We start from the raw sequence: 57,671 nt of genomic DNA, 5'->3' as shown, positions 1-57,671 counted from the left end.
ATATTCTTATATTTGACGAAGATAAATCTAACTTACTATAATACATATGAAATTATTAGAAGGTAAAAATGCTATCGTAACCGGCGGAAGCCGTGGTATTGGTAGAGGTATAGCAAAAGTGTTTGCAGCCCATGGTGCAAATGTGGCATTTACGTATAACTCCTCTGAAGAAGCTGCCAAAGAGCTAGAAAACGAGCTTTCTGAAAGCGGAATCAAGGCGAAAGGCTATAAATCTAATGCAGCCGATTTTGAACAGGCGCAGGAATTAATTAAACATGTAGCTGAAGATTTTGGAGCTATCGATATTCTGGTAAACAATGCCGGGATCACAAAAGATAACCTGCTAATGCGTATGAGTGAGGAAGATTTTGATCGCGTGATCGAAGTTAACCTTAAATCGATCTTTAATATGACCAAAGCAGTACAACGTACCATGCTTAAACAACGTAAAGGAAGCATCATTAATATGAGTTCTGTTGTTGGGGTAAAAGGAAATGCCGGTCAGGCAAACTACGCGGCTTCTAAAGCCGGAATTATTGGTTTTAGTAAATCTATGGCGCTAGAACTTGGTTCTCGTAATATTCGTACGAATGTGATCGCTCCTGGTTTTATTGAAACTGAAATGACCGAGAAGTTAGACGAAAAAGTAGTACAGGGATGGAGAGATAATATTCCTTTAAAACGTGGCGGAACTCCTGAAGACATTGCTAATGCCTGTGTGTTTTTAGGTAGCGATCTAAGTGCTTATGTTACCGGGCAGGTGCTTAACGTAGATGGCGGAATGCTAACTTAAGCTATAAAAATAAAGAAGCTCTAGGCAATCCCACAAGCTAAGAAGAGGAAATCCTTTTTTTAACTTTCATGGAAGCCTTGGGAAATCAAACCCTTAATGAGGGATTAAATAATTCAGGTCGTTTTTCAGGTTTTGGTTGGTAAAGCCTTAATATTCTCTTAAATTACAACCCAAAACCGATTAATGACCATACTCAACATAATATATCTAACCCTGGCTGCATGCGTTGCGCTGGGGTTTTCTTATTTTCAATATTATGTGAAATCTAAGCGCAGTGGCAGGCAGCGAACAATCCTTTTTATTTTACGTGCTTTAAGCGTTTTTACGCTACTTTTTTTATTAATTAACCCAAAGATTGAATCGGTTGTGATTAAAAGGGAAAAGCCAGATTTAGTCCTTGCTTTAGATAATTCTGCATCGATTGCCCATCTTCATCAGGAAAATAAATTAGTAGGAATAGCTGAATTTTTCAATAATGATGAAGAAATTAATGAACGTTTTAATGTTCAGAATATACATTTTGGTAGTGAAATTTCTACGATAGATTCGGCTGATTTTAGCGCAAAACAAACCGATATTTTTAGGGTTTTGGATGATATAAAATCAGGCTTTAAAAACAAGCAAAATGCCACGATTTTGGTTAGTGATGGCAACCAGACTTTGGGTAGGGATTTTCAATATTTTAATGCTTCTAAGAATCAGAAAATCTTTCCAATTGTCATTGGCGATACCACAAAATTCCCAGATCTCAGTATCTCAAAACTAAATGTAAATCGATATGCTTTTCTGGAAAATAAATTTCCGGTAGAGATTTTTGTAAATTATTCAGCTTCAAAAAATATCGCTTCAAGGTTTCAGATTTCAACAAATGGAAAAACTGTTTTTTCTGAAAATTTGAATTTTTCTGCAGCAAACAGATCCATTAGGGTAGAAGCAAATCTACCCGCTTCGCAGTTGGGTACGCAAACCTATTCCGCAGAAATTCTTCCGCTAGAAAATGAAAAGAACACCATCAATAATAAAAATAATTTTGCGGTTGAGGTGATCGATGAACGCACTTCGGTTTTAATTTTAAGCAGTATTGCACATCCAGATTTGGGAGTGCTTAAAAAAGCTATAGAAACAAATAAGCAGCGAAAAGTAAGTATAAAATATACTAGCGAAAATAATATAAAATTAAATGAATATCAGTTGGTTATATTTTATCAGCCAAATAATAACTTTAATACTTGGTTTAAGGCTGTAAATGATGCCAATTTGAATTATTTTATTATTACCGGAACCAAGACCAATTGGAACGCTATTCAGAAATCGATCCCCTATTTATCAAAAAACATCAGTAATGAGGAGCAGGATTTTTATGCGGTAATGAATCCTAATTTTAACCAATTTCAGTTTGAAGATATTGGATTTTTAGAGCTGCCCCCGCTTCAGGATAAGTTCGGAGATTTAAAAATCAACACCAATTTTGATGCGTTGCTTTATCAAAAAATCGAAGGTGTAAGTACCAGTGAGCCTTTATTGATGATGGTAAAAAATAACGATAGAGGTTCAGCGTATTTGTTCGGAGAAAACATCTGGCGGTGGCGAACTAAAGTTTTTATAGACCATCAAAGTTTTGAAAAGTTTGATAATTTTATTGGTGGCCTTATACAAAACTTATCTTCTAAAAAGAAAAAGGAACGCTTAACTATCGATTATCAATCGTTCTATTATTCTAACGAAATTGTAAAATTTGACGCTCAGTTTTTTGATGAAAATTACCAGTTTGATCCTAATGCAAATCTTCAGATTCAACTAGAAAATGATCGTTTAAATTTAGCATTAGATTCCAGGTTTTTGTTACGGAATAATTTTTATGAAGTTCGTTTTAATAATCTTCAACCGGGGGAGTATAATTTCAGCGTCACCGAGGAAAATTCAGGAATAAAAAAGTCAGGTAAATTTTCCGTAATTTCGTTCGATGTAGAAGAACAGTTTTCTTCAGCAAATTTTTCAAAATTAAATAGTCTGGCGCTTAAAAATGATAGCCAGGCTTATTTCCCCAATCAGCTTCAGGAGTTAAAAAAACAACTTTTAGATGATAGTCGTTTTTCTATTATACGAAAAGAAAGCACTAAATCTCGCCCCATAATCGATTGGTACATTTTATTGTTTGTATTGATTGGGCTGTTGGCGGGAGAGTGGTTTTACAGAAAATATAAAGGTTTAATTTAATAAATTATTTATGGATAGATTACCTAAGATTGCAATACCAATTTTTATAGGATTGGTTGTTTTAATCATTTTTATTTCTAAATCTACAATTACGATTGGTTCCGGTGAAGCGGGAGTGTTGTATAAAACTTTTGGAAATGGAGTGGTGACCGATGAACCGCCGTTAAACGAAGGGTTTCATTTAGTGGCCCCATGGAACAGGGTTTTTGTATACGAAGTACGGCAACAATCTTTAGACGAAAAGATGACGGTGTTATCTTCAAATGGATTAGAGATAAAACTAGATGCTTCCGTTTGGTTTCAGCCCTCTTATGAAGATTTGGGAAAATTACACAAAGAGAAAAGTGAAGCGTATATCGAACGTTTACTAAAACCCGCTTTACGTTCAGCCACACGTGCGGTAGTAGGTAGATATAATCCAGAGCAATTATATTCCAGCAAGCGTGAAGCCATTCAGGAAGAGATTTTAGAAGAAACACAGATTCTTTTAAAAGAACAATACGTGCAGGTAAACGAAGTTTTAGTACGTGATGTTTCATTGCCATCAACCATTAAAGACGCTATAGAGCGTAAGTTAAGGCAGGAGCAGGAATCTTTAGAATACGAATACAGATTAACCAAAGCCGAGCAGGAAGCTGAGCGCCAGCGAATCGATGCAGAAGGTAAAGCGCGGGCAAACCGAATTTTAAGTGAGTCTTTAACCGATAAAGTATTACAGGAAAAAGGAATCCAGGCCACTTTAGAACTTGCAAAATCGGGCAATGCAAAAACCGTAATCATTGGCTCGGGTGAAAATGGATTGCCACTAATTTTAGGAGATAACTAAAATTTATCGTAGAAATTTTAAATTCTGATTTTGAATTTTAAAATTAATACTTAGATTTGCTGTCATAATGAGAACGATACAATTACATCACCACCATCATATTTACTGCTGCGCTCAGGCGAGGTAAATTTGATATGTGGTCATGTTAAGCATATTTAGAAACCCGTTTGAGCTAATCAAACGGGTTTTTTATTTGTTCAAATTTTAAAACTTAAATAACTAAGCACTAAAAATAAAATGCTTTTGTGATGAAAAAAGAAAAACTAAGAATCGCAATTCAAAAATCTGGCCGCCTAAATGAAGATTCGCTACAGATCTTAAAAGACGCCGGGATTTCAATAGATAACGGGAAAGAGCAGTTAAAAGCTTCAGCCCGCAATTTCCCAGTAGATGTATTATATCTACGAAACGGGGATATTCCGCAGTATTTAAGAGATGGCGTGGTAGATGTTGCTATTCTTGGTGAGAACGTACTGGTAGAAAAAGGGAAAGATATTATTCGTGGTGAGAAACTGGGATTCTCGAAATGTCGGGTTTCCCTTGCGGTTCCAAAATCGGTAAGATATAACGGAATTCAGGATCTGGAAGGAAAGAAAATCGCCACCAGTTACCCAAATACGGTGAAAGAATATTTAGCTGAAAAGGGGATCACGGCAGAGTTGCACATTATTAATGGATCTGTTGAAATTGCTCCTAATATCGGTTTGGCCGATGCGATTTGTGATATCGTTTCCAGCGGAAGTACCTTATTTAAAAACAATCTAAAAGAAGCTGAAGTCATGTTGAAGAGTGAGGCGATTTTAGCCATTTCACCAAAGATTTCTGAAGAGCGCCAACAGATTTTAGATCAGTTGCAATTCAGGATTAAATCGGTTTTAAACGCGCGCACCTCAAAATACATTTTGTTAAACGCTCCAAACGATAAGTTAGATGATATCATCAGGCTATTACCGGGAATGCGTTCTCCTACCGTTTTACCGTTAGCGGAAAAAGGATGGAGCTCTATTCACACCGTGATCAACGAAGAGCGTTTTTGGGAAGTGATCGACGAATTAAAACAACACGGCGCAGAAGGATTACTGGTAGTGCCGATCGAGAAAATGGTGTTGTAATTAATTTGATGATGTGTTAATGTGGTAATTTGAAAATTAATTTTCCATTACTGATTCTGAATTTTAAATGAAAGCTTAGATGTTCCGGCGGCTGAGTGATTGCGAAGAAGGAGTAACCGTATCGAAGCCAGAGGAAGTTAGAAGTAAGAAGAGAGAAAATAGAAAAGAGATATGGAGAATTATTTATGATGAGATTTCTCGACTCTGTTTCACTATGCCTGCCTGCCGGCGAGGCAGGCTCGAAATGACACTGGAGAAATGAAATCATAAATTAAAAGCTGACAGCTGAAGGCTGAAAGCCAGAGGCTAACAACCAACAAAAACTGTAAACTTAAAGAAATGAACAAAATATATAATCCTTCAAAATCAGACTGGCAAGCTGTTTTAAAACGGCCAACAAAAACCGTAGATGATATTGAAGACACGGTAAACCAAATTTTTGCTGAAGTAAAAGCTAAAGGAGATGTAGCGGTAGCAAAATATACCGATATGTTCGATGGGATTAAACTTGAAAATACGCTGGCAACTTCAGAAGAAATTGCAGCCGCAGAAACTGAAATTTCAGAAGAATTAAAATCGGCCATTCTTTTAGCGAAAAAGAATATTGAAAAATTCCATGCCGCTCAAAAAACCGAGAAAGTAGAAGTAGAGACCACCAGTGGCGTAAAATGCTGGCAGGAAAAAAGACCGATTCAAAAGATTGGATTATATATTCCTGGAGGAAGCGCACCTTTATTTTCAACAATATTGATGTTGGCAGTGCCGGCGGCGATTGCAGGTTGTAAAGAAATCGTGCTTTGCACACCACCAAATAAAGAAGGAAAAGTTCATCCAGCGATTTTATATACGGCAAATTTATGCGGAGTAACAAAGATCAATAAGATAGGCGGCATCCAGGCGATTGCGGCATTGACTTTCGGAACGGAAACGGTACCCAAAGTGTATAAAATTTTTGGGCCGGGGAATCAATTTGTAACGGTAGCCAAGCAGTTAGCCACTCGCCACAATGTATCGATCGATATGCCAGCAGGACCATCAGAATTGTTAGTAGTTGCAGACGATTCGGCCAAACCATCTTATGTAGCTTCAGATTTACTGAGTCAGGCAGAGCATGGTGTCGATAGTCAGGTCATTTTAGTTTCGACTTCAAAAACATTCTTGGACGAAGTAGAAGTAGCGGTGGAAGATCAGTTGTCAGCATTGCCAAGAAAAGCTATTGCAGAAAAAGCTATCGAGAATTCAAAATTGATCTATGTGGAGAATGATGAAATCGCGATAGACTTAATCAATGAGTACGGCCCGGAACATTTTATCATTTCTACAGAGAAGAACAAATTTTATACTGATGGAATTATAAATGCAGGTTCTGTATTTATAGGAAATTATACTCCAGAAAGTGCAGGAGATTATGCTTCTGGAACCAATCATACTTTGCCGACCAACGGTTACGCAAAGCAATATAGCGGCGTAAATCTGGATAGTTTTATGAAGAGTATGACGTTTCAGCAAATTTCAGAAGAAGGAATAAAAAGCATTGGCCCGGCGATCGAGTTAATGGCTGAAGCCGAAGGTTTACAAGCCCATAAAAATGCAGTTTCGTTGCGATTGAAAGATCTTGGTTAATGTGCTAATGTGTTGATTTGCCAATTTGATAATTAGATTTGAGATCGCTGCGCTGTTAGAAGGTAGAAGATAGACTAAAGAAACAAGAGACGAGAATCAGGATTTATTTTGAATGCTAAATGTTGAATTTTGAATGATTTTAAAATTAAAGTCATGCTGAACTTGTTTCAGCATCTCATCCAGTTTGTAAAGGATATTGATAAGATCTCGAATTAGTGCGGATTAGTAATTAGCTAAGTAAAATGAAGATATCGTTTGTATACATTATGACAAATAAATACCGGACGGTTTTTTACACAGGTGTCACAAATGATTTAAGGAAAAGAATAGCGGATCATCAGAGTGGAAGGGGAAGTAATTTTACTAAGAAATATAAGATAAAAGATCTAATTTATTTTGAAGAGTTTAGTGATATTAATCAAGCAATAGTAAGAGAAAAGCAAATAAAAAATTGGAAAAAACAATGGAAGTTGAATCTAATAAGATCTCTTAATCCAAAATTTGAAACATTAGAATATTAATTTTGAAAACGAGTCGTCATGCTGAACTTGTTTCAGCATCTCATCCAGTTGAGTCCAAGGATGATGAGATCCCGGAACAGGTCCGGGATGACGGAAAGATGTTATGCTGAACCTTACCATTCGGCAGGCAGGTTTGATTCAGCATCTCCTTTGAGTGAGAAAAAAAAGATGAAGTTCAAGGATCAAGTCCGCGGAAAGGCGTCATGCTGAACTTGTTTCAGCATCTCATCCAGTTGAGTCCAAGGATGATGAGATCCCGGAACAGGTCCGGGATGACGGAAAGATGTTATGCTGAACCTTACCATTCGGCAGGCAGGTTTGATTCAGCATCTCCTTTGAGTGAGAAAAAACGATGGGGTTCAAGGATCAAGTCCGCAGAAAGTCGTCATGCTGAACTTGTTTTAGCATCTCATCCAGTTGAGTCCAAGGATGATGAGATCCCGGATCAAGTCAGGGATGACGGAAAGATGTTATGCTGAACCTTACCATTCGGCAGGCAGGTTTGATTCAGCATCTCCTTTGAGTGAGAAAAAACGATGGGGTTCAAGGATCAAGTCCGCGGAAAGGCGTCATGCTGAACTTGTTTCAGCATCTCATCCAGTGGATTCTAAATATGTTAAGATCACGGATCAATTCCGAAATAACGAATAAAAAAATAAACTGAAAGCCATAAAACAAAAATGCCCACCAATAGAAACATACAAAACCTTGTTCGTGAGAACGTGAAGAATTTAAAACCATATTCTTCCGCTCGCGATGAATATAAATCGACCGGAACCGAGATGGTTTTTCTCGATGCCAATGAAAATCCCTATCAAACCGATGTAAACCGCTATCCAGATCCGCATCAACGAAACGTAAAGGACGAGCTGGCAAAAATCAAAGGGATAAAGCCAGAGCAGATTCTATTAGGAAATGGTAGCGACGAGGTATTAGACTTGTTATTCAGGGCGTTTTGTGAGCCGGGAAAAGACAATGTGATCACGCTTCCGCCAACGTATGGGATGTATAAAGTGCTTTCAGAAATTAACAATATCGAAAATAGGGAAGTGTTACTTTCAAAGGATTTTGAGCCACAGGTTTCAGCGATATTAGATAAAACAGACGAGAATTCTAAACTGTTATTTCTTTGTTCGCCAAACAATCCTACTGGGAATACTTTTTCAGAAGAAAAAGTAGAAAAACTGCTTCAAAATTTTAACGGATTGGTAATAATTGACGAGGCTTATATTGATTTTTCAGGAAAAGAAAGCTGGTTAAACAGACTTCAGGAATATCCAAATTTGGTCATTACACAAACACTTTCTAAAGCTTATGGTATGGCAGGAATCCGTTTGGGAATCTGTTGCGCTTCCGAAGAAATTATCGAGATTTTAAAGAAAATCAAACCTCCTTATAATGTAAACCAATTAACACAGCAACGTGCCTTAAATCGTATTGTAGATGTGGATAATGTAAAGAGCGAAATTGCTGATATTCTAAAAGGTAGAGAAGAGTTATTTAAAGTGTTGCTGGAAGTTCCTTATGTCGAAAAAATCTATCCATCAGACGCTAATTTTATATTGGTAAAAGTCGATAATGCTACGGACAGGTACAATCAATTGATCGAAAAAGGAATCGTAATAAGAAACAGAACCACACAACCGCTTTGCGAAAATACCCTACGATTAACCGTAGGAACCACTCAAGAAAATCAAAAATTAATTGCCGCTTTAAAAAGCCTAATCTAATTAAAATGCAAAAAGTTTTATTTATAGATCGTGACGGAACGATTATCCTGGAGCCAGAAGATTATCAGGTAGACAAATTAGAAAAACTGGAGTTTTACCCGGAAGCTTTGTTTTATTTATCGAAAATCGCCAAAGAGTTGGATTACGAATTGGTGATGGTGACCAATCAGGATGGTTTGGGAACCGAGGTTTATCCTGAAGATCAATTTTGGCCGATTCAGAATTTTGTGGTGAAAACTTTCGAAAACGAGGGCGTGAAATTCAGTGATATCCTAATCGATCGAACTTTTGCAAAAGACAATCAGCCTACCCGAAAGCCAAATACAGGACTACTGGAAAGAAAATATCTGAATTCTGAAGCCTACGATATGACAAATTCGATCATGATCGGTGATCGTATGACCGATATTGAATTTGCTTATAATTTCGGCGGAAAAGGGATTTTTATCGATACCCATGAAGATTTAGCGACCGATGAATTGAAAAATGATGTTTCGAAGTTGAAAGAAACGATTGTACTGAAAACTTCCAGCTGGAAAGCTATTTATGAGTTTTTAAAACTGAAAGATCGTACCGCTGAAATTGCCAGAAAAACCAACGAAACTGATATTAAGATCAAGCTTAATCTTGACGGAACCGGAAAAGCTGACATTGCTACCGGGATCGCATTTTTCGATCACATGTTAGATCAGATCGCTCGTCATGGCCAGATGGATCTGGAGGTAAAAGTAGATGGTGATCTAGAAGTTGATGAGCACCACACCATAGAAGATACGGCCATTGCTTTAGGAGAAGTGTATGCAAAAGCTTTGGGTAATAAGTTGGGAATAGAGCGATACGGATTTTGCCTGCCAATGGACGATTGCCTGGCGCAGGTAGCGATTGATTTTGGCGGCCGAAATTGGTTAGTTTGGGAAGCCGATTTTAAACGTGAAATGGTTGGGAAAATGCCTACAGAAATGTTTTACCATTTCTTTAAATCGTTTACCGATGGGGCGAAAGCCAATCTAAATGTAAAAGCTGAAGGTACCAATGAGCATCATAAGATCGAAGCGATTTTTAAAGCCTTTGCAAAAGCAATTAAAATGGCGGTAAAAAGAGATACCGAGAAAATGATTTTACCCTCAACAAAAGGAATGCTTTAATCCCCTAACCCCAAAGGGGAATAAAATAATTTAAAAATATGAGTGAACTAGGAAAAAACAAATCCTCTGAATCTTCCCCCTCTGGGGGAAAGAAAGGGGGAATAGCAATTATAGATTACGGCGCGGGAAATATTCAAAGTATCAAATTCGCCATAAAACGATTAGGTTTTGATGCGGTTTTAACTGATGACGCTGAAGAAATAAAGTCGGCAGACAAGGTGATTTTTCCTGGAGTAGGAGAAGCCAGCAGCGCCATGAAGATGCTTAAGTCAACCGGACTCGATAAAGTGATTCCGCAGCTAAAACAACCGGTTTTAGGAATTTGCCTGGGAATGCAACTGATGTGCGAATATTGTGAAGAAGGGGACACCACAGGATTGTCGATTTTTGATGCTAAAGTGGTAAAGTTCGATAATTCGGTTAAAGTGCCGCAAATTGGCTGGAATCAGATTTATGACCTACAATCAGATTTGTTTGAAGGCGTAAATGAAAAAGAGTATGTGTACCTGGTGCATAGCTTTTACGTAAAAGAATGCGAAGAAACGATTTGTTCTACTGAATACGGAGTAGAATATACATCTGCCATCAAGAAAAATAATTTCTACGGAGTACAATTTCACCCGGAAAAAAGCAGCAAAGCCGGAGAAAAGATCCTTGAGAACTTTTTGAAGTTAGAGAATGAATAATTTGATGATGTGTTAATCTGATAATTTGAAAATTGATTCTAATATTATTTGAAAGCTGAATTTTGAATGAAAAATGAAAATTTTGATTCCTAGTCATCTCGACCTTGCTTCGCCGAAAGGCAGGCATAGTGGAGAGATCTCAGAGTATCAATGTTCAATTTGAAAATATATTGTTATAAGTTGAAGACAGGGTTTAAGATCATATTATTCTAAAATCTTAATTTTGAATGAATAAAGATTTCTCGACTCCGTTTTACTTCGCTCGAAATGACAAATGTTAAATTCAATATTATAAAAAAGCTGACAGCTGATAGCTAAAAGCTCAATTAACTGTAAACCGTAAACTAAAACAAATGCGCTTAATACCAGCTATAGATATAATTGACGGAAAGTGTGTACGGCTTTCTAAAGGTGATTATAACACCAAAAAAATATACAATGAAAATCCGCTTGAGGTGGCGAAATCTTTTGAAGCTCACGGGATCGAATACTTACATTTGGTCGATCTCGATGGGGCTAAATCAAAACACATCGTAAATCATAAGATCTTAGAAACGATAGCTTCAAAGACCAATCTTAAAATCGATTTTGGCGGCGGACTCAAAACCGACAAAGATCTGGAGATTGCTTTTGAATGCGGAGCAAAACAAATTACCGGCGGAAGTATTGCGGTAAAAGATGCGGATACTTTTAAAAGCTGGCTGGAAAAATTCGGTTCAGAAAAGATTATTTTGGGCGCCGATGCAAATAATGAGAAAGTAGCGGTAAGTGGCTGGCTGGAAGAATCAGAGAAAGAATTGATCCCTTTTATTACAGAATATCAAAAAGAAGGAGTGGAATACGTGATCTGTACCGATATTTCTAAAGACGGCATGTTGCAGGGGCCCGCTTTCGATCTTTATGATCGTATTTTAAGGGAGAATCCGGAAATAAAACTAATCGCTTCAGGAGGAATATCGAAATTCGACGAATTGCTGGAACTTTCTGATTTAGGCTGTGAAGGGACAATCATCGGAAAAGCCATTTACGAAGGAAGAATCGGCTTAAAACAATTAGAGAGCTACATCCTGAATGATGGACAATAATTAGGATTTAGATTTTAGACCGCTATGCTGTTCAATGTCTAATTTGAAAATGTGCCGATTTGATGATGGAAGTAAGAAGCAGGAGGCAGGAACCAAGACCCAAGATGCGCGTCATTTCGAGCGAGGTACGAGTCGAGAAATCTTAAATTTGTTCAATGTTTGATTTGAAAATGTCCCGATTTGATGATGTGGTGAATTGAAAGTGTCAGGAGTCAGGATTTATTTTGAATGCTAAATGTTGAATTTTGAATGAAATGCACTAAGAGTTATCAACTTCATTTTTCCCGATAGCAATCGGGACACTAGAAATGATAAATATTTGAAAAAAAACAGCTGAAGGCTAAAAGCTGATTGCTGACAGCTAAAAAACTGTAAACTAAAAAAATGCTAACAAAAAGAATAATCCCCTGCCTAGATATTAAAAACGGAAGAACCGTTAAAGGTGTTAATTTCGTGGATTTAAGAGATGCTGGTGATCCGGTAGAACTCGCGGCAAAATATGCAGAAACCGGAGCAGATGAGCTTGTTTTTCTGGATATTTCGGCCACCGAAGAGCGTCGTAAAACTTTAGCGAATCTTGTATTACGAGTGGCTGAAAAAGTAAATATTCCGTTTACGGTGGGCGGCGGAATTTCTTCTGTAGAAGACGTCGATATTTTGTTGAAGAACGGGGCCGATAAGGTTTCGGTAAACTCTTCCGCAGTAAAAAATCCAGATTTAATTAACGAGCTTTCCCAAAAGTTTGGCGCGCAATGCATCACTGTAGCCATCGATGCAAAACAGGTAAATGGCCAATGGATCGTACATTTAGTGGGCGGTAAAGTACCAACCGAACTCGATTTATTCGATTGGGCCAAAGAAGTAGAACAGCGCGGTGCAGGAGAGATTTTGTTTACCTCGATGAATAATGATGGTACTAAAGATGGTTTTGCTAATATTGCACTCAAGAAATTGTCTGAAGACCTGAATATCCCGATTATTGCTTCGGGGGGAGCGGGTTGTATTCAGCATTTTGTAGATACGTTTAAAGAAGGAAAGGCCGATGCCGCTTTGGCAGCAAGTGTTTTTCATTTTAAAGAAATAGAAATTCCGGATCTTAAAAAAGAACTGGCAAATCAGGGAATTCCTGTAAGAATATAAAATTATAAAGATGAATATCAATTTTGATAAAAATAGCGACGGACTAGTACCCGCAATCATTCAGGATGCAACCACCAAAAAAGTCCTGATGTTGGGGTATATGAATGAAGAAGCCTATTTAAAAACCAACGAGACCAAAAAAGTAACTTTCTTTAGCCGAACCAAGAATCGGTTATGGACCAAAGGCGAAGAAAGTGGAAACTTTTTGAACCTTGTTTCCATAAAAAATGATTGTGATAACGATACGCTTTTGATCATGGTAAATCCGCAGGGACCAACCTGCCATAAAGGAACCGATACCTGTTGGGGCGAAGAAAACGAAGCATCTTTCGGGTTTTTATCAGAATTAGAAGGAATTATCGCTCAGCGTAAAAAAATGAGTGAGGTAGAGCCAGAGCTTCGTGAAGATAAGGATTCGTATGTGGTGTCCCTTTTTGATAAAGGAATGAATAAAATCGCTCAAAAAGTAGGGGAAGAAGCTGTTGAGGTAGTGATCGAAGCCAAAGACGATGACGAAAATCTTTTCCTTAACGAAAGCGCAGATTTGCTGTTTCACTACCTTATTCTTTTAAAAGCTAAAGGCTATGGATTAAAAGATATTGCCAAAGTTTTAGAGGAAAGACACTAAATGAAGCTGAGCAGGGAAACGCATAAATCTGAAGCGCAGGTTGTTTTATTCATTAACGGTCAGTTTCCTAAAACCATGCCTTTGCTGGATGATTTTAAGAAAATTTACTGTACCGATGGTGCGTATGCGAAACTCTTAGAAAACGGAGTTCAGCCAGATCTGGTTTCAGGAGATTTTGATTCTTTAGCGATTTCTGAAATTAATACCGAAACCAAAATTGTAGAAACGCCAGATCAAAACGCGACCGATTTCGAGAAAATTTTAAAGATTATTATCGAAGAGGGTTTTAAAAGTGTGGCGGTTTATGGCTGTAGCGGTTTAGAACAGGATCATTTTTTAGGGAATCTGAACTCGATGTTGAAGCATAAAGACGAAATTGAAATCAGGTGTTTTGATGATTTTGGCTTTTATTTTTTTGCTGAAAATGATACCAAAATTATCGATTTTAAGGATGAAATTATTTCACTTTTTCCATTTCCGGAAGCTAAAAATATTTATTCTGAAGGGGTAAAATATCCCTTACATGATGAAGATTTAAGCATAACCACCAGAATTGGAACCCGAAATACAATTACCGAGAGTACTGCCCGTATTCGTTTTAAAAGTGGAAATTTATTAGTGTTTGTACAGGCTATTAGAAGTTAGAAAATAGAATTAAGACACAAGAGCCAGGAATCAAGATTTCTTTATAAAACGTAGTTTTTAATATAAAAAAAAGGGAAAATCCCCCTTTCGGGGGTTAGGGGGATCGAATTTACTCTGTCCATCGGCCCATTTTACCGGCCTGAAAATCCTGGTATGCTTCTTCGATTTCCTGCATGCTGTTCATCACAAAGGGACCACGAGCCACTACAGGTTCTTCAAAAGGGGTGGCGAAACCAAATAAAAGAATGCTTTCTTCTTTGGCTGATATTTGAAGTTTTGGATCGTCATTATTGAATTCAACCAAATGCCTTTCAGTAATAGCTTTGCCATTGACTTCAAGATGGCCTTTAATAACGTAAAAGAAAATATTCTGAGAAACAGGAATTTCGAGTTCTAAATCTGAATTTGCTTCAAAAAATACGGTAGAAAGGTTAATATCGGTAAAAGTTTCAAAAGCACCTTTTACGCCAAGAAACTCTCCGGAAACCACCTGTGCTTTCACTTTTTTATCTTCGGAATAAGCCATTGGAATATCATCCTTCTGTAAGCCAATATACTTAGGAGCTTCCATTTTATGTTTTGCCGGAAGATTGACCCAAAGTTGAAGGATCTCCAGATCTCCACCTTTCTTTTTAAATTCTTCCGAAGAAACTTCCGCATGAATTAGTCCGCTTCCCGCAGTCATCCATTGCACACCGCCACTTTCAATCACACTTTTATGTCCGCCAGAATCTTTATGGGCAATATCACCATCCAGAATAAAAGTAACGGTTTCCATACCACGATGAGGATGTGGGCCAAATGGGAGTCCGTTATTATTTTCAGGATAGACCTGTGGACCGTGATGATTTAGAAAAATAAAGGGATCGATCATTTGCAGGCTTGCTGTTGGCATTGGTGAATAAGTGACCAAATCGCCTATTGGGCGCCAATCTGCCTGATGTATTTTCTTAATGCTTCTCATAATCTTTTTGATCTAAATTAGAAAAAGCTGTTGGTTTTTAAGCAATTTCAGACTTCAAATTAGCTAACATAAAAGTTAGTACTACTCTTTATTGCGAACAAAAATAAGTTTGAACTTACTGTTATTGTTGTTCTCCCGGGATTCGATTTCAAACTGATCTATAGAAGCGATCATTGGGGTAAGTTTCTGGTAGCCGTAGTTACGGGAATCAAAATTAGGTTGCTTTTTTTGCAATAAACTCCCCACATCGCCCATAAATGCCCAACCATCATCATCGGCAACATCTGAGATGGTATTAGAGATAAAATTAATTACCCTGGGTGTTAAGCGATCCACACTCTGTTTTTTATTGGGTTTCCCTTTAACAACTTCAGGTAGCTCTTCTTTGTCTTTGGTTTTTAAAATTTCAAGATAGATAAACCGGTCACAGGCCACAATAAACGGATCTGGGGTTTTCTTTTCCCCAATCCCTATAACTCTTTTCCCGGCTTCCCGTAGTCTTGTCGCTAATCTGGTAAAATCACTGTCACTGCTTACCAGGCAAAATCCATCTACTTTATTAGAATATAAAATATCCATGGCATCGATAATCATGGCAGAATCTGTAGCATTTTTACCCTGCGTATAACCGTACTGCTGAATGGGACTAATCGCATTTTGCAATAATACTGCTTTCCATTTAGACAGATGAGGGTTGGTCCAATCTCCGTAAATTCTTTTAATGGTAGGGTTACCGTGTTTAGCGATTTCTTCCATCATTTCTTTTACGTATGCTGAAGGTATATTGTCCCCATCAATAAGGACGGCTAAATTATGATCCATGAAATAAATTTTAAGTAACTATCTTCTTGGCAATCCCACGAAGCATTTAATCTCGATTATCGAGTAAAGATAAAGTTTTAAAATAAAGCCTGGCCTAAATGGAGATTCTTAACCGCTTTTTTCAGAAGAATTTAACGGCTTTCACCTTTGTAAGATAAAAAATTAATTGGGTTCTACATGAATAAGAACATCTGCAATTTCAGGTAAATCTTGTAGCATTTTATCTTTCACCTGGTGGGCAATATCATGGCCTTCTGTTACGGTCTTTTCTCCGTCTACGTTAATGTGAAGATCTACGTGAAAGGTCATTCCTGTTTTGCGCACAAAACATTTTTCTGTACCTAAAACCCCTTTTACGCTATAAGCCGATTTACGGATTTCTTCTATAAGATCATCATACATATGCTCATCCATAATCTCTCCCAAAGCCGGTCTTAAAATAAGATAGGCATTGAATAAAATAAATCCAGAGGCCAACAAAGCTGCCCAATCATCGGCACTTTCATAACCATCTCCCATAATTAAAGCGATCGAAATACCAACAAAGGCGGTAAATGAAGTGATCGCATCGCTGCGGTGATGCCAGGCATCTGCTTTTAAAGAAGAGCTATTGGTCTCATCCCCTTTTTTAGAGACAAATCGATAGAAAAACTCTTTAATCGCAATAATAACGACCAAAACGATTAATGTATAGGGCTCTGGAATCTGATGCGGAGTACGTATATTCTCGATACTTTCGTAAGCGATTACGGTAGCCGAAACGATTAAGAAACCAACCACGGCAAAAGTGATAAGCGGTTCTACACGACCATGGCCGTAGGGATGATTATCGTCTGCCGGTTTTGCGGCATACCGAAGTCCTACAAGCACTAAGAAGGAAGAAAAAACATCTGCGGTAGATTCTATGGCATCGGCGATTAATGCATAAGAATTACCAAAAAAACCAGCCAGGAATTTCCCCAAAGCAAGAATACCATTACCGGCTATGCTTAAATAGGATGTTTTTATGGCTTCTTTTACTTTTTCGCGCATTTCTAAAAAATAGGATGGCAAAGTTACAAGCTAACAGAAAAACTAAGACGCTTTTTTTGATTTTTTTTCAGCGCTGTAGGCTAATGATGTGATAATTTGAAAATGTTTTAATTTGATGGGCAAAATTTTATTTACCTATTAAAACTTTTCACCCACTTTCACCACCAAACAATAAAAAATTTCTCGTAATGATTTTCTGTTTTCATCCAGACCAGCGGAGCTCTTTGTTGCTGAATAAAAGATTCGATTTGTGAGAATATTTCTGAATACGAAAACCAAAGCTTATTTTTGGAGGGATCTACCGGCCAAAATTGTTTCCCCGGACTAAAAAATTGGGCGTCATTAAATTGCTCTTCAGTGAACTCTTCAAAATGAATCCAGAACCCAACAATGCAATCATTATTTATTGATATGAATTTTTTGTTTTGTAGATTTCTGGGAACAAATAAACTCGCTTTATAACATACTCTTTGTGCTATCGATTTTGTAGCGATATGCTGAACATTTAAAATTTGCTGAGTAGCGTTCTTATAAAGTAGTGGGAGTTGTTTGGTTTTAAGCTTATTTACTTTTTCAAGCAACGAATCTTTACGATTGGGACCAATCCACCTGGCCAACTCTTCTTTAAAACTAGGGTCGTAAACGTAGAATTTGTACACTAGTTCTATATGCGTAAGTTGACCGTTATTTTTATCTTTTACAATAAAATCCAGTTCTCCAAGGGTTTGTTTGTTTTTAATCACCTGAAGATTACAGATTTTTAAATGATAATGTTCTGATTGTCGAATTTGGTATTCAAAAAAACGCTCCACCCGTTTCCCCAGTACAAAAATATTTTCCAGATTTTCCTGAAGTAAAACCTCATTTTTAAAATCTTTGATTTTAGCTGGTAGCTCAAAAGGTTCCAGACCGAATAACTTTTCTGAGTGCCATAAATTTGGGGTGTTCAGGAATCCGGTTATTTCGTCTAATAGTGTGATAATGATGAGATTTTAGGCTGATTTTTTATTGATAGTAAATTTGCTAGGTATGAAGCAATTTTTCCTGTTGATCTAAAAATAGGAATAATCCCATAACGCTTGGGAGTAGTTGTAATTATAAAATAAAAATATCTTTTTGGCACGTAAAATAAGGGAATTTGTCCCCGTTTTAAAATCAATTTTTAGGCTAGTCTATGAAACTCTGCTATTTTTGAACAAAATCCAGAAATGCAGAGAGTCCGTTATTACTATCTTATAAAAGTTCAATATTTAGGGTATCGCTTACATGGCTGGCAAAAACAGCCTAATTTTAAAACCGTTGAAGGGTTAATTACCAAAACCCTGCGTTATGTGATGCCAGACGCCAAGTATAAAATTTTGGGGTGTAGCCGTACTGATGCGATGGTCTCTTCAAACGGATCGGCATTCGAACTTTTTGTAGATGAAGAGCCGCTGGAAAATTTAGAGGAATTTTTGGCCCTTTTCAATCTTAATCTTCCGCAGGATATACGAGTAACGGGTATTGAGGCAGTAAATGCTGAATTTAATATTATTCAGCATTCCAAGATAAAGGAGTATGCCTATCTATTTTCTTTTGGTAATAAAAACCATCCGTTTTGCGCACCGTTTATGGCGAATTTTCAGTTTAATCTGGATATCGAAATGATGAAACAGGGGGCAGCTCTTTTTAATGGTACGCATAATTTTAGGAATTACTGTGTTCGGGTTTCAGAAAAAAGCACGTTTGAACGGGAAATTTTAAAGGCTGAAATTGTAGAAAATAACCTGTATACCGCAAATTTCTTTCCGCAGAAATCATATATTTTCCATGTGCATGGGAAAGGCTTTTTGCGCCATCAGGTACGGTTGATGATGGGCGCGATGATTCAGCTGGGACGCGGTGAATTTTCTTTAGAGGATATAGAGCAGAGCCTTAAAGAAGGGAATGAACATCTACAAATGGATTACAGTGCCCCGGCCAGCGGACTTATCTTGAACGACATGCATTTTGAATAAAAACTAATCCTCGTTTTCGATAATTTTGAGGGCTATTTTTATATCGTTATACGGAATGGCTTCTTCAAAATGCTCAAAATAAGGTTTTAGTTTATCGGGATCGCCAAGTTCTTTTTTTGCTTTTTTTACCGCTTCCAGATCGACTTTTCCTATAAACTGTTTTAAATCTATGTTTTGGCCTTCATCATAAAGTTTTAGCAGGTGAGACATAATCGTTATTTCAGAAAGTTCCCGCTCTTTGGCAATTTCTTCCAGAGTTTTTCCTTCAGCGTATAATTCGCCCGTGATTTTATAGGTTTTTCCTTTTTTCTGTTTTTTTCGGGTTCGTTTTTGCTTAGAAAAAGCAATAATCTCTTTAATAAAACGATAGCCGTATTCTTCCATTTTCTTTCGCCCAACCCCGTTAATCAGCATAAAATCATCATCGGTCATAGGTCGTGAACGCTCCATTTCTTTTAGCGTAGCGTCGTTAAAAATAAGATAGGCCGGGATTTCTTCTTCTCTGGCGATTGCGAGTCGAAGTTGTCTTAACTTCTCAAAAAGGGAGTTTTCAGCAGCAATTTTTTCTGATGTATTATTTGCAGCTGCCGTTTGTAATTTACGGTCGGGTACTTTCGCTAAATGTACTTTTTTACCTTCAAAAAGTACATCTTTAGCGTGTTTGGTTAGTTTTAAGGCATTTCCCTGATGAAAAGCAATTTCAGCATAGCCTAAATTAATAAGCTGTAAGATATATTGTTGCCAGTTATTCCAGGAGATATCCTGTCCAATTCCGTATGTTTTTAAACGGTTATAGTTTTTAGATAGTGTTTGTTCATTCTGGCTACCACGTAAAACATCTACAACGGTAGTGAGGGGTTCTTTCCCTTTTAAACGGTAGATGCAGGACAAAGCCTTTTGGGCGGCAACGGTACCGTCGAAAAATTGAGGCGGATTTTTGCAAATATCGCAGTTCCCGCAATCTTCCTGCTTAATCTCGCCAAAGTAGCTTAGCAAAATTTTTCGGCGACAGGTAAGAGCCTCTGCATATTGCTTCATGCGGTCTAACTTGGCCACCTGAATGTCTTTATTTTTCGTGTTTTCGGCAAAGCGTTGCAATTGTACCACATCGGCATAACTGTGAAACAGCAAGGTGTCTGAAGGCAGCCCATCTCTTCCGGCACGTCCAATTTCCTGATAATAGCCTTCCAGGTTTTTGGGCATATTGTAATGGACTACCCAACGGATATTCGATTTATCGATTCCCATCCCAAAAGCGACGGTAGCACAAATAATTTCGGTTTTATCATTGATAAAATCATCCTGGATGCTTTCGCGTTCTTCATGTTTTAATCCCGCATGATAGGCTTTGGCATCTAATCCTTTTTGCTGAAGTTTTTCAGCGAGTTCTTCGGTGTTTTTTCGACTTAAACAATAAATAATGCCGCTTTCATCTGGCCTGTTTTTAATGAATTTTATGATTTGCTCAAATCGTTTGATGCCCTGGCGAACTTCCAGACTCAGGTTCTTTCGGTCGAACGAAGAGATATGTTTTTTGGCTTCGGGAATATTTAATTGCTGGCAAATGTCGTGGCGTGTAGCTTTATCTGCCGTAGCCGTTAAGGCAACGATAGGGATGTTAGAAAATCGTTTCTTTAAATACCCAAGCTGTGTATAGGCGGGCCTAAAATCGTGACCCCAACTAGAGATACAGTGTGCTTCATCGATGGCTATTAAACTAATGTTTTCCTCTGTTAAAAAGCGATCTAAAATTTGTAAACTTTCAGGAGCGATATACAGTAATTTCAGTTCGTTTTTATCGATTTTCTGAAAAATGCTTTCCTGATCTGCTGCGTCCTGACTACTATTTAAAAATTCGGCTTCAATACCATTGGCTTTTAATCCGTCTACCTGGTCTTTCATTAAAGCGATAAGCGGAGAAATAACAATAGTTAATTTGGGTAAAAGAATGGCTGGTAACTGGTAACAAATAGATTTTCCGCCACCGGTAGGCATAATTACAAGATTGTCTTTACCATCGAAAATAGACCGAATGATCTTTTCCTGTAAGGGTCTAAAGCTATCGTACCCAAAATATTCTTTAAGTGTATTAAGCAGCTGCTGTTTCTCCATACTGCAAAGTTAAAAAAGAAAGCAGGCCGCAAAAGCTGAAATTGAAATTAAACCGGTATTAAAGGATTATTATTACATTTAACATTAAAAACCTTGTATGGCTAAAACCAAAAGAAAACGCCTTTCCCTGCGACGTCCCAAATCAAGTAAGGCGCTAAACCAAATCCCGGGAACGGTTACTTATGTTGGTACTAAGCAATCTACTGAAACTTTATTGGATGTTATCGATTATAACGCAGAGCATTACGAGCGTTTTACATCTAAAAATCCGCAGGATGCTTTAAAGTTTGAAGATGAATCTAAAGTTACCTGGATTAATATCGACGGACTTAACAATACCGGGGAAATTGAAAAGCTGGGAAAGTATTTTGAGCTTCATCCGCTAATTTTAGAAGATATAGCCAATACGAACCAACGCCCCAAAATCGATGAATATCAGGATTATCTTTTTATAGTGGCAAAAATGCTTTATTATAATGGTGATGGTACGCTACAAATAGAACATATAAGTTTGGTGGTGGGACAGGATTATGTGCTTACTTTTCAGGAAGCCGGGGGCGATGTTTTTGATGGTGTGCGGGAACGGATCGAGCAGAAAAAAGGTCGAATTAGAAACCGAAATGCCGATTATTTGATGTTTGCTTTACTGGATGCGATAATTGATAATTATTTTATCGTTGTAGAGGATATTAGCGAAAAAATTGAAGGTTTTGAAGATCAGATCTTTTTAAACGATCAGGATGATGATCTGGTAAGGGAAATACAAGAATTAAAGCGGGCCATCGTAAGGATAAGGCGTTCTGTTTTTCCATTACGCGAAGTTTTGGGAAGATTAGAAAAACTTAATCATCCTATAATCGATGAAAATACGGGCAATTATTTACGTGATCTTGTAGACCATATTATTCAAATCTCAGAAAATATTGATATTTATCGAGAGATGATCTGGAGTTTAATGGATATGTACATGACTACGATAAGTAATAAAATGAACGAAGTGATGAAGGTACTAACTATTATGGCTTCTATTTTTATTCCACTTACTTTTATTGCCGGTATTTATGGAATGAATTTCGAATACATTCCCGAATTGCAATGGAAATACAGTTACTTTGTACTTTGGGGAGTGATGATTATCGTTTTCTTTGTAATGCTCTATTATTTTAAACGTAAAAAATGGCTGTAGGCCAAAATTTATAATTTAAATCAAACATAACAAAATGATCAACCGAAAAGTGGCTGTAGCAATTGTAATTGCAGGTCTTTCGTTTAGTAGCTGTAAGAATGAAAAGAAAGGTAATACTGAAGAAGATGCTTCAGGAAATACTGAAAAAATGTCGAATATGAATACTGCTTTTATAGGTACATATACCAAGAAAGAAGGTCATGTAGATGGAAAAGCCGATGGGATTTTAACCATAAAACAAGATCCTGAAACAGGTGAAATTAGCTTAGGTAAAACAGTTGCAGAAGTGATAAACCCTTCTTTTGTAAAATTGACCAGTGATAATAAATATTTGTATGCTGTAAGTGAATTAGGGGATAAAGATGCGGCATCGGGATTTATACATAGTTTTCAGGTAAAAGAGAATGATAGTTTAATTGAAGTAGATAAAGTGTCTACTGAAGCTTTTGCACCTTGCCATATCGAAATAGATAAGACTAATAAATTTGCTTTTGTCTCTAATTATATGGGCGGGGTAGTAGTGATGTATCGCATACAACAGGATGGGAGTTTAGAAAAACATCTACAGCTTGATATGCCAAATCCAAAGGAATCACATACCCATTCGGTTTCAATTTCTACAGATAATAAACACGTTTATATTTGTGATCTAGGTGCGGATAAAATCTGGATTTATGATTTTGATGCGAAAGAAAAAACTATTCAGAAAAACGAGCAGGAATCGGTTTCTTTACTAGAAGGGGCTGGTCCAAGACATTTTACGTTTAGCAAAGATCAGAAATTTGCGTATAGTATGAATGAACTGAATAGTACGGTAAGCACTTTTAAAGTTGAAGAAAATGGAGGTTTAACCTTACAAAATTCCATTTCCAGTATTCCTGAAGACTTTACAGGAAATAATAGTGGTGCCGATATCCATATTTCCCCTTCGGGAGATTATTTATATGCTTCTAATAGAGGACACAATAGTATCGCGATTTTTAGCATTGATAAGGCCACCGGTGCCTTAGAAAATAAAGGTTATGCCAGTACCAATGGTAAAACTCCGCGTAATTTTGCGATTGCTGAAGATGGAGGGTATCTATATGCAGCAAATCAGGATTCTGGAGACATTCAAGCTTATAAAATAAATTCAGCAACCGGAGAATTAGATGCAATAGGCAAGCCTGTTGCTGTACCCACTCCTGTTTGTATAGAATTTTTAAACTAAATTTTAAAAGTGAAAAAAGTTAGAATTGCAGGAATCTTATTTATAATCGCAGGACTTGGGCTTACCTATTTTTTGCGACATACTGAAATCTATTTTTTCTCAGGGATCTTAACGGGTATAGGTTTGCTTTGGGCAATTACAGGAAAAACCAAGCATACTAAGACCAAGAAAAACTGAATTTTAAAGCCGGCAATTCGCCGGCTTTTTTATGAATCATAGTTAAGAAAAAATGGTACGGTTATGGCAATAATATTTTAAAAATTGAGTTATTTGTAAAACTTACGTTTATCTTTGGTATGTCTAAAATTTATTGAAGAAGATTAGGTTGATTTTACGGTCGCGATTAACCAAACCTTATAATTTCCAACTTTAAGCGACACAGAAAAAGCTTTAGCTAACCACTAAGGCTTTTTTGCTTTTTAGGCCAATTGTTTTTTATGCAATTAATAATTTAGAAATAAATTATTATTAATTTGTTAATATAGAATGGATTTAAAATATAATTCTTAAATTTAACTTTGTCGTAAATAATTGATATGAAAAAGAGGGGGCAATTCTGAAATGATAGTCACACCCCCTTTTTTATTGTCAATATGTAAAGAATTAGCCGGGGATGGAGTTGTAGGAGCTGCATCCTTTTTCTTTTTTATACCTTATGTTCCAGTGACTTATCGTCTGATGAGAATTTCCCGGTATAATCATTGTTGTGGCTGAAGGTAGAAGAAAGATCTCTAAAACCCTATTATTTTCGAAAAATTGTCGTAAATTTGGCCATATTTCGATGGTTTTTGCCCGATATTTTCTAACCGATTTACTTTTATTTCAGTACAACGGGCAATTTCAGATTAATCAATAATCAAGATTTTAAATCAATCACTGAAAGTTACTCAGAGTCCATAAAGCCTTTGTTTATATTTCCTTCGAAGATTTTTAATAGAATGTGATCATAGGATTGTTGCTTAATAACTTCAGAAAGTTTGCTGATGTTTAATTATTTCAGCATTAAAAAAGAATAATAATCTAAATTAATATATGGCAGACACTTTTTCTAAAAGACAAAAAGAAAAAAAGAAATTATTAAAAAAGAAATTAAAAGCACAACGCAGGGAAGAGCGCAAGCAGGAAAATGATAAGGGTAAAAGCTTTGAAGACATGATTGCGTATGTAGATGCGAATGGAAACCTTACCGATACGCCGCCAGATGAGCAGCAAAAAGTAGAGGTTAGTGCAGAGGATATCGACCTAAATTATCAAAGAGAGACCAAAACAGATACCCGGGATACGGGCGTTGTTATCTCATTTTTTGAAAATAAAGGCTTTGGTTTTATAAAAGATGATATGACGGGAGATAATATTTTTGTACATCATCAGGAGTCGGTTAAACCTTTATCAGAACGAATGAAAGTGAGTTATAGAAAGGAACGTTCTCCAAAAGGATTCCAGGCAACTTCGGTAGAAGTTTTAGACTAAGACCTAAACTTTAAACACATAATTTTAAAATGGCTTTTCGATTTTTCGAAAAGCCATTTTTTTGTTTACCAATTGCAAGAAAGCACCTTAATCTTTACCTCATTTCAGAATGAAATTTCCTACGTTTTACTAATGTTTACGGCGTGTTATGTCGCTTAAATTTTTATTTTTGTGTATGGAAAATTTCGAATCGATAAACAAAAATACTTTTGGAGTTCTATTTAATGCAGTTTCCGAAGGAATTATAGTTGTAGACACCAATCAGATTATTGTAGCGACCAATGAATCTGCCAATGTTATTTTTGGTTATTCTGAAAATGAATTAAAAGGGAAACATCTTGATATTTTAATTCCCAAGAAAAAACATGAGATCCACCATGTACACATGGAAAAGTTCTTGCAGAATATGAGCCATCGGCTAATGGGGCAGGGCAGGGATCTTTTCGGTACAAGAAAAGATGGTAGCAATTTTCCAGTAGAGGTGGGACTTAATCCTTTTAAATTAGAGGACGATCATTATGTAATGGCCATGGTCATTGATATTACGCTTCGAAAAAAGCATGAACACGAAATATTAATGCTTAATACCCAATTAGAGTCGAGGATTCAACAACGTACCAGCGAATTACAAAAGGCGGTTGAAGATTTAGAAGACGAGGTGATTAAAAGAAAAACTGCTGAAAATAAGATTAAAGAGTCCTTGCGTAAAGAGCGGGAATTAAACGAATTAAAGACCAAATTCCTCTCGATGGTATCGCACGAGTTTAAAACCCCTTTAACCGGGATTTTAACGTCTACCACACTTATTGGAAAATATACCGATACCGAACAGCAGAAAAAAAGAGAAAAGCATCTAAAAACTATTGCGGGGAAAGTAAAATACCTTAATAATATTTTAGATGATTTCTTATCTGTAGAACGTTTAGAGACCGGTAAAGTGAATTATAAATATTCTCATTTTCCGCTTACAAAAACCCTTAATGAGGTAATCTATGATGCGAATATGTTACTTAAGGAAGGGCAGGAGATTTTGTATCCCAAGCAAATTGATGATATCGTTTTATATTTTGATGACAAAATATTAGAGCTCATTTTAACGAACCTTGTGAATAACGCGATAAAATATTCACCAGAGCATTCCGTTATTGAGGTTGAGAGTTACGAGAAGGAGGACATGGTTCACATTCTGGTAAAAGATCAGGGGATAGGAATTCCTGAAAACGAACAAAAACATATTTTTAACCGGTACTTTAGGGCAGAGAATGCATTAACCAATCAGGGTACGGGTATAGGTTTAAATATTATTAAAAGTCATTTGGAAAACGTAGGAGGGTGTATTACGTTTAAAAGTAAGCAGGATGTAGGGAGTACCTTTCATGTACAAATTCCAAAAAAGTAAACTACCTCAGGAAAAGTGAATGAGGTAATTATTATAAAATTATTTTTATTTGGAGGCATCCCGATCGGGATCGGGACGAGCCTCGACATTTAATATCAACTATCGACTAAAATAACCCCCAAAAACTATGATACTTCTTATAGAAGACGATACGGTTTTACGCGAAAATACCGCTGAGATTTTAGAATTACAAGACTACGAAGTCATTACGGCCCCAAATGGTAAAATAGGAATCGAAAAAGCCATAAAACATATTCCCGATATTATTATTTGTGATATTATGATGCCCGAGGTAGATGGGTATGGCGTTTTACAAAGCTTATCTTCTAATACCAAGACGCATCACATCCCTTTTATATTTCTTTCTGCAAAAACAGAGCATAAGGAAATACGAAGGGGCATGAATATGGGAGCAGACGATTATCTTACCAAACCTTTTGATGAAGATGAATTGATCGAGGTTATAGAAACCAGGCTTAAAAAGGCCAATTTGGTGTCTCAGGTTTTTGTGGCCGAATCTCCTAGCATAAACCATGGTAATAATGCAGAAGATGATATTCGAAATTTAAATGAACTAAAGAATTTCTTTGATGATGAGGGCGAAGTAGAAGAATTTAAAGCAAAGGATAGTATTTTTGAAGCCGGGGATCATTCTAATTACGTTTATCTTATTTTAGAAGGAACCATAAAAACTTTTCAAAGGGACGAAGAAGGTAAAGAACTGGTAACAGCATTGTACAAACCAGATGATTTTTTAGGTTTTACCTCTTTAGCTGAAAATTACCCGCATCAGGAATCTGCCGTAGCTGTAAAAGACACTAAGGTTGTTAGGATCTTAAAATATAAACTAAAGGAGATATTAGAGCAAAATAGCACGGTTTCTTTAGAATTAATAAACATGCTTACCGATAATTTGTCGCTCATAAAGCAGCAGTTGCTTATTATGGCCTATAGTACGGTCCGCAAAAAAACAGCACAAACGATACTTCAGTTTGCCGAAATTTTAGGCAAAAAAACAAAAGAGGATATAAGGATTACCCGTTCAGATTTAGCAAGTGTTGCCGGGATTGCTATCGAGACTTTAATACGAACACTTTCTGCATTTAAAAAAGAAGGACTAATAGAGATTGAAGGCAGGGTAATTAGGGTTTTAGATCTTGAAAGGCTAGAAATGGTGGACTAAAAAGAATCTGCTAAAATGACTAATTTGAATTGTTATAAAATGATGCATTTTCATTAGTTAAATGCATCATTTTATGTTATTAATTATTAGGTAGATAACCGAAAACTGACGCCGATCATATTTTTGCAAGTGAAACAACGTTAAAATTGCAAAAAAATGAGAGATGATCAATATACTTTTACCAACAGATTTTTCAGAGAACTCCTGGAATGCAATGGTGTATGGGGTTAATTTTTTTAATAAGAGCGAGGTTCATTTTCACATTTCACATATAATAGATGAATATGCGACAGATCTAGAAAGCACTAATAAAAAGTCCTTGGCAGAACTTCAGGCATTTTTAAATCGATTGCGAAAAATAGCCGATCCTAAGTTTCATAAATTTTCATTTTCCATTCAACAAACCTCATTTATTCCGGGATTAAGAAAAATAATTGAAGATGGTAAAATCCATTTGATTGTTATGGGAACGCGTGGAGCAAATTTGAATCAGCAATCACTGGTGGGAAAAAACAGTACCGCTGTAATTTCACGCATAAAATGCCCAATTTTAGTGGTCCCGGAGGAAGCAAAATATAAAAAACCTGAAAATATAGCTTTTCCCACAGATTTTTATGTGACTTATAAATCCAGAATTTTAAGGGGATTAAAGCTTATAAGCAATTGCCACCAATCCAAACTTAAAGTGCTTTATTACGCTAAAAAATCTGAAACACTTACAGACTCTCAAAAATCAAACAGGGATTTCCTAAAAGAGCAACTGTCTGACATTCATCATGGTTTTTATTATAGCATCAACGATTCTTTACAGGATGCGATGCAGCTATTTGTAAAGAGCAAAGATGTACAGCTTATTATGATGATGGGCAAAAATCTTAATTACGTCGATAAATTATTATTTTATCCTGTTTCTGAAGCCCCAAAATATTTTAAGAAGATCCCATTTTTTGTTTTACATGAGTAAGGCTATAGATTAGAATTTTCAGCGGTTCCTTCAGGAGGATAAGTGAGGCTATCTTTTAATGCCTCTATTTTTTCTGAAGTAAATTTAGGGATTTGTAAGTCTTTTTTAGCTTTCCATTCTTCCACCGTTGTAGAAGCATGATCTGATTTTTCCTGGGATAATCCTTTATCACGTGATAAATAGACCGTTTGTGATGGAAATGCAAAGCCAGAACCGCTGGCTTCAACCACATCCATCATTCTTAGCAGAATATCTTCTTGCACCTCTAAAAACTCATTGAAATCTATGACCATGATAAAGGCAAAAATTTCTATATTGATTGAATGGGCGGCCAGAGTGGTAAATCGTACACGTGCAGGATCTGGATTTACTTTAGGATGCGCGTAAAGTATTTTTCTAAGCTCTACCAACAAATAGCGTATTTGATTTGGAGTCGTTTCATACCTCATTTCAAAAATATGATAAAACCTAAAGCGATCTCGATGCGCATAATTTTCGATTTCACTAGAAGAAAACTGCCCGTTAGGGATGGTCACAATGGTTCTATTTAGCGTTCTAATTCTTGTAGACCGCATCCCTATATTTTCTATGGTTCCAACGGTTTCACCAACTTTACAAAAATCACCAACTCGTACCGGCTGATCTGTAATTACCGTAACACTACCTACAAAATTTTCTACCGTTTTTTGGGCACCTAATGCTAAAGCAATACCACCAATCCCAAGCGCGGCAAGTCCTGTTGTCACATCTACACCTACGGCCCCTAAGATGGCAATGATCCCAAATACTACTATGGCCATTTTTGCAGCCCTGTTTAAAAACAGGATGACCGAAACACCAGAGACATTTCCGCGTAAATTCATTTTCCTTTGGCTAAAATCACTTAAAAATTGCGTAACACGCCAAAGTAAAAGAGAAGCAGCTATAATTGTACAAATAACCGGCAGCCAGCTAAATTTTTGCCTTACTACGATAGAAACTCCCATTTGATTAGATACATAAACCAATAACCACACCGCTAAAAAAAGTTGCAGCGGAAAAGCTATGGCGTTTATAATGTTAGAAACGGGTTCATGATTAGCCGATTTCCAAGAGGTTTTTATGATTTTACTTGTAATAATTACAAAAGCCCAGGCAAATAAATACGATAAAAGGCCTATTAAAAACATGGCAATCCAATGGCCAATTACGGCTCCGCCAAAACTCCACCGCTTTAAAAAACTAGGAAGCAAAGTTTCGATCGTACCAGAAGCATTGAAAGAACGAATATCAATTCCCTGAATTAATTTTACCGTATTTTTTGAAAATAACCAAATTGGTGCGCCATCGGGACCAGCTATTTTTTCTAGCGTAAGATCCATCTCTTCACCATTAATCGATAAGATGCCCACCCGCTCTATAGATGAAGATAAACCATCATTAGATTTTCCGGTACTTTCATTACTTATCGAGGAATAGGGATATAAATATCCATTATGATTTAGCAGACTTTCTAGGGTTTTAACGATCTCTGTATTCTTTTTTACATCCTCTACATCTTCCAGATTTAAATAAGCTTCAGCCTTTTGGTAATTTTTATCGGCCACCGCATTAATAAATCCTGAAGCGGTACCACGAGGAGTCCCACGGCCTAGCGGATCTTGAGAGCTAATAGAAGGTGAAGTTCCTGTAGAATTACTATTTTGGGCCTTTACAGCGTTTTGATAATCATCAATTAACGAAAAAGGCGAATGAAAACTGAAAAAAATAAATAGGAAAAACGCCAAAGGGCGCTTTAAAATAAGACTTCTCATAGCAATTTTATTAGGCTTTCCAAAGATAGTTATTCAGGAAAAAGTTAAAAAGCTAAAATTACAGGAGCGTTTAGATATAACAGTATTTAATCCCTCATTTCTTGCTTAATTCTAAAGCTTCAATCATAGGATGGCAATCACTCAAAATGGTAATAGTTTTAGATTATACCGACCGGGCTTCCATAAGGTTTTTGATCCATTAAAGAACGTTTAGTTTTTCAGGAATTACCTTCGGGCCTAAAATTTTCTATAAAAATTTATCAATCTCTTCTAACAATTCCTGTTCGTAGCTAAGAAGATCTGTTGTGATTAGTTGTATAACAATATAAATATCAACCACTTTTGAAGATGAATTGGTATTAAGCATTCTGTTGGTTAACGAAATACCAAAATTATTATAGGTGTCCTGAATATTGTAAATCTTGGTAATATTTTGAAGATCTTTAAAGTCATATTCTTTAATTATTCCGCTTAATTTTGCACTTTCAAAAGCGGTTTGTTCCACTCTTGCCACATAGATGCCACGCCAGCCTTTTATTTGATTATACTGAAATTTGTTATTTTGGAGATAGGTTTTATAAAAATCTTCCATAGTTAAATGTTCAGAAATACTGTCGAGCTCCTGAGCGATAAATTTGTGATATTCGATTGCCGTTTGAAGTTGTTCTCTATTTTGTGCAATTTCTTTTTTGATATAATTAATAGACTTTTCTTTTTCTGAATTTAAATTATTTTCCTTTTGCCATTCGTTGATATAAATTCCTAAAAATACACCAAACGCAACGACTAAAAATTCCAGTAGATATTTTAATACACTTTTTGTTCTTTTTTTCATAATGACTGAAGTTGATTGATGATATGGGGAAGTATTATTTTTAGCTATTGTGATAGGGAAGCAATAGCTTTAAATCTTTTAATAATAACATATACTATAATTTATTGTACTCCATCGAATATACTAAAAAAAGAGAACGAAATTTTAAATTTTTGCAAGTCAGTTGTTTAGATTTTTTTCTGCGGAAGAACTTGATAAAAAACGAAAAGGCCTTCATTTTTAGAAGGCCTTTTGTGTAATATCGGTTTTAGGAAGATTATAAACTCAAATATTTTTCTACAAACAATAATTATGGTCTAAAATAATTGCTGACTTAGACAATGTAAGGTACCAAATCCCCAGACAAGATCTATGGCACTAAGTCCAATAATTTCCCTTTGTGGGAAACAGTCGGCCAAAATATTTAGTGCAATCCTGTCGTTAGGATCATTAAAGGTAGGCACTAAAACAGCACCATTAATAATTAAAAAATTGGCATAACTGGCAGGCAAACGCAAATCTTCAAACATCAGTTTTTTAGGCATAGGGAGTTCTACAATATTTGGTGATTTACCATTTTCCAGTTTCGCGTTTTTTAATCGCTCTAAATTATCTTTTAATGCGGTATAGTTTTTATCTTTTTTATTAGATTCTACCACGGTGATAATGGTATCTGGATTCACAAATCGGCAAAGATCGTCGATATGGCCGTGGGTATCGTCGCCTAAAATTCCGTTACCCATCCAAATAATATTAGAAACTCCCAGATATTCGTTGAAAACCACCTCATAATCTGCTTTGGTAAACCGGGGATTTCTTACCTGTACACTAGGGTGTAGTAAACACTCTTCAGAAGTAAGTATAGTGCCTTTACCGTTAGAATCTATAGCACCACCTTCTAAGATCACTGGCTTGCCTTTGTAGGTAGCCACGGTTAAAGGAATAGCTAAATTTTGTGAGACGATACCGGGTATTGCTTTATCCAGCCGATAGTTTTTATACTTTGCCCAGCCATTAAAGTTAAAATTGATTGCTTCAGGTGTTTTATTAGCAGATTCTACGATTATTGGTCCCGAATCCCGCATCCAGCTTCTGTTGGTTTTCTGAATAATAAACTGAAGGTTTTCCAGATTTACATGAGCTCTTTCCAGCATATCTATAACCTTATCCTGAAGCTTAGTGTTGGCTACAATAAGGTAAACCATTTCATATTGCGCTACTTTTTTTATAAACTCTACAAACGCCCATTGGATGGCGTGATACTTGCCTGGCCAGTCATTGCCATTTTCGGGAAAACAAAGTAAAATTCCTTTTTGTTTCTCCCATTCTGCCGGAAATCTACGTGCAGCTTTCATAGCTTATTTATCGATCGCTCTTTTAGTGATATTGCCATAAAAGTCAATTCTTCGATCTCTTAAAAATGGCCAGTTTTGCCTTACATTTTCCTGATGGTCCAAATCGACTTCTGCAATTAAAATTTCTTCTTTATCGTGAGAGGCCTGTGCCAGGATTTCGCCTTGTGGACCGGCAATAAAGGAAGCTCCCCAAAATTCGATACCATCGGTATTTGGTAAGTATTTTTCGATACCAATACGGTTAGCAGCAGCAACATAGGTGCCGTTAGCCACGGCATGACCTTTCATTACATTCATCCAGGCGCCATATTGATTATCGCCATATTTATCCTTTTCAGAAGGGTGCCAGCCTATGGCTGTGGGGTAAAATAAAACTTCAGCGCCCTGTAATGCGGTTAATCGTGCAGCTTCTGGATACCACTGATCCCAACAAATTAATGTGCCAATTTGCCCAATATTGGTAGCAATGGTTTTAAAACCAAGATCACCGGGAGTAAAGTAGAATTTTTCGTAAAAATGAGGGTCATCTGGAATATGCATTTTTCTATAAAGTCCGGCTTCAGTACCATCATTATCGATAATATAGGCACTGTTGTGATAAATACCGGCCATTCTTTTTTCAAAAAAAGGAACGATAATCACTACCCCTAATTCTTTTGCCAAACTACTAAAAGCGGTAAAGGAAGTGCTGTAAAGTGGCTCGGCCAGCGCAAAATTATCTACATCTTCACTTTGGCAAAAATAATGACTGCTATATAATTCGGGCAAACAAATAACCTGAGCGCCTTCGCTAGCCGCTTTTTTTACCCAATCTTTACATTTTGCAAGATTATTGGCCGCGTTGTCATTAAGGTTTAGTTGTATAACAGCGATAGAATATGTTCTGCTCATAGGGACTTACTAGGATAATTTAAATTAGATATTACCTTCTAAAGATATAAAATAATGGTATAGAAAAGCGATGCGAAATTATCGAAAAACAACTTTAATTTTTGTCGAATATTTGCATCAAAAATGGAAGTAAAAAGGTCGGAACTTAAAAAGGTCGAGACTTTTTAAGTTTCGACCTTTTTAATGGGAATTTATGATTGAAGATGATTAAAAAATTTATTTATCTGATCATCGAGATTAAATGCTCTGGTCGTTTCCCAATATGCCTGGAAATAAAAAACATTTTTCTAATACATGCGTTATGGGCTAGCCCTTATGGATTTTGTTCTTTAACTTCCAGAAGTTTGATATCAAAAATTAAAACCGATCCTCCTGGGATTCCGCGGCTATCATCAGAGCCGTAACCAAGATGAGAGGGAATAAGCAATTTGCCACTACCACCTTCTTTAAAATAGGTAATACCTTCTGTCCAGCCGGGGATAACCTGCTGTAAGCCAAAGGTGACTCCTGAAGCGTTACTTTGATCAAAAATATTTCCGTTTAAAAAGTAGCCTTTATAGGCTACCGTAACCTGGCTCTTCGCTGACGGCTGAGCGCCTGTTCCTTCTTCTTCAATGATATAATATAAACCAGAATTCGATTTTTGAGCGTCCAGATTGTTGGCTTCTAAATATTTTTGAATTTGCTGATCATTGACCTCCCGGTAATCTTTAACCTCATCGTCATTTCCACAGGAAAATAAGAATAGGCTTAGTAGAACAAAGTAAAAAGTTTTCATTTTTAAATGATAAAATAGATTAAGTTATATGGATTAATAGATATTCGCAAAAATGCTTATAAAATTCGATATTTTAGCACTAAAGGTTATTAAAAAAAGAGACTGTTTTAAGGCTTGTACCGAAGCGGTTGAGTTTGCTTTATGGATGAGCAATTTTTTTAGTTAGAGATTTAAGAAAGCCCTTTTTATACGAATACTAATACATTTTTATAATCTAAGCGGTTCTTTAGATTTTGAAAATTCAATACTTAGGAAAAGTAGAAGGATAGTACTTCCTCTATAAAGCGGCATATTTATTACCTTTATGAAGCCTTAATTTACTTTTTTTTATTGTTGATTAGTTTTAGTATTTTTTCTTTCACCGGCTTTTTTTCCAGATATTCTAAGAGCAGGTTTTCAAAATAGTCTTCCCTACCGTAGTGTTTTTTAGGTTCTTCAGAGATAAACTCTTTTGTACTATTGTTCTCCCTTAGCATTTCACCTTCTTCAAATATTAACCATTGCGGACTTAAATTTGGATAAGTACGTAATATAGTTTCCAGAATATCTGATCCTATGGATGCTTCGCTTCTTATTTGTTTTCCAATATATCCTGCAGGCCTCCCGATACTTTTATCGAAGCTGTTCAGACTAATATCCATATAGTCTATAAAGGCTTTAATTCGGTGAATAGTTTTCAATACATGATATTTTTAGGTAAAATAGTTGTCAATGAGTAAAATAGTTTGTAAATTGCTCTACCCTTATGTTACCATTGTGTTACAAATGTAAGATAAAAGCCATAACCTATACACAATTGATACGTATGATTACAAAAAAGCATAGAAAACTATTAGAAGAAGAGCTGGGAAAGCGCGGCCATATTGCCTATGTGATGGATTTAGCTATTGATGAAGGAATTACCAAAAAAAATGGAGAACCTTATTCCCGGCCTTTCTTTTCACTGGTTTATACTGGTAAAAAAGAGCATGAGAAAATTGAAAATCTTTTTTGGGCCGCAGCTATGAAAAAGAAAAACGAGCGTTTAGAGCTTGAAGCGAAACGAAAGAAACAGCTACAAGAAACCGGGTAATGGATAAGGATAAAAAAATAGCGCAACTGGACGAGCAGCAGAAACAATTGGAAAAAGAAATACGTTCCTTTAATCGAAAAATAGGACTGGTAATCTTTATCCTTCTTGTTTTCTTTAGCTGGATACTGTATCGCGAATTCATTACTATTTATCCGAAACCTTTAGAAACAAATGACCAGAAAATAAATCATCTTTCGGCAACAGATAATTAAGCCTTTAAGATTTTAGATATAGTTGAAAAAATCAATTAAGTTTTATTTTTTTAAGAATAGGTTAAATGGATAATTAACTTAGAAAGCACTGTAGTTGATAGGTTTTTTTGGCGAAAATGTTTTAGCATAGCTAGGTTTTAAGACAAGTCTTTGCAGAAAACTTGAAAATTTGTACCAAGACCGTTATAGCACTTTAGGTCATATTTTGGATATCAAAATGGCTTGTTTCTAACCAATGAAATTTTAGAGTACACTTTTTTGCCCATCCCTACATTTCTCTGGTAAAGACATTTCGATAGATGATGCTTTCCTTACAAAGCGAATTTGGCCTTATCGAGATGTCTACCAGAATAGGGTATATGTATCTAATTGGCCCTAGCATAAGTATGTAAACTCTTCAATTTGTTTTAGGATTGGATTGGAATGTTTTGGAAATTTTCGGCTTATTGATTTTTAAATGAAGAATGAGAATCTTTTCCAGATGAGTATCAGCTTTCAAAATATTTCTTGGCCATTGCCTCATTACCGAGATTAAATGCTCTTAGGCTTGCCTAAGATAGTTTACTTGTATTTATCGAGAATTTTAGGTAGTTTAGAATCAAAGCTGTGCATTGCAAAATCAGTATCTACCACATTACCTGTTTTATCGAGGACAATATATCTGGGAATCCCATTAAAACTAAACAGGTCCCTAAAACGGTGATAGGTGCTTTGATCTACCCGATACACGTGTTCCAGTTCTTGTTCTGCAATAAATTGGTCATAAGTTTTTTGGGGGGATTGGGATTGATCGGTGATAAAGACAAAATCAAAATCAGGATTGTCTTTGTATTTTTCCCGGGTTTCTTTCATGCGCTTGATGGTCGCCACGCAGGGACCGCATGATGTTGCCCAGAAATCAATAAACACTATTTTCCCTTTAAATGGGTCTGTAATGTTACGAAAGGCCGTGGTACCCTTACCTTCGGGAAGTATAAGCGTTTTTTCCTTAAAAGTTTGGGGGTCCATGATATCTTTATCAGCTAGAGTTTGGTTATCAGGTAGTTCAGCCGGGTATGCTTTTTCATACATACGTTGCCCTTCAGCTTTTAAAAATGGATTTGCTAAATCCTGTTTTAAGCGAGCCCAAACCAGGTCTGATGTTTCTTTTCCCCAAAATTCAAACCAAAATTTTAAACTTCGTACTTTAATAATATCACTAGCCAAACCTCTTTTAATCCCCAGGTCTTTTACCATTAGGCTGTCTTTTTTCATCCATGTATTCAGAACGTCCCGGGCTCTGTCCTCGGGCGGGGCTTCAACATACTTTTTAAAATGTGCCTGTATTTGTGTTTTGTATTTTTCATTGAATTCTTTTGCCAGGTTAATTTGTTCTAAAGAATCAAGACTGGAGCTTTGGTCTTTTGCTATTGGTTTTAATAATTCCCTGTACTTTTCTTCTAGAGCAATACCTTCTTCTTCAAAATATTCGAGGAGTGTCTTTTCCGGTTTTCGAGATCTTCCTAGTTGTGATCCGTGCTCTACTTTAGAAAATAGATCAGCAAACTCCAGGCGGTTTATCAAAGTACTGTATTGATTAGTAGCTATAGCGGCTGGTTCATTTACCGGTAATAAAGCTTTCATATTTTCATAGTAGGAATCGGGTATTTTTAGTTTCAGAATGGCATTGGTTGTATCATTTCTTTTTAAATAATCCCTGCGATCTACGTAGTCAAACATATCGGTACTTGAGATTAATTTTATATTGGCCTTGAGAAAGTTTTCCGCTTTTTGAGATATTTTATTTTCAGCTAAATAGGTATCCAATTTAGCTTCATTTTGAGCATATAGGTCCAGGATTTTAGTTTGAAAATCGAGAGGAGCAAGTGTGCCTACCCATTTTTGAAATTCTTCTCGGTAATCGGGACGTATTGGGGAAAAGGCGTTTAATTCACGGTTTATTTTGGCCAGCGGACCATAAAATTCTATATCCTTAAATTCATAACGGCGATCACGATACCGGTCGGCAAGCAGGAACTCTTTCCAATCTAAGATAAGGCCCAGGGAAGTGCCGGGTTCCAGATAAAAATTAAAGCCCTCCTCATCAATTACCATAAATGTTTCTGCGGGTTGAACCATTGGTATTTGGGCTTCAAATCGTCCATCAGTTGCAATTTCGACAACGGTGGGATATTCTTCCCGGGTAAGCTCGTTACTTATGTATATTATTCCGGTTTCAAAACCCAGTCTGGGATCGTAACCTTTAATATAACCCACTACATGGGCCATTTCACGCTTAAAAAAATCGGGGCTTTCAAAACCAGCTAAGGCACGATCAGACTTAGAAACCTCATCCTGAATCCAGCTCATCACGTCTGATGGTACTTCGTTTGTAGTTTTGGAAGCACTTTTAGTTAGTGAAACACCGAATAGGGTACTTTGGCCATCCACATAATCTATTTTTTGAGTAGAAGCGGGGAGCGGCTCAAAAATGAGTTCGGTGAATTGCTCTCCAGAATCGGGAGTCCAGAGTTTTTCGTCAAATTCGGCACCTATTACCTCTTTAATCCTGTACATTTTATCGGTAGCCACATCCTTTAGGTAGGTGTCTTTGGTAAAATTGACCCACCATCCGGGAACAAATTTAGAATGAATGGTGACCCGGGTTACTTGTGGGGTCCGTTCTATTCGGCTGATATGAGTGATTCCGCTGGTTGTTGCTTCATAGGCCGGGTTCTCAATTACCTGTAAGTTTGCTTGCGCATTACAAAGACTTGAGATAAGTAAAGAGAAAAAGAGAGCTGTAAAAGTGATGATTTTCATGATTGATGATTTTGTTAAAATCGAAATTAATAAAAAATAGTTTATACTTTATTAATTTACAGTCCAATATGTGTGTTTTTAACATTTTTCGTTTTAGCCTTTAAAAGTCTCCAGTAAGATTTTTAAAATAGTCATTACGCTTTCAATTTTGTTTGATTCAGGATCAATTATGCCCCTAGTTTTAGCACTAAAAAGAAACTTATTGTCCTTAAAGTTGGTCAAATTCTATACAATGATCATTATATTTTCTAGATAGCTTTAAGACTGTTTTTAGCAAAAAAATATTTTCAAAAATTAAAAAACGTTTATCCCTATAGCTTTCTGGAAGGTTAATTTAGGGTTTAAGTTTTTAAAGTTATTCATTAGAGCATTCCCAATTGGCTAAACCTGTTATTTCTCCCCTAATTGCCTTAATCTATCCTTAAAGTATGCATCATCACTTAATTCAGTAGCTTTTTGAATAAATTTTATTGCGTTGGCCATATCATTTTGGGATTCATAATAATCAGCCATAGAGTCATAGGCGTTTGCACTTTTAGGGTAATAGTCAATAGCAAGTTCAAAATACATTTTGGCTATTTCAGGTCGTCGCATTTCCATGTTCATATACCCTGACATGTTTAAAAGTTCTTCAGGGTACGGTGGCACTGCATAGCCCAAATGCTCCTTAAGTTTCTTTTCCCTGTTTTTTATTATTGCAAAAAGCACTTCTTTGGATGTTTCAAATGAGTTTATTCTATCGGTATTTTCCATTTGGTACCATTCAAAAAGAATAATTAAACCTTCCATAATTGAAGGAAACGGAATTGTTCCATGGATATCGTTAGGATAAAATTTCCATTTATAAGATAAACCATTGTCCTTGTTTTGCTTAATCAAATTTGAAAATGCAATGTTAGAACGTGAGAATACTGTATAATCTGTAGTGTCCTGCATTACATTTTCTAAAGTTATTGCAGAATTCTGCATATGTAATTGGCCACTTAATGACATGAACAGAGCCTTACCATGGTATTTGTTCCTGCTAAGTTGTTCTTGTGAATTTTTTAATAGTTTTTGGTTATCCCAATCCAAACTGGGATCGATTGCTAAATAGTTATCAAATAAATTGGGGTGATAAAGTAGCGTGTATATGGTAAATAACCCACCATAAGAGTGACCAATGAGGGTTCTGTAATCGGTGACGGGATATTTAATTTCAACAAACGGAATCAGTTCATTCTGGATGAATTTCCTAAAACTGTTGGCCTCTCCATTTTTTTCGTTGAAAGGCATGCCATATTTACAAGTTATTGTTGAAGTAGTGAGGTCGCGAACTCTATTTTTATTGTTAGCAATACCTACAAGAACCATTTCGGGTGTAAAACCACCACTATAATAATTTTGCACATCATTAACTGTTGGAAGCAAGGTTTCTCCATCTATAATGAATGCAACTGGATACTTTTGATTTTTTGAAGGGATAAAACTAGATGGTATTTGTACATAAATCTTTCTATACTCGTTTAGGATCTGTGAATAAAGACTATCCACGACACCTACTTTTTGTAAAAACTTTTGATTTCCCTGTGCTTTTGCAAATTGCTGAAGGAAAATGATAAATCCTAATATGAATACAATCTTTAATCTTTTGATCATTTTATTGATTTTGAATTATTTTATTCCGTTAGCCAAATTGTTTAAAAATGTAAAACTATCTAAAAATTAAGTGATTATGTCTTAAAAATAGTTGAAACAGGGATTGAAAACAAGATTTGTATAGCTCTTAGTATTTTAAAATTTTAAGAAGTGTTTAAAATAGCCCTAAATTGTTTGTATTCAATCAGAGTCAGGGTATGATCGAAATCAAAATTATATTTTATGTTGCCTTGAGTCTGCCTACTAAACTAAAAGAACAATATTATCCAAAATGGTAGGGTAGAAGTTGAGTAACTTCGTGTCTTATTTCTACTGGTTTTACATAATTTATATAAAGGAAATTCACGATTTTTGATTGCTACTTAGTTAATGGGTATTTATGGGAATATGATATTGAGTAAAGGAAAGACGGAATATCAAATACTATCGAATGGAACAATTAAAAAGAAAAATGCTGGCAGGTCATACTACAAATGCTTTTAAAAAAATAAAAAATGCGGTAGATTAGTACTTTAACTAAAATGGAGATAACACAACAAGTTGTGTTATCCGTACGTTGGCAACAAGCTGAAAACAGAACGAAATGGAATTTAAAGGTGGAGCAATAATCATTGGTTCTTTATTTTGGGAGAAAACACCAAAACGAGAAAAATGGCGACAAGTCTATCTCGAAACAAATGACAATAAAGTTCCAGTAAGAATTAGAATTCGCTATGGAAGAAAATCAAGCACCAGACAGGATACTTACACAATGATTGTTTCTAACCATCTAAAGACTGATTTTGGAACTGCATACATCCTACCATTAAAAGAAACTATTAAAAATGCACGAAATTTAGAAAGTCAGGCCTTTGCTATGGCTGGAGCTGAAGGACTTTGGAAAAAGTCTAGACCTTCCTTAAACAAAACTTGGGGAACATTAGGGCTTTTAATAAATCCGAAATTGGAGAATAGTAAAGGTCTTGAAATCATAAAAGAAAGGTGGGCTAAAATATACCAAGACTACGATTGGAATAAATCAGATTATCAAATAGACAACGAACCTGAGATAATTGATGAAAATGGATTTCTCAATATCGAATGGACAGAAGAAATGAATGACTTCGATTTTCTAATTGCGACATTGACTGTTCCTGACCCGAAGAAATTTTTGGACGAACAGGTTATTGCTGATAAAATAAACGAAACGGGATATGACGAATATTTCAGGACGAATTATGAAAATGGAATTAGAACATTTCAAGACGAAAAAATAATGCAGAAACTAAAAAAATAAAGCCAGTTGCCAACATCGGCTATAGCAAATGCGGGCTGACTGCTTAAAAATGAAGATATTAAACTAAATAACATTCGGTCTAGCGGACAAGAAAGCGGTTTCAAAATCCCGCACTTGCCATAGCCAGGGCCGTTACCACACATTTGAGAAAACCATATGACTTTTGAATTAAACAATGAACAACGCAAATATTTAGGTTTAGAATTAGTTGCAAATAATTGGGAAAAAGTCACACTTCAAGGGGATTCTTATCGCCCAAGTTCAATTTTATACTTTGATAAAAATACTATCCGAAAACAAGTGATTTCAACTGAATTAAAATATTCAGAAATTCAATATAATGAGGAAACTGAAAACCGAGAATTTCTGCTTCCAAAAACTCAAAAAGGAAAAGCAAAGAAACTGACTTCTTCAACATTAGAATCAAAAACACCAATTGGCACTTATTTCGATTTTGGGATTAGTGGAATAACAATCGGAAACCACACAACTCAAAACACATTTTACTCAACTCATTTTGAGAATATAAAGTTTAAAGATATTTCGGATTTAAAAAATTGGCTCAATGATTTCATAAGAAACTCAAATTCAGAAGACCTGAAATCAATCGAACAATTCTCTTCAAAAAAAAGAAAAAGGATAAAGCTAAAAGCAGGTGACTTCTTTGCTTTCAAAGTTGACAGACGAAATTATGGATTTGGACGATTGATTTTCGATTTGAGACCTTTAAGAAAGGATTCAAAGTTTAAGGCAAATAAAAATTACGGAATAATGAACCTTATGACTCAACCTCTTGTCATTAAAGTTTACCATTTCATAAGCCCAACTAAAGAAACCGATTTAGAAGAACTTAAAACAAAAAAGTCAATTCCTGCTCAATATATTATGGACAATGTTTTGTTCTACGGAGACTATGAGGTAATTGGAAACCAACCTCTATCGGAATCAGAATTTGATTTTCCTATTTCTTATTCCAAAAGCATTCATTACGGAGATTTTGATACCGTTTATTTGCAATATGGACTTATTTTTAAAGAAACCACAACAAAAAAATACAACAAGCATTTAGCGATTGAAAATCCAGACAAAAATGCCAAAAGTTGGGAAAAAATATTAAAGTCAAATCCTTATAGAGTGGAATCGATTGGAGCTACTGTAAATTTTCACAAAGAGACATTAGAGAATTGTATCAAAACAAATTCTAATCAACCATATTGGGAATCCGAATTTTACGAATTGGAAGCTGACTTGAGGAATCCAAAAAACATAAGTGCTAAAAAGGACATTTTTGAATTCTTTAATCTAAATCCGAATGGAACATATTATGAAAACTTTAAAAAATAAAACGTGTGGTAACAAAGGTAACCGTTGCACAAGCCTCTAATTCTTAGAAAATCTCACTTATTTAAACCGCTCTTAAGCGGTTTTCTAGTCTAATACCGTTTAATGAACGGTCGTTTGCATTGATTTAAACACCTCTTTTAGGGCTGTTTTTAGTCTAAAATACAAGCCGAGCATTCCTGCCCCACTTTTCACCCGTTTTTGAGTGAATTTGAGGTACTTCTTAATGTTGTAGGCGATGGCGGACAGTTGCATACACTTGTTGGCTTGTTTTAGTCCTACGGTATTTACCTTCCTTAATCCTATAAACTGGGTCAAGGTTCCAAAGACGGGCTCTACCGTGCTTTGCCGTTTGCCTTTCATATACCTGCCCTGAGGGCTTTCTACCCGGGCGATGTTGCGCTGGTATTCTGCCCGGTAATAAGTAACGCTAAACTTCTTTTCCTGTGCGCTTTTGCCCAGACAGCTGCTGCGTATTGGGCAGTCAATACACACGTGCTTGCGGGCACGGTATTCTTTCTTGCGGGTACCTGTCCTGTAATCGTTGAACTCCTTGGTAAACGGGATGATCTTGCCCTGTGGGCACAGGTAATGATCTTGATCTTCAACATACATAAATCCATCAGGCCCGCCTTTAAAGGTGCCGTGGGCAGGTATAAAACTCTTGAGTCCCTGACGCTCTAAGAAGGCGTAGTTCTCTCCGCTGCTATATCCCGTGTCTGCCACACAGTTCTCCCAGACTAGACCTTGTTGCCACAAGCGTCGCTTTACCCGTTTTACAATATCGGGAAGTTGTTGATTGTCTTTACCATCGGCGTGGTAAGCTTTGATGTCGGTGATCACGTGATGGCCCGTATCTACACTAAGTTGACTCAGGTAATTGAGTTTTCTGGCCTTGCCCGGTTTAACACTGATGCGTGCATCAGGATCGCTAGGACTGTAATGGGTTTTATTGCTGGTGTATTTACTGCCTTTGTTCCCGGCTCCCGGACGTTGATCCTGATCTTTGCTCCAACGCTTGTTACGGGTAGTAATAGCCTGTAGTTCCTGCTCATTGGCAGTTATGCTGCGTTGACCTTTGTCTGATTTATCCTCTTTGCTTTTGCGAAAGGGCTGTTCTTTATCCATAGCGCTGATGTGACGAACCCTACGCAGGTGAGATTCCAGTTCTTCCTCAGGTACTTTTAGTTCCAGAGTGTCCATCGAAGCGTTGGCCTTTACCGGGGCACTGTCGATAGCCTGGGTATGTCCGCTCACCATCCCGGCTTCTACACAAAGCGTGAACACTTTAGTAAAAACCGATTCAAACACATCTTCAGGGAACAACTGCCGCGTGCGGCTGATGGTTGAATGCCAGGGCAACTCCTCATCAATATCATAGCCTATAAAATACAGGATATCCAGTCGCATACTGCAATGCTCGATAAGCTTACGGTCGCTGATGATATCCTCTAAATAACCCACCAAACAAAGCTTAAAAAACACGATGGGATCAATACTCTTCTGACCGCTGCTACCGTAGAAAACACGGGTGAGTTCGTAGAGAAAACCGGAGATTTTTTCCTTACCAAGCACCTCCAAAACCAATTGTTGGGAAAAAAAACGTCCCCTAACAGGCCATAAAAATAATGTTTCCAAACCCTTATATCCCAAAAGAAACACTATTTTTATGGCTATCGTTGTAACACATTAAAATGAACCGAAATTTGAAAATAGTGACAGGACTAATTTCATTGGGACTTTTAGCGACTTTGATTTACAAGTTGACAGAAGTTTCAAGCGGAGTGTTTCTGTCAGGACTGTTTTTAGGTGGAATGATAATCACTCTAATTTTGGTTGGCGGACTAATCTTGACTTGGTTGACCAAATTGATTTCAAAAGAACTTCCTTTTTGGACAATCTATTTCACGATAACAGCCATAGTTTTTTCTGTTTTTCACTACCAACTCTACTCACCGACCTTGAAAATTGTCGTGCCCGAGAATTATACGGGTCAAGTCAGTCTCATAAAATCGAATGTGACAGAAAACATTTTGACAGTAGACTCAAATGGAATCGGATACTTGAACGAATGGACATTCAATCATACTTATTCAAAACCAATCGTGGTAGACGTTAACGGTAAGAATTTAGAAGAACAATTGGTAGGATTCAATAATTCGTCATTTTTCGGATTAGGAACTTCGGCAACCTTAAAAAATCAAATTGAAATTAAATCAAAGTCATTTGAAATAGTCCCTGAAGACAAGACAGATGTAAAACAGTATTATCACACGAACCTTTCAAAGCTCGTGGACAAAGAAAAAATAAAATAAAAACGTGCTACAATCGAGTAGATGGCTCCGCCAGTAACTGACGGAGTGCGCCTCTCACACCACCGTACATACGGGTCTCGTACCTGCCTGCGGCAGGCAGGTACTGCGGTTCATAATCCATCTTTTCACTCGCTCTTTACACCAATTGAAACTATTTCGTACTTTATGAATAGGCTACAGATTTTCTTGGGATTCGGTCACCCAATGAATGAAAAACAATGCTCCTATTCTAATTTCCGAAAGGATTATGTTCAGTCCTTTCCCATTTGTGAGACCTATGCAGTTTGCTGCACCTCGTTCCCTATGGGTACTATGACCTCTGCTGACTTCTCCACTATACCACGCCGTGGTTATGGAGACCTCCCCAGGTAAGGATATCTTTTTTCCCCTGATTCCTGCCGGATCTACTACTTCGGTATTCATTTCCAAAGAAACGTTTAGGACTTCACAATGATGTGCTTGTTCATCCAACCTTATAGCCTCTTATCCGGTTCCTGTTCGTCAGTACCAGGGTTTGTAGTCCCGCTTCCTTCAGTTCTATCTTCACAGATAACAACCTTGCGGCTTACTAATGGTTCAAGGCGTCACCCCTGCCCATAAGGGACTTGCACCCTCTAGATTAATATCATATCTTAGATATGATAAAGATGCCCATGCTGGGCACACACAACGCATATAGCTTATGGCGGGTGAAAAGCTGCCAGCAAGGTTTTTGCTTCACAGCCAGCTTTGGTTTCGATGGACAGGAAAGTGCTTCTAAACCGCCACAAGCCATATGCAAACCGTTGTAATCAATTTCACCTAAATCGAATAAAATGAAAATACTCAAATCACTAATATTAATTTTGATAACCTGCTATAACTTGAATGCGCAAGATTATCAGATAAACGACGGGAAATTTATAGCAAATCATAGCGGAACTGGCTGGAAGAAAGGATTAGATGTGTTAAGAGACGGCTCATTAATTGCACGGTTTGAAATAGACCCAAGTAATACTTTAATGGTAGGGTCAATGATTAATACTGGATTGACTCTTCGAACAAATGCAACCAATAGGTTTCATATTTCGAGTAATGGGCTTGTCGGAATCGGTACAATTTCTCCTGAATCAAACATGCATTTAATCGGATCTAGTGGTTTTAAATGGGAATATTCTGAAAATAGTAATCAAGCTAAATTTTTACTCGGCTATGGATCCAGCACCGCAAACCCAGCATTAAAATTTTACAGATGGACTGGAACAAACGCAACCTTTTATCCTGCCCATATTGAAATGTCACAAACTGGTGGCGTAGGTCATTTAGACTTTAATGTCGGTTCGTACTCAGAGCTCGGTTCTGAATCATTAACAACAGCAATGTCAATATTTCAAGGAGGTAATATTGGAATAGGTACTTTTACAACTGGTTCTCACAAACTTGCAGTTGAAGGTTCTATTGGAGCAAGGGAAATAAAAGTTGAAGCTAGTGGCTGGTCTGATTTTGTTTTCGAGAACGATTATAACCTGCGAACTCTTGAGGAAGTAGAAGAACACATAGTGGAGAAAGGTCATCTCCCTGAAATTCCAAATGAAGCTGAGGTAACCGAGAATGGTATCAACTTAGGAGAGATGGATGCTAAACTTCTTCAGAAGATCGAGGAACTAACGCTGTATTTGATCGAGCAGAACAAGCAGAATCAAGCTCAACAGGCTAAAATTGAACAACTTGAAAAGGAACTTAACGCCTTGAAAAACGACTAAAAGATCATAACAGATACTAAAATGAATATGCGAACTGAGCTCTTTGATAGGATGTTTGAAATCAGAAATCTCAGTGCTTCTAGCAACTGGGGCGCATACTCATTTTAGTTGACAGTTACCTGCAATCCTCCCTATACCACACCATTAACTCCCCCAGCTAACGTTTTTCATTCCATTATTTCCTAAATTAGTTGAGCTCTTTGCAAGACCGATTTTCAAACTGTTGCCCCTTTGGGGAGCACGTGCGCAATCCTGGTTGAGATGTTTGCGGTGACTCCAGTGGCGGTCCTGATCATTCAGGAACCCCGATCAGAATATTTACTAGCCAAAAGCACATCTCCTTGGAGCTATTTAAATTTTCAAAAACTATGGAAGCATCAATTTCAATGGAAATTGTCCATCCCCACGCTGCTGGGGTCGACATTGGAAGCCGCTCTCATTGGGTGGCCGTTGGCCAATCCGAACAGGATGTTCGCGAGTTCGGAGTGTTCAACCAGGACCTCTTTGCCATGGCTGAGTGGTTGAAGGAAAGACACATCAAAACCGTCGCTATGGAAAGCACCGGTACGTACTGGCAAAACCTGTATGCTGTTTTGGTTGCCATGGGGTTCTATGTCATCCTCTGCAATGGGAAATTCACCAAGAATATCAAAGGAAAAAAGAGTGATGTGATGGACTGTCAGTGGATCCAGAAGTTGCATACCCTGGGACTGCTCAGCGGTAGTTTCCTGCCCGATGGAAAAACTGAACAGTTGCGCACCTACTGCAGGCACAGATCCAATCTTCTGCATGCAGCCGCCTCTACTTCCAAAAAAATGCAGAAATATCTAAGACTGCTCAATTTTCGTCTGGATGTGGTGGTAAAAGACATTTGTGGGCTTACCGGTTTATTGATCATACGGGAAATCTGCAATGGAGAGACCAATCCCCAAAAACTTGCTTCCCTACGCCACGGGAATTGCCGCAAAAGTGAAGCCGAAATAGCCAGTGCTTTGCAATCCAATGGAAGGAAGGATTACTTGTTCGCCCTTGGGCAGGAGCTGGAAACCTATGATCACCTGCAATTAAAAATAGGCCAGTGTGATAAAGAAATAGCAAAAATGCTGGAAGAGATCATAGGGTCTGACGATAATAAGCGGGAACACCACCTTGACCCAAAGCCCCATAAGAGGATCCATAAAAACACGCCCAAGGACATCGACCTGAACTTAAAATCTTACCAGATGTTTGAAGGAACAGATTTATTGGCCATAAAGGGAATGAGCTATGCTACAGTCCTGGCACTGATTATCGAAGTAGGAATTGAAGGGATCAGGAAATTCCCAACTGCCAAACACTTTGCAAGCTGGTTGCGGCTGGCTCCAAACAATAAGGTAAAGTACTATCGAGTAAAGTCCCCAAGGGAAGCAACCGGCTTAAAATTGCGCTTAGAAATGCTGCCAATGCCATAGGCAATTTAAAAGACCCCACACCATTGCGGGACTTTTTCCATAGAATAAACTTTAGAAAAGGACGGGTCTCGGCTATTAGTGCCACGGCAAGAAAATTAGCCGTGATTATTTGGAACATGGTTATAAAAGTCGTGCCTTATATAAATCCGGAAGGTTACTTATTCCTTGACCAGAAAAGAAAACTGGGGCTGGTAAAGCGTATTAAAAAGCAAATCGATAAATTTGGGTTGACTAATGAAGATATAGGTTTTGTAATAAATTAATAATCATATCATTATAATACGTTAGTCAGAAGCTGAAAAAAATACGTGAAACAACTTGACTTCATAGCTGAATTAGAATTTTTGACATCAGAGCAAGGTGGCAGAAAAACACCTGCACATTCGAATTACAGACCGCATATTGAATTTGACAATTATCCTGAATATTTGACTTCTGGAAATCAAACTTATATCGGAAAAGAAATTGTTGAATCTGGAGAAAAGATAAAGGCTGAAATCGCAATTTTAGGAACTGAATACTTTTCAAAACGACTTTATAAAAATTTGGAATTTAAGTTTTGCGAAGGAAGTCGAATTATAGGTTATGGGAAAATCATTGAAATTATAAATCCTGATTTAAAATTGGAACTGGATTCTGACCAAAAAACACTTAATCTGAATTTATATCCTGCTGACATCATAAAAAAACTTGAATCTGATTACGGAAAGAACTCTGGAGAAGCGAAAAGGAAAATTCAAGAGTTAATTAAATCCAATAAAGAATTTAGAAGTCACAGAATTGTCCGAGCATTAATATTTGCTGGAAACAAAGACATAAATCATCTGAAAAAAATGATTGAACTGACTCGAACTGATTGGAGAGACTTGCTTATGAATGCAGAATACGAATATCCAGAAAAAAGAGTTAGGGATTTTAATAACGAATTTGGAAATGAAAAAATATAAAAGCCAGCAGGTAAAACCGTATAAAGTTAATTGCTAGGCCATTCCCTATTTGGAAAAATCCATTCGGATTTTTCCGCTCTTGGTTTGTTTGCTAACTTAGGGCTGCCACACGCAACTAAATTTATACAATCCGTTGTAATGCATTTGACCAACCAATGAAAATTAAACGAATAATATTAATAATGGGATTTTTAAGTAGTCTTTTCGGATTTAGTCAAAACGGAAATTTAATTGAACTGACTTCAAACCAAGACGCTGAAGAAGGTTGGATGGACTTAATTTTGACCATAACCCAAAAAGAAAAATTAGACAACGGATTTTGGAGCTTGACCTGCAAAGCTAAGTATAACGACCAAATTGTCGGACTAAAAATAAATATAGAAAATGGAATTTCTGGAGGCGCAATTGATAACCCTGGAGTTTCTTACAACGGAGTTGAATTTAAGTCAATTGGAAAAGAAAGCGACAAACTAATTGAAATAATGTCCAAACTTTATAGACAACCAATTAAGACAAAGTTCTCTAACAAAAAACTGATTTTTATAGCATTATCCTTAAACAGAGAAAAAGCTATTCTAGAAAATAGTAGTTTTCGATTTAAATTGTTCTTTGATGAAAACGATGAACGTAATTTATATTCTGAATTCTATCTAAATCCTGATTTGCCAAATGGATTCATAGAAATAAAAGAAAAGGACGAAGAATATAGAACTAATATTATAAAAATACTATCTGAAAATTAAAACGCATTACAACACCGGTAACCGTTGCACAAGCCAATAATTTCAAAAAATCCTGATTTAAATAAGCCGCTTTAAGCGGTTTTATTGTTTAAAGTTGGTAGACTATACTCCAAAAATTGGAGTGCTTAAAAGGCTACTTTTAAGTGCTCCTTCAAGGTTTTGATAATGAATAGACCGGGCAAGCTGTGCTGCCCCTGTTTTCACCTTTTTACCGGTATATTTTAGGTACTCCTGCCTGCCGGCTCATCCAAACAAAGAAAAGGACTTAAAAAAAATTGCTTCTCAATATGACAAAAGAATTCATTTAATTCCATCTGAATCTGAACCAATTGACAAATCATCAATAATAATCAGCGGATTTAACCATAAACTTGACTATCCAGCAGCTTATCTAATAGATAAAGACAAAAAAATTCTTGACTTAACCAGAGGGGCTGCGTTTCCAACAAAATATATGGACTGGCACAAAGTCAATGAAATAAATGAAAAGAAATTGACAGAATTTATAAAACCAATAACGGAATAAAAAACAGGTGCTATATTTCATCGCTTCTGACTTTCCGATAGGAAAGTCCTCGCAAATTTGCTATCTTCGGTTCTCGGCGGAAAATCCGCAAGGATTTTCACGCAACTAAATCATAGCCAATTACGTTAGCACAAATATTAAAAATGACTAAGTTGAAAAGAACCATTACTACTTTATTATTTTATTTTGCATTTGTAACTATATATAGTCAGACAAATTCAATATCTCTCAATCCAATTACTATTAAATCCATTGTAGTAGATACTATTAAGACAAAATTAAATTCTAATTTAACTCGTGTGTTATGGTTAAATGATACAATAACAGTCAATATTCAAAATAAAAATATAAAAATTGATACCACTTATTTAGAAAAGTTGAGAAAATCATTAAAGGACAGTACTTTATACAGAACTCAACAAGATATTGATGACTTAATACAGATCACAAAAACGGGAGGTCAGAACTGTTATACATATGCTCTAGAAAAATATTTTCTTAATAATGAGACTTTTGATCAATATTTATTTGGGAAACGTTCAAGTATAGACAGAGAATCAGCCGAGAAAATATTAAATAATTATTTCAAAAAAATAGGGGAAATATCCACTAAACCGTCTAAAAACTTAAAACAAGCTATTCCTAATGATGTGCTATTAGCATTCGTTAATCAAAGTGATTGGGTAATTCATTTTGTTTATTTCCAAAATGATATATTTTATTCTAAAAATGGAATATTTAAACCAATTGAATTTCAATCACTAAAAAAGTTCCTAAAGAAACATTATGGGGACACAAAAAAAATTGTTTTTTATAAAATTGATGAAGTTAAAATAAAAGATACTTGTGCTAAAAATGGTAACCGTTGCACAAGCTACGTATCTCAATAAACTTTTATCTATAGAAGATCCGTCCCGACAGCCATCAGTATTAACAGTTTTCTATATAAAATAGGAGAGTAGCACTATAAAAAAATACGTTCCAAAAGCATTTTAAAGGAAACCTTAATGGAAATAGAGAATTTTGGTTATTTATAGAGAGAAACGGGAAGTTTTGGAGTGTTTAAGGAAAATAGATATGACAAAATCCTTGTTGGCATATAGGCTTTTAGCAATAAGTGAAACAAAAAACTTAGATTTGGAATAATGTTGAAAGTAATTATTTAAGTGGAATCTTTAGAAGAATTTTATAAACATAAGTTTCAAACACCGCCAAAAGTAAGGGATCAAGAAATTGGTTTGTTTGACGTGTTTAATATTGAAGATAATATAAAACGCAACTATGAGATACCACCATACGTAAGGAGGGACTTTTATAAAATGATGTTATTTGAAGGCGAGAATATTTTTCACTTTGGTGATGAGAGTGTACCGGTTTCAGGAGAAACATTGCTTTTTTTTAATCCGGAGACTCCCTACTCTTATGAAGTATTAAAACCAGCTACCAAAGGCTATTTTTGCGTTTTTAAAGAAGAATTTTTAAAAGAAAGCCTAAGGATTAACCTGTCTGATCTTCCTTTATTTCAACCGCAAGCAAAACCTATCTATCAACTTTCAGGTAATTTGTTAGCAGAAATACGCGCTCTATTTGTAAAAATGGAAAAAGAGATCACAGGTGATTATGCCTATAAATATGATTTTATTAAAAGTTATGTATCGCAGTTGATATTCTTGAGCATTAAACTTTCTCCACTTCAGGTAAAACCCAGGTTTGTAGATGCCAATACCCGTATTACAGCCGTTTTTAAGGAATTACTGGATAGGCAATTTCCGATTGAACATAGGACACAGAAATTTAATTATCGAAATCCTTCAGATTATGCAGATCAATTGGCTATTCACGTGAACCATTTAAACCGGGCTTTGAAAAAAACTACCGGAAAGACCACTACAGCGCATATTGCTGAGCGCTTGTTAGCCGAAGCAAAAGCATTACTAAAACATACAGATTGGAATATAGCGGAAATTAGTCAGGCACTTGGTTATGAAGATCAATCACATTTTAATGCTTTTTTTAAAAAGCAAACCCAATACTCCCCATCAGCGTTTAGAAAAGTTTGATCAATGCAAACTATGGTTTGATTACCATAAATTATCTACGGAAAGCTCCAGTAATTTTGTCTAAAAATTAAATTTATGGAGTATTCAAAAGTATGGTTGATTACTGGCGCTTCTAAAGGACTCGGATTAGCTTTAGCCAAACAACTATTAAAAAAAGGACATCAAGTCGCTGCAACAAGTAGAACTATAAAAGGATTAACCGATGAATTCGGGGAAAATTATTCCGCTTCATTTTTGCCACTCGAAGTAGATTTGACCAGTGAGCCTTCTATAAAAAATGCAATAGCGTTGACCATAGCTCGATTTAATCGCATTGATGTAGTTGTGAACAATGCCGGATTTGGCACGGGAGGAGCTCTAGAAGAACTCACTCAGCAAGAAATCAAGCAAAGTTTTGAAGTTAATTTTTTTGCTGTTATTAAAGTGATACAGCAGGCACTTCCTTATATGCGAAGGCAAAGGTCAGGACATATCATTAATATTTCATCGATAGCGGGATTCGCACCGGGTACGGGATGGTCTGTTTATGGGGCTGCTAAATCTGCTATTAATGGAGTATCTGAAGGACTGGCAAATGAGCTCAAACCATTAGGAATTAATGTTTCTATAGTTTCTCCCGGTTGGTTTAGGACCAGTTTTGCCAAAGAAGAATCTATTTATTTGAGTAAGACGGAAATTACAGATTATGAGCATATCCGAACAGCACATAGCAAGTTTAAATCGACAGATGGAAATCAAATTGGAGATCCTGATCAAGTGGCGGAGGTTCTTTTAAAATTGGTAGTTGAACCCAATCCACCGATGAATTTATTTATGGGCAGTGATGCTTACGATAGAGCGTGGTCTAAAATTGAATCCTTAACGAATACGATGAAGGACTGGAAACAGGTATCGGTTTCAACAGATTTTAAATAAATGGAATATTGGTGGACATTGCTCGATGAATAATGAAAAAAATAAAACCTGTTGTTCGTTTGTCCAGGATGAACTGCTACAGGTTTAATTTTCGGGAATGGCAGAGAAGTGGAAACGGCAGCAAGAAGAATTGTAAAGAATGTACAATCAAACAAAACGAAAATTCTTTAGGGAAGAAACAAATCCTGAAACAGGAGGAATTACTTGGTTCATAATACTTTAAAAGAATGTATTTTTTGCTAAATTAAATTCTTAAAAAAGCTAATTTTAAGAGAACTATTATCTATTTTTTATTAGGGATTTTAATTTTAAAAGTAGTACCTACGTTTACTTTACTAGTTACCTCAATAGTTCCGTTCATCGTTTCTATCTGGTTTTTGGTAATAAACAGTCCTATGCCACGGGCATCTTTATGGGTATGAAAGGTTTGATACATTTTAAATAGTTTCTTGCCATAAGTTTTCATATCTATTCCCAGACCGTTATCTTCAAAGACTACAGTCGTAAAATTTCCTTCCGACTGCGCAGAAATTTTGAGATAGCTATCCCGGTCTACAGCGCTGTATTTAATACCATTCGTGATGAAATTAAGGAAAATGCTTTCTAAATAAGAGCGTACCCCTACCATATAGGTTTCCGGTTCAACATTGGTAAAGATTTCTACCTTGTTTTGTTTGGCAAGCGGAAATACACTTTCCACATTCTTTTGAATCAAGGGGTAGATGTCAATCTGTTTAAAATCTCTGGCATCAGATAGATTTACTTCCACAATTTCATTTAAATCCTTAATAGTACCCTCCAGGTTTGATGATGCCTGAATTAAATACTTAAATGTTTCCTGGTCATTTAAGATAGTATTCTCTTCTTGTATAAAATAGATAAGGGTGTTAATAGCACCAGAATGGGAACGTAAATTATGGGAAACAATATGAGCGAAATTTTTTAAACGCTCATTTTGATCGTTTTTTATATGCAATAAACTCTGGATCTTTTCTAGGTGCTGTGCCTTTTCAAATTCATCTTTTTTGTGCTCAGAAATATCTTCAACAAAACTCCATATTTTCTTATTTCCTTCCAGATCTTCTACCAATATACCTCTTAAAAGTACCGGATATTTTTCTCCGTTCTTTCTTATATATTCTTTTTCGTAAGGACCGTAGGAACTTGTTGCATTCATGGATTCTATTTGCTGTGCTTCCTGTAGTTCATATTCTTTTGGGGTAATATCCCAGTAATTCAGTTTTAAAAATTCTTCTCGGGTATAACCGGTAGGTTCTAATAGTTTTTCATTTATTTCTAAGAAAGCCCCCGTTTCAAAATCGTTTAGGGCAATACCAATGGGAGAGAGCTCATATAATGATTGCAAGAGTTTTTGTCTATAAAGAATTTCAGACTCTTTATTTTTCTGTTTGGTAATATCTATAAGTATCCCGTAGATATGGGTAGGATCATCTTTAGCGAAGCCAAAATTAAACTGGGCTTTGGCGCTTATCCAGATGTATTTCCCATTGTTATGCAAAAGCCGAAACTGATAATTAAAACGATCCTGAGCATTATAATGTTTTTTAATTTTTTGCTTTAAACCAGGAAGATCTTCTGGGTGAACAAGCTGCTCCCATTCTTTTAAAGATAAGTCTTTTTCGCTGGGATAGCCTGTAATTATGCACCAGCCCTCATTAAATTCGAGAGAATAGTTGTTTATATCATATTCAAAAGTACCCGTGTTTGTACTATTGGTGATGTATTGGAATCTTTTATTTAATTTAGAAAGTTCTTTATTTGTTTTGGTAAGAATTTCGGACTGTTTTTTAAGTTCCAGTAAATTCATTACCTGCCTTGCAAGTAAAGCTAATTTGTTTTTCTGCTCTTCATTTAAATCTTTCGGTTTACCATCTATGGCACAAATAGTACCTAAAGCATACCCATTTTTATTCACTAAAGGATAACCGGAATAAAATATTACCGGATTTTCACCCGTGACAAATGGATTATCTTTAAATCGTTCGTCTTTTCTCGCATCTGGGATCACAGTAGCACTATCTGTATTATTAATAGTATGGGCACAAAACGTAAATTCCCTGGGAAATTCCCGAACCTCTAATTCTATACCAAAAGCTGACTGAATATACTGCTTGTCTTTACCGATAAGTGTTATGAGAGCGCTATTGGTGTTACAAATTTCAGCAGCCATTGCGCTTAAAAAATTCAAATCCTCTTCCTCTATAGAGTATTTGCTATATTGAGTAGCCTCTTCAGATCGTTCAGCATCGTTGTAAGGAACAGGCGGAATTTTCATAATTTTTAGTGTAAAATACTGTTTTTTCTCAAAATAGGGAATATAAAATCTTTCAATTTTTTCTTGATCCGTAATGGATCAAGAAAAAGATAGGCAAAAGATTAAGAGATAGAACTTGGATTTACCCAAATTTGGAAAAAAACCTAATGAAATTGAAGAAAAGATGGGAAGAAGTGTTTCGTCTATCATAACTAGAATTAGAAAATTAAATTTGAAAAATAAATACAGTAGCTAATAACTAAGTCTTCGTATGACCGGTAACGCCTAACATAAAGATCCTGTTGATTGCCACGATGGAGATTAGTCTCTTTTTGTTTAAAGCATTTTAATAGTAGCCGTTAGGCTAGGGTAGACGTGAGGACAATACATGTTGAGTTTTTATGGGCATCAATCCACAAAAATTGCTGAAATTTATATTCATGTAGCTGCAAATGCTTTTATTGTAATGAAAAATAGGGTAGATTAGTACCTAAAATGGGTATGATACAACTGGTTGTAGTATACATAATTAGGGAACAATGTCTGAAAACAGACAAACAAAAAAAATGAGATTGAAAAATAGTATATTATTAATTATCCTTTTGTTGAACATTATATTTGGATGTAAAACTTTCGAAGAAAAAGATATCCATCAAAAAATTGAAAATGATACGGAGCAATTATTTAACAAAATAGTTGAAATAAGGAGGGACTTCCACGAAAATCCGGAATTGGCAGGAAATGAAAAAAGAACCGCTGAAATTATAGCGAAACACCTATCGAATTTAGGATTAGAAGTTAAAACTGGTATCGCAGGTTATGGTGTTATTGGAATTCTGAAAGGTGAAAAAGAAGGAAAAAATATAGCTTGGAGAGCTGATATGGATGCTCTGCCAAATGATTTTCCTGACGAAGTCCCGTTTAAGTCTAAGTTTAAAGGAATACAACACGGTTGCGGACACGATGTTCATATGGCAATTGGGCTTGGTATAGCTGAAGTATTATCGAAAAATAAGGAATCGATTAAAGGTACAATTTATTTCATTTTTCAACCGGAAGAAGAACCTTTTCTTGGAGCAAAAAATATGGCTAGTAGCAGTTTGTTTTCGGAATTAAATATTGACGAAATGTATGCATTGCACGTAACTGCATTGCCTGTTGGTCAGATAATGGTCAAACCAAATGAAATGTATGCATATCAAAAGCTAATACAAATAAAATTTGATGATGATTTTTCAAAAGAGGATGCAGAGATTTTATACAATCAAATAAAGGATAAAACATTAAGAAAAAAAGAAGGGGGCAATCCTTGGGAAATTCCATTGGCTTTTGACTCAGTAATAGGGTTAGGCAATCCAAATACCATTTTTAAAGATTATTTTTTTATGGAGGAAAATTTCGTCATTGAAGAAAATGAAAATCAATTTAGCATAAAAACATTTGCCTATGAAACTAACAAATCGAATTTGCCTAATATTTTACCGAGAATTGAACGCATCATCAATAATTCAGAATATAAAGATAAATTTATAGCAACTTCATATATAATGGAAAACCCAACGGTATTGAATGATGAAGGGTTAACAGACAAAGCAATAAAATCACTCAACAGCATTTATGGAAATGAAACGATTGTTTTGGATTATGGTCAGATTCCATATTTCAACGATGACTTCTGTTATTTTCAGCAAAAAGTACCGGGTGTATATTTCTTATTGGGCGGTTCAAATCTTGAAAAAGGAATTGTTGCTATGAATCACGCACCAAATTTCAGAGTTGACGAAGAATGTATGAAAATTGGAATTAAATCTTTTTCATCATTGATTTTAGAAAGAACCAAAAATGATTAAGCCGAAATAGCCAAGATAAAATCTGACAGCTAAGTTTTTTAGGTTATAAAACTACTTTTGAAATGAAACAAGGACACTATTCCGTAAAGTGTGTAAGTTTTAAATAAAGGGGTTTGATTTTATAACTTAAAGTTGAACCCTTTCTTCATATATGGTCAAGAACTGATTGAGGATAATCCCCCATTTTCTAACAGGCATTGTCCATTTTTTAGTGGCTTCCCTTGTAGCCAAATATACAGATTTCATTACAGCATCATCGGTAGTGAAGGATAATTTATTCTTGGTGTACTTCCTGATTTTACCGTTCAGGTTTTCAATGAGGTTGGTGGTATAGATAATACGCCTGATTTCTACAGGGAACTCATAGAAGGCGGTGAGGTCTTCC

At 36.2% G+C, this 57,671-nt stretch carries 51 protein-coding genes; 35 read left to right on the top strand and 16 right to left on the bottom strand.

The features are described 5' to 3' along the window. The first annotated feature begins 46 nt into the window (after positions 1-46). From fabG to L1967_RS09300, 13 genes are all read left to right on the top strand, one after another. A complete protein-coding gene (gene fabG, locus L1967_RS09360) occupies positions 47-793 on the top strand; it encodes a 3-oxoacyl-[acyl-carrier-protein] reductase (protein WP_249601401.1) in 747 nt (248 codons plus the stop codon). Between the two features lie 183 nt (positions 794-976). After that, positions 977-3,010: a VWA domain-containing protein gene (locus L1967_RS09355; RefSeq protein ID WP_249601400.1), complete on the top strand. Its 2,034-nt coding sequence runs from the start codon at positions 977-979 to the stop codon at positions 3,008-3,010. Positions 3,011-3,020: 10 nt separating this feature from the next. Next, a complete protein-coding gene (locus L1967_RS09350; protein WP_249601399.1) occupies positions 3,021-3,836 on the top strand; it encodes a prohibitin family protein in 816 nt (271 codons plus the stop codon). A 248-nt stretch (positions 3,837-4,084) separates the two neighbouring features. Further along, positions 4,085-4,948, top strand: a complete 864-nt coding sequence (gene hisG / locus L1967_RS09345) for an ATP phosphoribosyltransferase (protein ID WP_249601398.1) — start codon at positions 4,085-4,087, stop codon at positions 4,946-4,948. A gap of 339 nt (positions 4,949-5,287) precedes the next feature. After that, positions 5,288-6,571, top strand: coding sequence for a histidinol dehydrogenase (hisD, locus tag L1967_RS09340; RefSeq protein WP_249601397.1), 1,284 nt, complete (start codon positions 5,288-5,290; stop codon positions 6,569-6,571). A 266-nt stretch (positions 6,572-6,837) separates the two neighbouring features. Next, a complete protein-coding gene (locus tag L1967_RS09335) occupies positions 6,838-7,092 on the top strand; it encodes a GIY-YIG nuclease family protein (protein ID WP_249601396.1) in 255 nt (84 codons plus the stop codon). 680 nt (positions 7,093-7,772) lie between these two features. Beyond that, a complete protein-coding gene (hisC, locus tag L1967_RS09330) occupies positions 7,773-8,822 on the top strand; it encodes a histidinol-phosphate transaminase (RefSeq protein WP_249601395.1) in 1,050 nt (349 codons plus the stop codon). A 5-nt stretch (positions 8,823-8,827) separates the two neighbouring features. Then, positions 8,828-9,967: a bifunctional histidinol-phosphatase/imidazoleglycerol-phosphate dehydratase HisB gene (hisB, locus tag L1967_RS09325; RefSeq protein ID WP_249601394.1), complete on the top strand. Its 1,140-nt coding sequence runs from the start codon at positions 8,828-8,830 to the stop codon at positions 9,965-9,967. Positions 9,968-10,005: 38 nt separating this feature from the next. Next, a complete protein-coding gene (hisH, locus tag L1967_RS09320) occupies positions 10,006-10,653 on the top strand; it encodes an imidazole glycerol phosphate synthase subunit HisH (RefSeq protein ID WP_249601393.1) in 648 nt (215 codons plus the stop codon). A gap of 353 nt (positions 10,654-11,006) precedes the next feature. Beyond that, complete coding sequence (gene hisA, locus L1967_RS09315; protein ID WP_249601392.1) at positions 11,007-11,738, top strand: 1-(5-phosphoribosyl)-5-[(5-phosphoribosylamino)methylideneamino]imidazole-4-carboxamide isomerase; 732 nt, start codon at positions 11,007-11,009, stop codon at positions 11,736-11,738. Between the two features lie 384 nt (positions 11,739-12,122). Continuing rightward, positions 12,123-12,878 (top strand): imidazole glycerol phosphate synthase subunit HisF, encoded by a 756-nt coding sequence (gene hisF / locus L1967_RS09310; RefSeq protein ID WP_249601391.1) that lies wholly within the window; start codon positions 12,123-12,125, stop codon positions 12,876-12,878. Between the two features lie 10 nt (positions 12,879-12,888). Next, complete coding sequence (gene hisIE, locus L1967_RS09305) at positions 12,889-13,506, top strand: bifunctional phosphoribosyl-AMP cyclohydrolase/phosphoribosyl-ATP diphosphatase HisIE (RefSeq protein ID WP_249601390.1); 618 nt, start codon at positions 12,889-12,891, stop codon at positions 13,504-13,506. Beyond that, positions 13,507-14,151, top strand: a complete 645-nt coding sequence (locus L1967_RS09300) for a thiamine diphosphokinase (RefSeq protein WP_249601389.1) — start codon at positions 13,507-13,509, stop codon at positions 14,149-14,151. It abuts the gene before it with no gap. A gap of 109 nt (positions 14,152-14,260) precedes the next feature. On the opposite strand, the gene L1967_RS09295 is transcribed toward L1967_RS09300, so the two are convergent. From L1967_RS09295 to L1967_RS09280, 4 genes are all read right to left on the bottom strand, one after another. After that, a complete protein-coding gene (locus L1967_RS09295; RefSeq protein ID WP_249601388.1) occupies positions 14,261-15,115 on the bottom strand; it encodes a pirin family protein in 855 nt (284 codons plus the stop codon). An 81-nt stretch (positions 15,116-15,196) separates the two neighbouring features. Then, positions 15,197-15,937, bottom strand: coding sequence for an NYN domain-containing protein (locus tag L1967_RS09290; protein WP_249601387.1), 741 nt, complete (start codon positions 15,935-15,937; stop codon positions 15,197-15,199). A 162-nt stretch (positions 15,938-16,099) separates the two neighbouring features. Next, the gene (locus L1967_RS09285; RefSeq protein WP_249601386.1) at positions 16,100-16,969 is read right to left on the bottom strand and encodes a cation diffusion facilitator family transporter; all 870 of its coding nucleotides are present in this window, start codon (positions 16,967-16,969) and stop codon (positions 16,100-16,102) included. 158 nt (positions 16,970-17,127) lie between these two features. Then, the gene (locus L1967_RS09280; protein ID WP_262917432.1) at positions 17,128-17,793 is read right to left on the bottom strand and encodes a DUF1853 family protein; all 666 of its coding nucleotides are present in this window, start codon (positions 17,791-17,793) and stop codon (positions 17,128-17,130) included. A 384-nt stretch (positions 17,794-18,177) separates the two neighbouring features. On the opposite strand from L1967_RS09280, the gene truA reads away from it, so the two are divergent. Beyond that, positions 18,178-18,966, top strand: a complete 789-nt coding sequence (gene truA / locus L1967_RS09275) for a tRNA pseudouridine(38-40) synthase TruA (RefSeq protein WP_249601384.1) — start codon at positions 18,178-18,180, stop codon at positions 18,964-18,966. A gap of 3 nt (positions 18,967-18,969) precedes the next feature. Here truA and recQ read toward each other — a convergent pair whose 3' ends face one another. After that, a complete protein-coding gene (gene recQ, locus L1967_RS09270; protein WP_249601383.1) occupies positions 18,970-21,078 on the bottom strand; it encodes a DNA helicase RecQ in 2,109 nt (702 codons plus the stop codon). Positions 21,079-21,175: 97 nt separating this feature from the next. On the opposite strand from recQ, the gene corA reads away from it, so the two are divergent. From corA to L1967_RS09235, 7 genes are all read left to right on the top strand, one after another. Continuing rightward, positions 21,176-22,264 carry a magnesium/cobalt transporter CorA gene (gene corA / locus L1967_RS09265; protein ID WP_249601382.1) on the top strand — a complete coding sequence of 363 codons (1,089 nt, stop codon included), beginning with the start codon at positions 21,176-21,178 and terminating at the stop codon, positions 22,262-22,264. Between the two features lie 34 nt (positions 22,265-22,298). Beyond that, positions 22,299-23,474: a lactonase family protein gene (locus L1967_RS09260; protein WP_249601381.1), complete on the top strand. Its 1,176-nt coding sequence runs from the start codon at positions 22,299-22,301 to the stop codon at positions 23,472-23,474. Between the two features lie 9 nt (positions 23,475-23,483). Then, positions 23,484-23,651, top strand: coding sequence for a hypothetical protein (locus tag L1967_RS09255; RefSeq protein WP_249601380.1), 168 nt, complete (start codon positions 23,484-23,486; stop codon positions 23,649-23,651). An 855-nt stretch (positions 23,652-24,506) separates the two neighbouring features. Further along, positions 24,507-24,944 carry a cold-shock protein gene (locus L1967_RS09250; RefSeq protein ID WP_249601379.1) on the top strand — a complete coding sequence of 146 codons (438 nt, stop codon included), beginning with the start codon at positions 24,507-24,509 and terminating at the stop codon, positions 24,942-24,944. A 175-nt stretch (positions 24,945-25,119) separates the two neighbouring features. Next, the gene (locus L1967_RS09245; RefSeq protein WP_249601378.1) at positions 25,120-26,343 is read left to right on the top strand and encodes a PAS domain-containing sensor histidine kinase; all 1,224 of its coding nucleotides are present in this window, start codon (positions 25,120-25,122) and stop codon (positions 26,341-26,343) included. Positions 26,344-26,470: 127 nt separating this feature from the next. Further along, complete coding sequence (locus tag L1967_RS09240; protein ID WP_249601377.1) at positions 26,471-27,526, top strand: response regulator; 1,056 nt, start codon at positions 26,471-26,473, stop codon at positions 27,524-27,526. Between the two features lie 163 nt (positions 27,527-27,689). Then, positions 27,690-28,490, top strand: coding sequence for a universal stress protein (locus L1967_RS09235; protein ID WP_249601376.1), 801 nt, complete (start codon positions 27,690-27,692; stop codon positions 28,488-28,490). Positions 28,491-28,492: 2 nt separating this feature from the next. On the opposite strand, the gene L1967_RS09230 is transcribed toward L1967_RS09235, so the two are convergent. From L1967_RS09230 to L1967_RS09205, 6 genes are all read right to left on the bottom strand, one after another. Beyond that, positions 28,493-30,283, bottom strand: coding sequence for a mechanosensitive ion channel family protein (locus L1967_RS09230; RefSeq protein WP_249601375.1), 1,791 nt, complete (start codon positions 30,281-30,283; stop codon positions 28,493-28,495). 247 nt (positions 30,284-30,530) lie between these two features. Then, a complete protein-coding gene (locus L1967_RS09225; protein WP_249601374.1) occupies positions 30,531-31,118 on the bottom strand; it encodes a hypothetical protein in 588 nt (195 codons plus the stop codon). A 296-nt stretch (positions 31,119-31,414) separates the two neighbouring features. Next, a complete protein-coding gene (locus tag L1967_RS09220) occupies positions 31,415-32,452 on the bottom strand; it encodes an agmatine deiminase family protein (RefSeq protein ID WP_249601373.1) in 1,038 nt (345 codons plus the stop codon). Positions 32,453-32,455: 3 nt separating this feature from the next. Continuing rightward, positions 32,456-33,343, bottom strand: coding sequence for a carbon-nitrogen hydrolase (locus L1967_RS09215; RefSeq protein ID WP_249601372.1), 888 nt, complete (start codon positions 33,341-33,343; stop codon positions 32,456-32,458). 313 nt (positions 33,344-33,656) lie between these two features. Next, positions 33,657-34,121: an FKBP-type peptidyl-prolyl cis-trans isomerase gene (locus L1967_RS09210; RefSeq protein WP_249601371.1), complete on the bottom strand. Its 465-nt coding sequence runs from the start codon at positions 34,119-34,121 to the stop codon at positions 33,657-33,659. Positions 34,122-34,438: 317 nt separating this feature from the next. Beyond that, a complete protein-coding gene (locus L1967_RS09205; protein WP_249601370.1) occupies positions 34,439-34,801 on the bottom strand; it encodes a hypothetical protein in 363 nt (120 codons plus the stop codon). 125 nt (positions 34,802-34,926) lie between these two features. Between L1967_RS09205 and L1967_RS09200 the strand changes: the two genes are divergently transcribed. Further along, positions 34,927-35,193 carry a hypothetical protein gene (locus tag L1967_RS09200; RefSeq protein WP_249601369.1) on the top strand — a complete coding sequence of 89 codons (267 nt, stop codon included), beginning with the start codon at positions 34,927-34,929 and terminating at the stop codon, positions 35,191-35,193. Further along, a complete protein-coding gene (locus L1967_RS09195; protein WP_249601368.1) occupies positions 35,193-35,405 on the top strand; it encodes a hypothetical protein in 213 nt (70 codons plus the stop codon). Before L1967_RS09200 ends, L1967_RS09195 begins: the two co-directional genes overlap by 1 nt. Positions 35,406-35,966: 561 nt before the next feature. On the opposite strand, the gene L1967_RS09190 is transcribed toward L1967_RS09195, so the two are convergent. After that, entirely contained in the window at positions 35,967-38,207 is a 2,241-nt protein-coding gene (locus L1967_RS09190) for a TlpA family protein disulfide reductase (protein WP_249601367.1), read from the bottom strand. Between the two features lie 390 nt (positions 38,208-38,597). Beyond that, complete coding sequence (locus tag L1967_RS09185; RefSeq protein ID WP_249601366.1) at positions 38,598-39,845, bottom strand: alpha/beta hydrolase-fold protein; 1,248 nt, start codon at positions 39,843-39,845, stop codon at positions 38,598-38,600. A 583-nt stretch (positions 39,846-40,428) separates the two neighbouring features. Between L1967_RS09185 and L1967_RS09180 the strand changes: the two genes are divergently transcribed. Continuing rightward, on the top strand, positions 40,429-41,121 hold the full coding sequence (locus tag L1967_RS09180; RefSeq protein WP_249601365.1) for a hypothetical protein: 693 nt from the start codon (positions 40,429-40,431) through the stop codon (positions 41,119-41,121). Positions 41,122-41,277: 156 nt separating this feature from the next. Continuing rightward, positions 41,278-42,465, top strand: a complete 1,188-nt coding sequence (locus L1967_RS09175) for an immunity 26/phosphotriesterase HocA family protein (RefSeq protein ID WP_249601364.1) — start codon at positions 41,278-41,280, stop codon at positions 42,463-42,465. 99 nt (positions 42,466-42,564) lie between these two features. Here L1967_RS09175 and L1967_RS09170 read toward each other — a convergent pair whose 3' ends face one another. After that, positions 42,565-44,115 (bottom strand): IS1182 family transposase, encoded by a 1,551-nt coding sequence (locus L1967_RS09170; protein ID WP_249601363.1) that lies wholly within the window; start codon positions 44,113-44,115, stop codon positions 42,565-42,567. A 53-nt stretch (positions 44,116-44,168) separates the two neighbouring features. Here L1967_RS09170 and L1967_RS09165 point away from each other — a divergent pair, with 53 nt between their 5' ends. The 9 genes from L1967_RS09165 (at position 44,169) to L1967_RS09125 (ending at position 53,161) form a co-directional block, all read left to right on the top strand. Next, a complete protein-coding gene (locus L1967_RS09165; RefSeq protein WP_249601362.1) occupies positions 44,169-44,777 on the top strand; it encodes a hypothetical protein in 609 nt (202 codons plus the stop codon). Positions 44,778-45,592: 815 nt separating this feature from the next. After that, on the top strand, positions 45,593-46,519 hold the full coding sequence (locus tag L1967_RS09160) for a tail fiber protein (protein WP_249601361.1): 927 nt from the start codon (positions 45,593-45,595) through the stop codon (positions 46,517-46,519). 368 nt (positions 46,520-46,887) lie between these two features. Then, positions 46,888-47,970, top strand: a complete 1,083-nt coding sequence (locus L1967_RS09155; RefSeq protein WP_338063528.1) for an IS110 family RNA-guided transposase — start codon at positions 46,888-46,890, stop codon at positions 47,968-47,970. 23 nt (positions 47,971-47,993) lie between these two features. Continuing rightward, positions 47,994-48,233, top strand: a complete 240-nt coding sequence (locus L1967_RS09150; RefSeq protein ID WP_249601360.1) for a hypothetical protein — start codon at positions 47,994-47,996, stop codon at positions 48,231-48,233. A 45-nt stretch (positions 48,234-48,278) separates the two neighbouring features. Next, the gene (locus L1967_RS09145; protein WP_249601359.1) at positions 48,279-48,917 is read left to right on the top strand and encodes an elongation factor Tu; all 639 of its coding nucleotides are present in this window, start codon (positions 48,279-48,281) and stop codon (positions 48,915-48,917) included. Positions 48,918-49,099: 182 nt separating this feature from the next. Next, a complete protein-coding gene (locus tag L1967_RS09140; protein ID WP_249601358.1) occupies positions 49,100-49,660 on the top strand; it encodes a hypothetical protein in 561 nt (186 codons plus the stop codon). 678 nt (positions 49,661-50,338) lie between these two features. Further along, positions 50,339-51,076, top strand: a complete 738-nt coding sequence (locus L1967_RS09135; protein ID WP_249601357.1) for a hypothetical protein — start codon at positions 50,339-50,341, stop codon at positions 51,074-51,076. Between the two features lie 276 nt (positions 51,077-51,352). After that, complete coding sequence (locus tag L1967_RS22390; RefSeq protein WP_249601356.1) at positions 51,353-52,246, top strand: AraC family transcriptional regulator; 894 nt, start codon at positions 51,353-51,355, stop codon at positions 52,244-52,246. A gap of 75 nt (positions 52,247-52,321) precedes the next feature. Further along, a complete protein-coding gene (locus L1967_RS09125) occupies positions 52,322-53,161 on the top strand; it encodes an SDR family oxidoreductase (RefSeq protein WP_249601355.1) in 840 nt (279 codons plus the stop codon). A 283-nt stretch (positions 53,162-53,444) separates the two neighbouring features. On the opposite strand, the gene L1967_RS09120 is transcribed toward L1967_RS09125, so the two are convergent. Beyond that, positions 53,445-55,457: a sensor histidine kinase gene (locus tag L1967_RS09120; RefSeq protein ID WP_249601354.1), complete on the bottom strand. Its 2,013-nt coding sequence runs from the start codon at positions 55,455-55,457 to the stop codon at positions 53,445-53,447. A gap of 518 nt (positions 55,458-55,975) precedes the next feature. On the opposite strand from L1967_RS09120, the gene L1967_RS09115 reads away from it, so the two are divergent. Beyond that, positions 55,976-57,286 (top strand): M20 metallopeptidase family protein, encoded by a 1,311-nt coding sequence (locus tag L1967_RS09115; protein WP_249601353.1) that lies wholly within the window; start codon positions 55,976-55,978, stop codon positions 57,284-57,286. A 126-nt stretch (positions 57,287-57,412) separates the two neighbouring features. On the opposite strand, the gene L1967_RS09110 is transcribed toward L1967_RS09115, so the two are convergent. Next, positions 57,413-57,671 (bottom strand): transposase (locus L1967_RS09110; protein WP_249601352.1); only part of this gene is annotated, 259 nt, incomplete at its 5' end.

The organism is Zunongwangia pacifica (genome assembly GCF_023499215.1).
In the GTDB taxonomy this organism is placed as follows: Bacteria; Bacteroidota; Bacteroidia; order Flavobacteriales; family Flavobacteriaceae; genus Zunongwangia; species Zunongwangia pacifica.
This window is presented reverse-complemented; position numbering and strand designations above follow the sequence as displayed.

Excerpts from the sequence above, each read along its gene's own strand:
- fabG (WP_249601401.1), top strand. The coding sequence starts at position 47 with ATGAAATTATTAGAAGGTAAAAATGCTATCGTAACCGGCGGAAGCCGT.
- L1967_RS09355 (WP_249601400.1), top strand. The coding sequence starts at position 977 with ATGACCATACTCAACATAATATATCTAACCCTGGCTGCATGCGTTGCG.
- L1967_RS09350 (WP_249601399.1), top strand. The coding sequence starts at position 3,021 with ATGGATAGATTACCTAAGATTGCAATACCAATTTTTATAGGATTGGTT.
- hisG (WP_249601398.1), top strand. The coding sequence starts at position 4,085 with ATGAAAAAAGAAAAACTAAGAATCGCAATTCAAAAATCTGGCCGCCTA.
- hisD (WP_249601397.1), top strand. The coding sequence starts at position 5,288 with ATGAACAAAATATATAATCCTTCAAAATCAGACTGGCAAGCTGTTTTA.
- L1967_RS09335 (WP_249601396.1), top strand. The coding sequence starts at position 6,838 with ATGACAAATAAATACCGGACGGTTTTTTACACAGGTGTCACAAATGAT.
- hisC (WP_249601395.1), top strand. The coding sequence starts at position 7,773 with ATGCCCACCAATAGAAACATACAAAACCTTGTTCGTGAGAACGTGAAG.
- hisB (WP_249601394.1), top strand. The coding sequence starts at position 8,828 with ATGCAAAAAGTTTTATTTATAGATCGTGACGGAACGATTATCCTGGAG.
- hisH (WP_249601393.1), top strand. The coding sequence starts at position 10,006 with ATGAGTGAACTAGGAAAAAACAAATCCTCTGAATCTTCCCCCTCTGGG.
- hisA (WP_249601392.1), top strand. The coding sequence starts at position 11,007 with ATGCGCTTAATACCAGCTATAGATATAATTGACGGAAAGTGTGTACGG.
- hisF (WP_249601391.1), top strand. The coding sequence starts at position 12,123 with ATGCTAACAAAAAGAATAATCCCCTGCCTAGATATTAAAAACGGAAGA.
- hisIE (WP_249601390.1), top strand. The coding sequence starts at position 12,889 with ATGAATATCAATTTTGATAAAAATAGCGACGGACTAGTACCCGCAATC.
- L1967_RS09300 (WP_249601389.1), top strand. The coding sequence starts at position 13,507 with ATGAAGCTGAGCAGGGAAACGCATAAATCTGAAGCGCAGGTTGTTTTA.
- L1967_RS09295 (WP_249601388.1), bottom strand. The coding sequence starts at position 15,115 with ATGAGAAGCATTAAGAAAATACATCAGGCAGATTGGCGCCCAATAGGC.
- L1967_RS09290 (WP_249601387.1), bottom strand. The coding sequence starts at position 15,937 with ATGGATCATAATTTAGCCGTCCTTATTGATGGGGACAATATACCTTCA.
- L1967_RS09285 (WP_249601386.1), bottom strand. The coding sequence starts at position 16,969 with ATGCGCGAAAAAGTAAAAGAAGCCATAAAAACATCCTATTTAAGCATA.
- truA (WP_249601384.1), top strand. The coding sequence starts at position 18,178 with ATGCAGAGAGTCCGTTATTACTATCTTATAAAAGTTCAATATTTAGGG.
- recQ (WP_249601383.1), bottom strand. The coding sequence starts at position 21,078 with ATGGAGAAACAGCAGCTGCTTAATACACTTAAAGAATATTTTGGGTAC.
- corA (WP_249601382.1), top strand. The coding sequence starts at position 21,176 with ATGGCTAAAACCAAAAGAAAACGCCTTTCCCTGCGACGTCCCAAATCA.
- L1967_RS09260 (WP_249601381.1), top strand. The coding sequence starts at position 22,299 with ATGATCAACCGAAAAGTGGCTGTAGCAATTGTAATTGCAGGTCTTTCG.
- L1967_RS09250 (WP_249601379.1), top strand. The coding sequence starts at position 24,507 with ATGGCAGACACTTTTTCTAAAAGACAAAAAGAAAAAAAGAAATTATTA.
- L1967_RS09245 (WP_249601378.1), top strand. The coding sequence starts at position 25,120 with ATGGAAAATTTCGAATCGATAAACAAAAATACTTTTGGAGTTCTATTT.
- L1967_RS09240 (WP_249601377.1), top strand. The coding sequence starts at position 26,471 with ATGATACTTCTTATAGAAGACGATACGGTTTTACGCGAAAATACCGCT.
- L1967_RS09235 (WP_249601376.1), top strand. The coding sequence starts at position 27,690 with ATGATCAATATACTTTTACCAACAGATTTTTCAGAGAACTCCTGGAAT.
- L1967_RS09230 (WP_249601375.1), bottom strand. The coding sequence starts at position 30,283 with ATGAGAAGTCTTATTTTAAAGCGCCCTTTGGCGTTTTTCCTATTTATT.
- L1967_RS09225 (WP_249601374.1), bottom strand. The coding sequence starts at position 31,118 with ATGAAAAAAAGAACAAAAAGTGTATTAAAATATCTACTGGAATTTTTA.
- L1967_RS09220 (WP_249601373.1), bottom strand. The coding sequence starts at position 32,452 with ATGAAAGCTGCACGTAGATTTCCGGCAGAATGGGAGAAACAAAAAGGA.
- L1967_RS09215 (WP_249601372.1), bottom strand. The coding sequence starts at position 33,343 with ATGAGCAGAACATATTCTATCGCTGTTATACAACTAAACCTTAATGAC.
- L1967_RS09210 (WP_249601371.1), bottom strand. The coding sequence starts at position 34,121 with ATGAAAACTTTTTACTTTGTTCTACTAAGCCTATTCTTATTTTCCTGT.
- L1967_RS09200 (WP_249601369.1), top strand. The coding sequence starts at position 34,927 with ATGATTACAAAAAAGCATAGAAAACTATTAGAAGAAGAGCTGGGAAAG.
- L1967_RS09195 (WP_249601368.1), top strand. The coding sequence starts at position 35,193 with ATGGATAAGGATAAAAAAATAGCGCAACTGGACGAGCAGCAGAAACAA.
- L1967_RS09190 (WP_249601367.1), bottom strand. The coding sequence starts at position 38,207 with ATGAAAATCATCACTTTTACAGCTCTCTTTTTCTCTTTACTTATCTCA.
- L1967_RS09185 (WP_249601366.1), bottom strand. The coding sequence starts at position 39,845 with ATGATCAAAAGATTAAAGATTGTATTCATATTAGGATTTATCATTTTC.
- L1967_RS09180 (WP_249601365.1), top strand. The coding sequence starts at position 40,429 with ATGGAATTTAAAGGTGGAGCAATAATCATTGGTTCTTTATTTTGGGAG.
- L1967_RS09175 (WP_249601364.1), top strand. The coding sequence starts at position 41,278 with ATGACTTTTGAATTAAACAATGAACAACGCAAATATTTAGGTTTAGAA.
- L1967_RS09160 (WP_249601361.1), top strand. The coding sequence starts at position 45,593 with ATGAAAATACTCAAATCACTAATATTAATTTTGATAACCTGCTATAAC.
- L1967_RS09155 (WP_338063528.1), top strand. The coding sequence starts at position 46,888 with ATGGAAGCATCAATTTCAATGGAAATTGTCCATCCCCACGCTGCTGGG.
- L1967_RS09140 (WP_249601358.1), top strand. The coding sequence starts at position 49,100 with ATGGGATTTTTAAGTAGTCTTTTCGGATTTAGTCAAAACGGAAATTTA.
- L1967_RS09125 (WP_249601355.1), top strand. The coding sequence starts at position 52,322 with ATGGAGTATTCAAAAGTATGGTTGATTACTGGCGCTTCTAAAGGACTC.
- L1967_RS09120 (WP_249601354.1), bottom strand. The coding sequence starts at position 55,457 with ATGAAAATTCCGCCTGTTCCTTACAACGATGCTGAACGATCTGAAGAG.
- L1967_RS09115 (WP_249601353.1), top strand. The coding sequence starts at position 55,976 with ATGTCTGAAAACAGACAAACAAAAAAAATGAGATTGAAAAATAGTATA.